The following is a 57,671-nucleotide window of genomic DNA, read 5'->3' on the forward strand; positions in this document are numbered from 1 at the left end:
ATGGCATTTCTGCCACCCTATTTTTTCTCAGATATCCATTTATGAAAAGTCGGTCTTGACACCCCCAACACACTTGCAGCTCTGCGCTCAGACAATTCACCATTTTCCCATCGATGGCGTACTACTTCGAAGTCTGGCGGCTTGGCTATTGCCTTTCTTCCAAATTGCACCCCTCTTGCTTTTGCCGCTGCAATTCCTTCGACAGTTCGTTGTATATTCAATTCTCGTTCCGTTTGCGCGACATATGAAAAGATTTGGATAACCAGATTTGAAATAAGCTTTCCTGTAAGATTATTTCCATACCGGTTTCGTGTGTCCAGCAATGGCAAATCTAGGACTACTAAGGCAACTTCCTTTTGTCGCATGATAATATCCAACTGTTCAATCATCTCATCGTAATTCCGCCCCAGCCTATCTAGACTCTTTACCACCAGTGTATCGCCCTGCTTTAATCGTCCCATCAAATCATGATAAGCTGGCCGGTCAAAATCTTTGCCACTTTGCTTGTCAGCAAACACGCACTCTCGAGGAACACCAAACTTATCCATGGCTATCCACTGGCGCTCATCATTCTGGGCCGTAGTCGACACTCGAATATAGCCGTATATATTGTTTTGCATAAAAAAACCTCCCGAGAAAATAATCTTATCGGTAACCACCGCACCAATTATTTTCTCGGGAGGTTTTCTTTTCCTTCAAAGTCCCTTTGTTTCCCTCAACACCTAACTTCCAAAAACTACTCGTTCATCAACCTATCCACCGCCTCGGCCAGCGTCTTGCCAATGGGGGCACGGATAACGAGTTCTGCCTGTGCATCAGCTTTCGTTTCCGTCTTATTAATAAGCACCAGATGTTTCCCGCGAAAGTAGTCAATCATCCCAGCTGCCGGATATACCACCAGCGAAGTACCGCCGACAATCAAGGTATCGGCTGCGCTTATGGCCCGCAGTGCCTTTTGCACCACCGCATCGTCAAGGGCCTCTTCGTAGAGGACTACTCCCGGACGCACCACGCCGCCGCATTCCATGCAGTGCGGAATGGGTTGGTTCTTTTCCTGCAGGGCATATTTCATCGGATAGGTTTTGCTACAGTCCATGCAATACCACTGCAGGCTTGAACCATGCAATTCGCAGACGTTCTTGGAACCTGCCATTTGATGCAGGCCATCGATGTTCTGCGTGACTACGGCCTTGAGGATACCCTGCTGTTCTAATCTTACCAATGCCTTGTGCCCAGCATTGGGCGTTGCATTCAAAAACATCATGCGCTGGCGGTAAAAAGCAAAGAATTCTTCCGGATGCTTGACCAGAAAACTATGTGATGCCATCTCCTCAGGGCGGAACCTGCGATGCAAGTTTTGGTTATAAATCCCATCGGCACTGCGGAAATCCGGAATCCCCGACTCCGTTGACATGCCCGCCCCGCCGAAGAACACTGCCCGCGTGCTGTCTTTGAGGATTTTTGCCAGTGTATCGATCTTGCTCTCCATTCGGCACCTCCTGACCTCTCATCATTTCCGCTTTTCTCTTCCATGCTCGGTAATACGCTCGTCCCCCAGCAGCTTCCCGGTAAGAAGAGAAGAACTATCCGCATGAGCCGCAAAACCCTGCTGTGCCCGCTGCGGGCTGGCATTGGCATAGCAATAGCGGCAGCCATGGATACAGGTGTCATACTGTCCGATATCAAAGCTTTCCACGCAGTTGCATAGCGGCCGTTGGCTTTTAGCCTTGGTTTTCTTGAGTGGCTTTCCCGTGATGCGCTCGATGAGCGCACCATCAAGGCAGGCACCATGGCCGATGCCATAGGCGGCAAGGTCGATGGCCTCCGAACAAGTCTGCAGCGCAACGCCGCTTCCTTTCGCAAGGCCTGCCAGCCCTGCCGCTATTTCCCGCATTTCCGCTTCTGACAGTTCATGCAGCTTGAGTCCCTGGGTATTCTTCTTTGTCTTGGTATAGAGGTCGATGAAGCTGATGACGCACCGCTCGCTATAAGGTGCCAGCTTCGCCAGCGTCTGGGCAAACCAGTCAAAATGTCTCTCGCTGGTATAATCCTCATTTACCAGAATGGGGTCATACCGCCAAACCACACGCTCCCGTCCCCAGCGCCTCGATAGCTCCTGCATGGCCCTGACGATATCTTCCTTGGGGCGGATATTCCCCTCAACATCCGTATCGTAGGGCGTGAGCGAAACCTGCACATAGCAGGGATACGCACGGAGCACCTCTAAGTTTTCCAGCATCCGTGTGGGGTCCTTGGTCCAGAACACTATGCAGTCCACGCATCCGGGCTGCAGCGATATGCGGCTCACCTGCTTGCGGTTGAAGGGATTCACGACATCCACATAGCCTTCTTGAAGCCGCCCGCAAAACCAATCCCAATAAAAAGCGGGGATATCCGTCCGGCGGCTGGCACTTATAATCATCGCACACCCTCAATCATCATTCTCCCGCCCATCAGTAAATCTCCCCATCGTAGACCAATTTGGTCCGCGCATCGAACAGTACCCAGAGGATTTCCGCAAAGGCCTGCGGGTGTCCGGCCACGAATTCCCGGACGGTCCGCACAGCAATCGCGGCCGCCTGCTGGACCGGATACGAATAGACCCCCGTGGATATCGAAGGAAACGCCACACTATGGATACCATGCTCCATGGCCAGTGCCAACGAGTGGCGATAACAATCCGCCAATAGCTTTTCCTCGCCCTGGCTGCCGCCATGCCAGACGGGACCGACCGTATGGATGACATAATCGCAAGGGAGCTGGTAGGCCTTCGTGATTTTTGCCTGCCCGGTCTTGCAGCCATGAAGTGTCCGGCACTCAGCCAAGAGCTCCGGCCCTGCAGCCCTATGTATCGCACCATCGACGCCACCACCGCCCAGCAGACTTTCATTGGCAGCATTGACGATTGCCTCGGCATAATGCTTGGCAGTAATATCGCCCAGCTCTGTCCTTATCCTTGTCATAACGCCTACCTCCTCACATTTCCCTTCCGGCTTTCTCAACCCCACAAGGTTCTTATCTGCGCCAGCAGCTCTTCTTCCTCGGCATAACGATGGATATGGAACCTTTCATTTCCCGCCAACATCGCCGACAGCTGCGCCGCCTGCGGGCGATAGAAGATATGGACCTCCTTGTCATGAGCCTCCGCATAGGCCAGCTCATAGCCCACCCCCAGCGATACCTGCGTGCATTCAGCCACTACCACATCACATTCCCTGAGCCAGGCCGTATCCTGCTCATAGATGGCCTTATCGCCTTTATCTTCCACCGTGGACAGACTCAAGTCCCCCACATGCTCCGTGAGCACCTGATGTTTTTCCTTCAGGACGGCTATAACCTTGCGGTAAAGCTCCGCATCCTGTCGGCCGCCACGGATAGAACCAGCAAAATATATCTTCATCTTCAACCCTCAATTCCTGCTAACCGAATGACTAATTTTGACTACTTTCATTATAGCAGTTATCGGCTGCCGTTCAAGAATACCCTTTCCCACTCCGGTTCCTTGAATCCCGTGAGGATCTTCGCCCCTGCTATGACCAGCGGCCGTTTTACCAGCATACCATCAGAGGCCAACAGCTTGAACTGCTCTGCCTCCGGCATCGCCGGCAGCTTCTTGGCCAACTCCAGCTGGCGGTACAACTGCCCGCTGGTATTGAAGAACCGTTTCAGCGGCAGCCCGCTCTGCTCATGATACCTGCGCAGGTCTTCTTCCGAGGGATGATCCGCCTTGATATCCACCAACTCATACGCCACCTTATGTGCATCCAGCCACTTCAACGCTTTCTTACAGGTCGAGCATTTGCTATAACAATATACTTTATTCATGATAATCCCTCCTCCCATATTCTTCGTGTTCGATAGTCCATATCCTTTATTTCCCATAAAAAAACAAGAGCGCTTACCTCTCTCTGCAGCTCACTCTTGTCTTACTCGTTATATATTTCTACCCACCAATTAAAAACTGGCGGCTTTCATGAGCCTCTTCATGAAAGCCGCCAGCCATCGAATCCACTCGATGTTTTAGCCTACCGCTTTGATGCGATAACTTGTCGTATACAATTCACTGAAATAACGGTTGCCTACCGCCGAATGATTCTTCTCTACTCTCCACTTGATGACCTGATTTTTTGCATTCGGTTTAAAGACGACAATATAGCTGCGTTTCTCATTTGGCGGAACAAAATTTGTCTTGCCGTAAACACTACGCGACGAAAGCACTTTTCCCGTCGAACGGTCAACAAAAATCATTGTTCCATTGGCTGCCTTTCCCTTGGTGTCTTTAAACGTGACAATAAAAGCAGGCATCTTGGAATAACTCAGCTTCGAATTACTCGGCGCCTGCACGTCTATCCGGCAGGCATTCGAACCATTGGTACTGCCATTAGCCGAACTAGCCGCAAAACACACTGACCCTACCATCATGACCAAAAAAGCAACCAACACGGATAAACATTTTCTCATACCATCCTACCTCCTTGTTACGAAATAAAAACAAATCATTATCTAAAAGATACCATAGAAAGGAAACTTAGTCAATACGTTTTCAGAATATTTACTCTTTAGCCGCCGAAATATCCCAGTTTCTCTGATACACTCCTATTGTTCTTTTTGCATTCCAGGATACGCTTGTACAGATTCTTGTAATATTCCTTATAGAATTGTTTTAGAGGACTCTGCTGGATGGCTTCAAGGGCGCGTTCCAACTCCAAATCGGAATACTGATAGGGATGATGCATAGCATCTACGGCTCGATGTAAGTCTTTCATAATATGTGCTTCCTCCTCAAAGAAATATACACGCTTCCCAGCTTTTGATTTTCCCTGCGAATCGCCAAAATTCCTGCTTGTCCCTAATTTTTTTGCACCATTCCCCTCAGATACGGAAAAACAGCAACAGATAAAGTATGTCCGATCTCACATCTGGCATACCTTATGTGGATTGAGAATATTATTCGGATCAAAGACCTGCTTGATGCCCCGCATCAGCACCAGGCTCGCTTCCGGCAGGGATTCCTTCAGATAGGGGCGCTTTACCAGGCCGATGCCATGCTCTCCCGATACCTGTCCCTGCAGCTCCCGCGCCTTGGCATACATGCGCTTCATCGCCAGCCGCATGAGCTCCCGCCACTTTTCATCGGACAGGTCATCCCGCAGGATATAGACATGGAGATTGCCATCTCCCGCATGGCCGAAGGACTTGATGCGGATGCCGATATCTTGGCGCAGCTGATGGACAAATTCCACAAAGTCGTTGACCCGGCTGCGGGGCACTACCACATCCACTTCATCCATCATGCTGGTCGACGCCTTGATGGCTTCCAGGAAGGCACCGCGCGTTTTCCAGACCGGCGCACTGCGTTCCTCGGTATCGGCGATAAGTATGTCGATGGCTCCCTGATCCAGGCAAATCTGCGCGGTATCGTCATAGTACGAGGCAATTTCCTCCATGGTATTGCCATCAAATTTCAACAAGAGATACGCATCGGCCTGATTATCCGGGAACTTGCGGCCCAAGAACTCCTCCGCATCGAGTATTACTTCACGCTCCATGAACTCGATGGCCGTAGGCACCGATTTGGACTTGATAATGAGCGGCACGGTGCCGATGGCCTGCTCCAGTGTGGGAAAAGGCACGAGCAGGCTCACATTCTTTTTCGGCAATGGCAAAAGTTTTAATATCGCCTTGGTCACGAAAGCCAGCGTCCCCTCCGAGCCGATAATCATATCCTTCAAATCGTAGCCCGAGCTATTCTTTACCACCTTGCCGCCCAGCTGCAGAACCGTTCCATCGGCCAGCACGACTTCCAATCCCCGCACGTAGTCGCGGGTCACGCCGTATTTTACTGCCGTCATGCCCCCTGCATTGGTGCTGATATTGCCACCGATAGTCGCCGATTTCTCGCCAGGATCTGGCGGATAGTAAAAGCCGCGCTCTTCCACGTAACTTCGCAGTTCCATAAGCAACAGCCCCGGCTCTACCGTGAGCGTCAGATTCTCCTCATCAAGCTCCAATACATGATTCATCAGCGTCGTATCAATCATCAGGCCGCGTTCCACCGCGACTGCTGCACCCACCAGCCCTGTGCCTGCCCCGCGCGGCGTAACCGCAATATGATGTTCATTGGCATAAGCCATAAGCTTTGACACTTCTTCGGTAGAAACCACACGCGCGACCAGCGAGGGATAGACACGTTCACTCGTCAGCTCATCATGGCTGTATTCCTCGTTGATTTCGTCCCCAAAGAGCAGCCGCTCTCTGTCTACAAAACCAGCCAACACCGCTAAATCTGCTTCGGTTACCTGATTATATTCCATCATGCCTGCGCCCTCCCTTGCTGAATATTCGCGATAAGCTGAGGAATGATTTCATACAGATCGCCTACCACCGCGAAATTGGCTACCTTGAAAATCGGCGCTTTTACATCGCTGTTGATGGCCAAAATCTCCTCTGCATGTTCCATTCCGGCCACAAATTGAATGGCCCCCGAAACGCCACAGGTAATGATTAATTTAGGCCGGACCGTGCGCCCTGACAAGCCAATCTGCCGCCGTGGATCCATCCAGCCATTTTCAATCAACGGCCGCGTACAGGCAAAGTCACCGCCCAAGGCATCTGCCAAATCATAAACCAGCGATAAATCCTCTTTTTTCTTGATGCCGCGTCCGGCCACTACGAGCACATCCGCCTGCTCGATGCTCTTTTCCTTGGGCTTTTTCGTAATGCCCAACACACGGATCCGCGAGGCCAGTGCTTTACCGTCTATGCCGAGTGTCTCAATCGTACCCTGTGCTTTTTCACTGCGCTGCGGTGCATCCATAATCTTATAGCGGACCGTCGCCATCTGCGGGCGATTGTTGGGCGTTAAGATTTCTGCCATGATATTGCCACCAAAGGCTGGACGGATTTGCACGAGATCGGTATTCTCGCGGATATCAAGCACCGTACAGTCCGCGGTCAGGCCCGTACGAAAACGTGCCGCTACCCTCGGTGCGAGCTGCCGTCCTACCGGCGTTGCCCCGACCAGAATCGCCGCAGGTTTTACCTGCCGGATAAACGTTTCAAACACCTTGGCATAAGATTCCATATTGAATTTTGCCAGTTCCGGCTTATCACAGACAAAAATCCTATCAGCACCATAATGGCGAAGTTCCTCAGCCGCAGCACCGATATTTTCTCCCATGAACAAGGCCAGGACTTCCTGCTGAATCTTAGCCGCCAGCTCCCGCGCCTTACCCAAAAGCTCATACGATACCGGATGCACCCGGCCATCAACGTGATCGATATAGACAGCCACCCCCTGCCATTTGCTCTTATCGATCTGGGCCTGCTGTTCTTCCTCCTCGAATGTAACAGCACCACCGCCCTTTTTCACACAGAGCTTGCACAGCCGGCAGGCAGCCGTGATTTCCACATTCCCTCCTTGCTCCTGCATGGCACCAAAGGGACAGATAGCGACCAATGCCTTGATATCCTGAATCTTCTCGGGATGAATGACTAGTTTTCCCATAGTGTGCCTCCTAGACGATAAACTTCTGCTGTTTCAAAAGCTGATACAAACGTTCCGCAAGTTCCTGTCCATCTCCCTGCCACTTTTCCTGAGCCTTATGTACCTCCGGCGGGAAAATCCGTTGTACCTGCGTGGGCGAGCCACTCAGCCCGTAATGCTTTTCATCGGTATCGTCCATATCAGTCAACGTATATGTCTCAATCGGTCGCTCACAAGTCGCCTTGGCTTTTTTATACGATGGCAGCCGCGGCTCATAAATATCTTTTTGCACCGTTAACAGACAAGGAAACGCCACTTGCAAATCTTCCATATCTTCCGACATTTCCATCACTACATGGATGGACTTATCCTGAACTTCTTTGATTTGCCGCACATTGCAGACACAGGGAATATCCAACTGCTCCGAAAGCTCCGGGCCAACCTGCGCCGTATCGCCATCCGTAGTTTGCAGCCCGCAGAGAATCAAATCAAAAGCGCCAAACCGCTTGATGCCCTGCGACAAGGTATAGCTCGTCGCCAGCACATCAGCGCCGCCAAACTTGCGATCTGTGATAAGCGCGCCACGATCAGCGCCCATCGCAAAGGCTTCGTATAGTATCGCTTTTGCCTGTGGCGGCCCCATGGTCAGCACATCCACCGTACCGCCATACTGCTCGCGCAGGCGCAGCCCTGTTTCCAGTGCATAAAGGTCATACGGATTGAGCTTCGCATCGGCACTATTGCGTTTCAACACGCCTGTCACCGGATCTACCTCCACCTTGTTCGACCCCGGAACTTGTTTGATACAAACCAAGATATTCATCAAAATCCCCCCTCCTCCGGCGAATGCTTTCTGATTGATTCTCGATTTATCTCGATTTCTCCTGCATTTACCCCTGATTTTATCTTCCTGCACGCCCAAAATCCTTGTTTCCGAGCACAGGCCTGTCACCCCCCCCAGCGATCTGCCAGGACAAACCGCTGCTTACAGACTGGGCATGTCACAGTAGCGAGCATATGATAATACCGATTTGCTTCTTCCCTATACCCAGCATACTCTAACATCGTTCCCAACACTACAAACAATGCCCTCGCTTCTGCCTTGCTTATTTCTGCGAACTGCTTTATTGCCAGCAAGCCATTATCCCCCAGCCTGCAATTGATCAATGCTAGCAACGCATCCAAATCAAAACCGAGCCCCCTTGCCCCCTCTCTTACTTCTCCAACTTCATCGATAAAAAAAATTTCGCTAGCAGCTTTTACAAGCCCACTAACGAAATCTCTTTTTTATCAATGAAACAAATTCGCTATCACACTCAGCACAATGCTGATGATAATACAAGTCACCACAGGAAAATAGAAAGAACCATGTTCGCCCGTGATACTGATATCACCGGGCAGTTTTCCCAGCGGCAGGAATTTACCGCCAAAATGAAGGATTCCTCCGACCACGACCAGCAATATCCCCATGCCAATAAGCATTTTCCCCAGATCACTCATTTAACCAACCTCTTTTCTGCCGCAGCTTTTCATCATGCCGCTCCCAAAAATTCGTATCCTGTGCCAGTGCCTTGGCAAATACATCCCTTTGCAGCATCTGCTGTATTTTCAGCGTGGCATCATTACAGAAACGCAAATAGCTGAGCGCTAAAAAATCTTCTTTCGCATAAACGATACTAGCTTCATCTGCCGTATCAAAAGGCATCCCCTCAACCATTTCCTGATAAGGTTCTTCCTCAGATCCCCCATCATGGGGAAAGAAAGGACTCATCGTCACAAAGACATCTTCGCCATCACCACACTCCAGCCACTCGGCCTGAATATCATAACAAACATCGCAAATGCGAATCTGCCCATAATACTCCCCACCCGGCAAAATCTCCTGCCAAGCGTCCCGCAACCGTGCCTGCAAATCAGCAAAATCCGTAGCTGAAAAATGCTGCCAAATTAACTCGTACGACATTTCTTCACCTTATTTATCCAATGTATTGTATGCCTTTTTTATAATTTGAGCCATCAACAATCTTCGCTGCCGTAAAAACTCAGGATAAGCAAGCTGCTCAAAATTCTCTGGTAAAGCATTCTGAGCACACGCAATCTTATATCCAGCCTCTCCCAACTTTTCTCGATAACGTTCTACATATTCTGCGGGAGGTGCATCAGATATATCTATATTTGTAGCATAATCAAGATAAGTAAAGTTTGCTATCTGATTTCTATCACGATTATTGTCATATCCTATTGACTCAAGGTAGTGCTTCGGGAAAATATGATGTTTATCTATGGAGTTCTTATCCCCACTCGTTCCAAGTACAAAATACTGCGACAAAGGCGCCGTACTAAATAACATTGGAGTTCCCAACACATTAATAGCGGCAATGTACCCATACCAAGCAGGTGATGTTGCTGATGAACTGTTCAATTCAGCAGGCAAAGAATATGCAAAATAATCGTCCGTGAAACGATTCCTTATAACAGTATTTAAATACGCTACAAACTCACCTGCATTATGTATATCGCGCAAGTCGGCAAATTGTTTTTCCACTTCCGACTCAGTTGAACCTGTATAAAATCCTGTAATTGTAGCCATAAAAATCCATTTGCGAATTATTTTTTGCAAATCTACTGATGGGACTTTGTAATCATATTTACCAACTAAATATAGCACATAACTAAATACTACAGCAGCCGATGAAGCCACAATATTTCTTTTTAAATATCCTGCTGAAGCAAACAAATTCATGAACGCATGCCAATTATTCAAGTTCGTTACTAATTCAAGTGATTTTTTGAAAATCTCAAGATTATCTTCTCTAACACTTTTTGTAATCTCACCAGTCTTAAGGTTTTTACCACGAAGTAACATATATGCATAACGCAGACGCGCTCTTCTAAAGCCTACCCCCACGGCCATACGAATAAGATGTGAAGGATCCACCTGAATAATCTGATTAAAGGATGTCCCATTGGCTGGTATTCTTGACTCTGCACAAAACTTATTGATTTTATCATGCACTTCATTATCGTATACCGCAATAAGCGTCTCTATGAAATTTTTCTCCGTAAGATTCTGTCCACCAGAATTTACACGAACAAAAATATCTGCCACTGCTTCCTCATCTGCCCTTGCATTAATTTTCAAGGTTGGTAAAGAATAGATGCCAAGATTAAGTAAATCATTGATGTTTTCCTCTATTAAGTCTTCCTCATTCTCAGTAAGGGCCGGCTCCTCATTCTTCGCACGAGATTCATTGAGCATTTTTATATAGGCTTTTCTCAATTTAGAAATATTATGTTCCTGATCGGCTACAAAAATACTACTTATCTCACTAATCCACTCAGAATTACGTTCATAGGCCTGTGTCCACACAGCAAACTCTCGCGTTAAAGGATTAAACGAAATCCGAATCTTCCGCTCTTTGTAATTTTTATCCTTGATCGTTACACCATACATAGCAGCCAACAATGCTGTCAACCGTTGCTGGCCATCAATTACCAAATCATCAGGCTGTTTGTACACTTTATCATTTTTACCGATATACCCCGTATTTTCATAATCATCAGGAGATGCCCAAAGCATGATATAGCCAATGGGATAACCTTTCAACATCGAATCCAACAGTTCACGAACCTTGTTGTCTTTCCAAACAAACGGCCGTTGTAAATCTGGTAAACCAATACGTCCGTTTTTTACATCTGACAACAAATCAGCCACCTTACTTGGAATGTTATCAAATAATTCTTTTCCCATCATTTTCACCTCTTGTAAAATGCCCTGCATTACACTCCGACGCATGCCCCTATATAATCAATCCTCACCTAACACACATCTTCTACACAACTTACTTTATCAACAATTCAATATTTTCCCTTATTAACTATTTTCATTATAAAAAAGTTAACAAAAGAAAGCAAATACACCAGTAACAAAAACTACTGCAATAAATTATTTGTAAAATCTAGTGAAGTTGCACTTAATACACATCTGCCCCCACGCAACTGTCAACTAAATCCTCTAATTACAACTATAAATACCATTTTATATAAAAAACAGCTAACTAATACCCTTTAACCAGTATCAGTCAGCTATTTTCTAACCTAGCTAATCATGTGTTATTTTTTTCTTTGTCAGCAAACATACGCTCTCGACATGCGAAGTGCACGGGAACATGTCCACGGGCTGGACTTTTTCGGCTTGGTAGCCGAGTTCGTCGAGGATGGCGATGTCGCGGGCGAGGCTGGCGGGGTTGCAGGAGACGTAGACGATGCGGTATGGTTTCATGCTGGCAAAGGTCTCCAGCACCGTCGGCGTACAGCCGGCACGCGGCGGGTCGACGACTACGACGTCAGCCCTTACGCCCTGCTTATAAAGCCGCGGCATGACCTGGGTCGCATCGCCGACGATGAATTCGGCGTTGCGCACGTTGTTGTCCCGGGCATTTTTCTGCGCATCGAGGATAGCTGGTTTGACGATTTCGATGCCGATGACGCTTCTGGCCTTCTGGGCGAGGAACAAGGTTATCGTTCCCGTGCCGCAGTAGGCGTCGATGACCGTCTCCTGACCGGTCAAGTTGGCAAATTCCAAGGCCTTGTTGTAGAGCACTTCCGCCTGGGCGGTGTTGACCTGGAAGAAGGAGCGCGGCGAGATATGGAAGTTCAGGCGGCCGATGCCATCCTGGATGGTGGGACGGCCCCAGAGGAGTTTCGTGTCGCGCCCCATGATGACGTTATTGTGATAGGTCTGGATATTCTGATGGACACTGACGACCTTCGGCAATTTGGCGCGCAGCATCTTGACGAATTCTTTTTCCCGCGGCATAGTCTTCGTGGCCGTTACGATGACGACCATAATGTCGCCCTTTTTGCCTACGCGGCCAACGACGTGGCGCAGGACGCCTGTATGCTTGTCCTCATTGTAAACGGGGATGTTGAGTTTCGTGACGATTTCACGCACGGCATTGACCACTTCGTTGTTGCCGTCTTTCTGGATATGGCAGTCAGTGGTATCGATGATTTCGTGGCTACCCTGGGCGAAGCAGCCGATGATGGTCTTGCCCTTCTCCCGGCCGATGGGGAACTGCATCTTGTTGCGGTAGTTCCACGGCGTTGCCGCGCCGATTGTCTGCTCCACGAAAAGATCCGGCTGTTTGCCGATGCGCGTGACAGCGTCGATGACCTGCTGGCGTTTGGCCTTGAGCTGGGCCATATAGTCAAGGTGCTGCAGCTGGCAGCCGCCGCATTTGTCATAGATGCTGCAGATAGGCTCGACGCGGTCGGCGCTCTTGGTGAGGATTTCTTTCACCTGGCCCTTGGCATAGGTCTTTTTGACCTCGTCAATGACAGCGATGACCTTCTCCCCGGGCAGAGCATACGGCACAAAGACCGTAAAGTCCTGATAGCGGCCTACGCCTTCGCCGCTCGTACCGAGCGTCTTGATTTCAATCTCGTATGATTTTCCTTTTTCGACGGGAACTTGTTTTCTCATTACGATGGTTTCCGTTACTGAAAACTTACAAAAAGCTATAAATTTCATAAGAAAAGCTAACTTTTACGTTTCATTCCTCGTTCTTTCCTCGAAAGAGGTATTTCGCGTCCGCTTTTACCGTTCCGAAGAACAGACTACTCACGTTTGATGTAACGCTCCAGAGGCTTGAATTCCCGACTAACGAATCGGTACATATCTGCATTGACTTGTTGGTGTCAGCTTGCAGATTTGGATAGCTCCTCTTCTCCATAGCGTTTGAGATTCAATGCCGCCTGAAAATCACGGTCTATCACATTGCCACAATGCGGGCAGGTATATGTCCTGTTAGACAGTTTCAGGTCTTTATTTACATATCCGCACTCGACGCAGGTTTTGGAGCTTGGAAACCAGCGGTCAGCAATAACCACGGGAATTCTTGCCCAATGTGCCTTGTATTCAATCTGCCTGCGGAATTCATAAAAATTCTGTTCCTGAACTTTTTCAGACAGGTGCTTATTCTTCATCATGCCCTGCACATTCAGATCTTCAAGGCATATAAACCTTGGCTTTCGGTTTATAATCGTTCTCGTCGCCTGATGTACATAATTGGCTCTGATGTCAGCCAGCCTGTGATTGATTCGTAAAAGTCGTTTTTCGCTTTTTATAAGGTTGCTTGTTTTGCAGTAACGCTCTCCTTTCTTGTTCATCTGGTATTTTCGCGATACCTGACGCTGCAACCTGCGTCTTTTCTTTTTGAGTTTCCTTATTGTATGAGACTTATTGATATTTTTGACTACTGTAGAGTCCGAGATTATCGCTAAGTCTTTGATACCTAAATCAATGCCGACACCTTCTGTGCAGGAACGTCCCGGCTGTTTACGAATGAAGTTTAATCCTCGCATTGGCTTTAGCGTATAAGAAGTTCTGATTCCTACGGAAAGCCACCAGTTTTCACCGTCAAAGCTTATCCGTGGTTGGGTGTATCTTCCCTTTACAGGTATTTTCCCCTTTTCAGCAAGCCTTATCCAGTTGAGTCGTTGACGATTCTTTTTTCTGCTGCCAGCGATATTTTCCAGCTTAACATGCGTAGCTGTGAACTGGATTTTTACATTGTCCTGATAGAAACGAAAGTCGCCATTCTTTTTGCTGCGAAACTTAGGGTGCCCGTTCATGTCATAGACGGTCGGTTTCCTGTCAATGCGAGTAAAATGTGCCAGCTTCTTGGGTGAATATTTGACATACCCTTTCTGCCTCTGCCTGCGAAAGAAGTTCTTGTACGCTATGCACAAATCCTTGATAGCCTGCTTGGTTACATTGTTGGATATGCCTAGAAGCCACATGTTTTCTTCAGAATTACGAAGAACGGTGAACTCCTTGCGAAGGTCATAATTACTTTGAAGTTTTCTGCCTTCTCTGAAATTATCCATCTGCTTATCTAAAGCCCAATTATAGGCAAACCTCGAAGCTCCCGCAAACTGAAACAGTTTCATTTTCTGTTTGTTGTTCGGCAACAGCCGTATCCTGACCGACTTTATCATCTGAATCACCACCCACTAATTCCTGAATCATCTTCTTCGCCTTGGGTCTTGTAACCCCTTCTTCTTGTAATTGATTCCAGAACCAACTTCAATGATTATTTCAAAGGGCTGCCCCTGTGCGTATAGATATGTTCTCAGATTTTCTACCTGTCGCTCAAGGTCATCTTTTTGCTTGGGACTTGATACTCTGCAATAGCCGATAACTTTTTAGGAGCCGTTTGAATGCCCGTCACAGCATTTAATTGGTCTTCTGAGTAATATCTGTAGCCGTTTGACGAAGTGTGATGCGGATGGAGTTTTCCGCTCCTGTCCCAATTTCTCAGGGTTTGCGGAATGACTCCGATGATTTTAGCAAACTTGTTGATAGTATAGTATTCCAAGTTCATCACCTCAATACTATTGCATCAATAAGTTGTAATATAATCAAGAATATTTTATAACTATTTATAACTTTATTTCATCTGTTAAAAGCCTCTTTCTTTCAATCCTGCTTAAAATTCCAGCTTTGCAAAAAGCTCCATTGGGGTATCCAATAGCACTTTGGCGCCGGTTTCCACGAGCTCCTTCCGCGGACGGAAGCCCCAAGTTACGCCAACGGGCAAAAAGCCTGCGTTGCGAGCGGTCTCCATATCAACGCTCGTATCGCCGAAGTAGGCGACCTCCACTGGCTTGACGCCCATCTTGTCCGCAATTGCGAGCACCTTTTGCGGATCTGGCTTGCGTGGCAAGCCCGGGCGATCGCCGATGATTTCCACAAAGGTATGCTTTGCCAAAAGTTTTTGGCAGACTTCGTCCGCCGCCGACTGATGCTTATTGGTACATATTCCCAGCGGAATGTTTTTTTCCTGCAACGTCTGGAGCATTTCCGCAATGCCGGCATAACACTTTGTCTTGTGCGTCAAGTTTTTGTCATAGCAGGCCTTATAGCGTGCCAACGCTTCATCGACAAAGGAAGAATCCTTGGCTTTGTCCTGCGGCAGGCAGCGCTCGATAAGCTTGCGCGAGCCATTGCCGACAAAATAACGGTATTCCTCAATGGTATGCGCGGGAAACCCGTAGCTTGCCAGCATTTCATTGGCACTGTCGCCTAAATCTGCCAGCGAATCAATAAGCGTGCCGTCCAAATCAAAGATTGCTGCTTTATACTTCATGGTATCGCCTCTTTTTCTCAGTCCACCAATGCCATCTTAGCCGTCCCCTCGGCGGTAACCGTGCCATCCGCCAGGGCAATCGTCGCCTTCATGTTGACAAAGCTGCCGCGGCGCGATTCTTCCCAGCCCGTAATCACGAGCTGCTCCCCCACCGGCGTCGGTTTACGATAGCGCACATCAAGCCGCGCCGTTACCGCCTTTTCCCCGGCCGAATAGAGATAGCCGCCCATAGCTTCGTCCAGCATCGTCGTGACAATACCGCCATGCACGACTCCTTCATAGCTCTGATATTCGTGCGGCAGGGTCTTTTCGGCCACATACTTTTCCTCGGCAAAATGGAAATCGAGATGCAAACCGATGGGATTATCCGGGCCGCAGGCAAAGCAATAGGTTTCTCCTGGCAATTTTTCTTTCAAGCTTGGCATGGTGTTCTCCTTTCTAAAATAGAATACGCCTTCCCCGCAGGGAAGGCTGATATTCCAAGTTATGTCAGTTCAGTTTCTCGGCCAGCAGTTTGTTGACCATCTGCGGGTTGGCTTTGCCCTTCGAGGCCTTCATGACCTGACCGACAAGCGCGCCGATGGCTTTCTTGTTGCCGCCCTTGTAGTCGTCAACAGCCTTCTGGTTATTGGCGATAACTTCATCGACAATGCCTTCGATGGCTTTCGTATCGGTAATCTGTACGAGGCCCTTGTCCTTGACGATTTTTTCCGGGCTGTCCGGATTCGTCCACATTTCCTTGAAGACTTTCTTCGCAATCTTACCGGAAATCGTATCTTTCATGATCAGCTGAATCATTTCGCCCAGGCGTTTCGCGTCAACCGGGGATTTGCTGATGTCGATACCAGCGGCGTTGAGTTCCTTGGAAAGGTCGCCCATAATCCAGTTAGCGGCCAGTTTCGGGTCAGCGCCCTCAGCGATGACAGCATCGAAATACTCAGCCATTGCACGTGAGCTCGTGATGATGCCGGCATCGTAATCCGACAAGCCGTATTCGCTCTCGAGACGGGCACGGCGGGCATCCGGGAGCTCCGGCAGCTCGCTGCGGTACTTCTCGATGGTCTCCTCGCTCGTGACGATTGGCGGCAGGTCCGGCTCCGGCATATAGCGGTAGTCATGCGCATTTTCCTTGCTGCGCATGGAAAGCGTGATGCCGCGAGCTGGGTCAAACGTACGGGTTTCCTGTACGATATGTCCGCCATCCTCGAGAACCTCTTCCTGACGCTCAATCTCGTAGTTGATAGCATCTTCGAGGTTCTTGAAGGAGTTGATGTTTTTCATCTCCGTACGGGTGCCGAGCTCCTTGGAGCCGACCGGACGCAGGGAAACGTTGATGTCAGCACGCAGGTTGCCCTCCTCCATGCGGCAGTTGGAAACATCGATGTACTCCATGATGGATTTGATTTTCTCCATGTAGGCACGCGCTTCTTCCGCCGAGCTCATATCCGGCTCGGAGACAATCTCGAGGAGAGGTACACCGGTACGGTTGTAGTCAACGTTTGACGAGGACGAATCCTTGATGGTCGTTCCCGAGTGAACGAGCTTGCCCGCATCTTCCTCCATGTGGATACGCGTCAGGCGGATGCGTTTTTTCTTGCCCTCGACATCGATATCGACCCAGCCATGCTCAGCAATCGGCAGGTCGTACTGAGACGTCTGCCAGTTTTTCGGCAGGTCCGGATAGTAGTAGTTCTTGCGATCAAACTTGCTGTACTTGTTGATTTCGCAGTTCGTAGCAAGACCAGCCTTGATACCGAATTCTACGACGCGCTTGTTGATGGTCGGCAGTACGCCTGGCATGCCAAGGCAGACCGGGCAGACATGAGTATTCTGATCCGCACCGAAGGTCGTGGCACAGCCACAGAAGATTTTCGTATTGGTTTTCAGTTCACAATGTATTTCAAGACCGATTACGGCTTCGTATTTCATCAGTTGTTACCTCCCAGCTTGGCCATCTCGTTGTGGTAGTTCTGGCTCTGCTCATACGTGTAGGCAGCACGGATGATGGTTTCCTCATCGAGCGCCTTGCCGATGATCTGCAGGCCAATCGGCATCCCCTGGCTGCTGTAACCACACGGGATCGACATGCCCGGCAAGCCAGCGAGGTTCAAAGGAACCGTGCAGGCATCCTGCAGGTACATCTGCAGCGGATCCGAAACCATCTCGCCAATCTTGAAGGCCGGCGTCGGTGCCGTCGGTGCCATGATGACATCGACTTTCTGGAAGGCTTCATTGTAGTCCTGCTGTACCAGCGTGCGGACTTTCATAGCTTTGAGGTAGTAGGCATCGTAATAACCAGCCGACAGGGCGTAGTTGCCGATGACAATGCGGCGTTTGACTTCTTCGCCGAATTTTTCCGTACGGGTCTTCGTCATCATGCCGACCAGGTCGTCGCTCTCGACGCGCTCGCCATAGCTTACGCCATCGTAGCGCTGCAGATTCGTAGCCGCCTCAGCCGGTGCAATCAGATAGTAGGCCGAAATGGCATATTTCGTATGCGGCAGGGAAATCTCGACGATTTCTGCGCCCAGCTCTTTGTATTTCTCGATAGCGGCCCGGACGGTCTTTTCAACTTCCGGATCCATGCCATCGACAAAATACTCTTTCGGCAGACCGATTTTCAGGCCTTTGACGTCCTCCACGAGGGCCTTGGTAAAATCGGGAACCTCTGCCTCACTCGACGTGGAGTCCATCTCGTCATGACCGCAGATGATGTTGAGGATATTGGCGCAGTCCGTAACATCGCGCGTCAGCGGGCCAATCTGGTCCAGCGACGAAGCATAGGCAACGAGACCATAGCGGGAAACGCGGCCATAGGTCGGCTTCATGCCGACGACACCGCAGAAGGATGCCGGCTGGCGAATCGACCCACCCGTATCGGAGCCCAACGCCCAGATGGACGTACCAGCGGCAACCGAAGCCGCACTGCCGCCCGAGGAACCACCCGGCACGCAGTCCGTATTCCACGGATTGCAGGTCGGATGATAGGCGGAGTTCTCCGTCGAACCGCCCATGGCGAACTCATCCATGTTGAGTTTGCCGAGGATGACCGGATTCTGCGCCTTGATTTTCGTCATAGCCGTAGCATCATAAGGCGGCACGAAGTTCTCCAGGATTTTCGATGCGCACGTCGTCTTGATACCCTTGGTGCAGATGTTGTCCTTGATTGCGCCCGGAATACCTTCGAGGAAGGAAATCTCCTCACCATTGGCAATCTTTTCGTCGACAGCCTTCGCCTGTGCCAGTGCCTCATCGCGCGTGATGGTGAGGTATGCCTTGACATCGCCCTCGACTTCATCGATGCGTGCCAGGACATCTTCGGTCAGTGCTACGGCCGTAATCTCTTTATTCACGAGCATGTCATGGAGGACATGCGCCGGTTTCTCATATAATCTCACGTTCGTTCCTCCCCTGCTTAGTCCTCGAGTACCTTCGGTACCTTGAAATAGCCGTCTTCCTTGAGTGGTGCGTTGGCAAGAGCAGCCTCACGGTCAAGGGACTCTTTTACCACGTCCTCACGGAACACGTTCTGCATCGGCAGGGCATAAGTAGTCGGCTTGACGTCTTTCGTGTCAAGCGCCGACAGATTATCCATATACGTCAGGATCTTATCGAGCTGGCCCAGATACTTCTCCTCCTGCTCCTCCGCAATTGCGAGGCGGGAAAGAACGGCCACGTTCTGCAAGTCTTCTTTAGTAACTTTCATTTTCTCACCATCCATAGATGTTAATTGTTTGCATAAAAAAATACCCTACTAGTATATCACAAATACAGACCGGCTAAAAGGTTTTGATTTTCAGCGTCCGCAGATGCTCTTTATGTGCGGCACTTACCCGTCGGCTTTCGCAGGCCTTTTGGATGGCCTTGTTATGCGTCCAGGGCGCGAGCTGCTTGTTTTCGATGACGGGCAGCGCTTCCTCATACTGCTTGGCCAACGCAGTCGCAAAATACCAGGCAATCATCATATTGATATAGTATTCCTCCGAGCGAATTTTCGCTGCCATTTCCAAATAAGACGGATTGAAATCCGCATCGAGGAAATGCACCATCAGCATGCCGATGGCAAAGCGCACGGTATAAATTTTATCCGATTTGAGCCACCGCTTTATCTGTTCCAAAAGTTCCAGCCGATGCTTTCGAAACACCTTGGGGGACAGCTGGTCACAGGTAGCCCAATTATCCACATAAGGAAGGAATGCCCTAACCCCAGCCATACACGCTTCAAAATCCTTGCTTTCCGCCAGGATAAACGCATGCAGCTGATTTTCTTCCTGGTACTCATGCGGAAGTGCTTTTAAAAATTCTTCATACCCTCCCTCTGCCAGCACTTCTTTGGCGAGCTGCCGCAAAGCCGGCGTCCGCACACCGATGATTTTTTCCAACGGCACGGTGGGGATTAGTTTCGCACTAAATGCCTGATACGTTTTATCCTGTAAGGCAAAGAGTTTTTGCTGAATCTTCGTCCTAGTCATGATAGCTCCTTTTCACAAAGCTTACAACATAGTTATCGGATCGATATCAATAGCCACATCGGTACGCAAGTGCAATCCCTGTTCCCGCAGGAAGGCCTGCACGGCCGGAAGGTCTGCGGTCTTTATGAGCACGACGAACCGGTAGATGCCTCGCAAACGCGCGATTACAGCGGGCGACGGGCCGATAATCTGCTGTTTTTTATCGCCCCGAAACCGCTGATTAAACGCCGCGATAAGTTCCGCAGCGCCACTGCGCGCAACCTGCTCCTCCTCATTCTGATATAAAAGCTTGACCAGCCGGCTGTAGGGCGGATAGAATAGCTGCTGCCGCAAAGCCAGCTCCTGCGCATAAAAACCTTCATAATCCTGAGCAATGCCACAAGTGACCGCATAATGCTGCGGATTGTAGGTCTGGATGATGACGCGCCCCTGCTCCGTATGACGGCCAGCGCGGCCGGCCGTCTGCGTGATAAGCATGAAACAGCGCTCAGCCGCCCGGAAGTCGGGCAGATTGAGACTGGAATCCGCGCTTATAATGCCGACTGCCGTGACATTGGGAATATCGTGTCCCTTGGCCACCATCTGCGTACCAAGCAGGATATCGTATTCCTGACGGCGGAACTTCGCGAGAATTTCCTGATGCGCAAACTTCGTATTCGTCGTATCGCGGTCCATGCGGATGACGCGCGCCGACGGCACGATCTGATGAAGTTCCTGCTCAAGCTTCTCAGTACCGGAACCAAAATATTTGATATAGCGGCTGCCGCACTTCGGACAGGTATCGGGAATCGGTTCAGCCACATCGCAGTGATGACAGGCAAGTTTCCCCGGCCTGCCGCCATGTCCCTGATGATAGACCAGCGGCAGGCCGCAAAGTTTGCATTTAATGACTTCCCCGCATGAACGGCACATGACAAATGTCGAAAAGCCGCGGCGATTGAGCATGATGATGAGCTGCTGGCGTTTCGCGATTGTCTGCTCGATGAGATGCTGCAACGAACGCGACATAATATGACGATTGCCCAGGCGAAGTTCCTGACGCATATCCACACAAGCGACCTTCGGCAACGGTAAATCACCAATGCGCTTGGTCATCGTCAACAGCGTAAGCTCACCGGTCTTTGCCCGATGGTACGATTCCAGCGACGGGGTCGCACTGCCCAAGAGCAGCAGGCCTTGATGAATCCGCGCGAGTTCTTCTGCCACCACACGGGCATGATAGCGTGGCGACTCATCCTGCTTATACGACATATCCTGTTCCTCATCCATGATGATGAGACCAATATCTTCTGCTGGCGTAAAGAGCGCCGAGCGCGCGCCGATAATGATGCCAGCGTCACCGCGGCGCACGCGCAGGATTGCATCGTTGCGTTCGGCCAGTGACAGCCGGCTGTGCATGACGACGATATCTTCTGGAAAGTATGCCTTAAACGCCATGACGACTTGACCGGTCAAAGCGATTTCCGGAACGAGCACGATGACCTGACGCCCGAGCTTCCGTGTGCGCTCGGCCATCTCGATATAGACTTGCGTCTTGCCACTGCCCGTGACCCCCTTGAGCAGGAAACCTTTATACTCACGCGCGGATAACACCAGTTCCATGGCCTGCACTGCCGCCGACTGTTCCTCGGTCAATTCGACGGAATGACGTGCCACCTGCACATCGCCATAGCTATCCCGCAGCACACGGCGCTGGCGGATTTCTGCCAGTCCTGCTTCCGTCAGATTTTTGACCGTTGCTGAAGACACTTTCGCCGCTTTAAGGGCAGCCATCGACAACGTCTGTTCCGGAGCTTCTGCCAATAATTCCAGCAGATGAAGCTGGGCTTTCTTGCGCTTGTAATCCTCCCGGATTTGACCGGTCAATTGACCGGTCAAAACGACGAGCTTTTCATAGCGGGCATTATCACGCTTCTGCGCCGCATAATCCTTCTGTAGTACCTTGTACTGCACAAGCTTATCCAAGACAGCTGGCAATTCGTCCTTGAGCTCCGGCAATGCCTTGGCAATGGCATTTCGCCCCTGCGGCCCCTCTGTCAGCAGATGCTGATAAACTGCGCGATACATCGGCATCTGCAAAAGGATGTGCTCCCGCTCTTTTTCCACGGCTTCATACTGTACCGTGATTTTCAGGCCGCTCTTGCCTGGCATAAAAAGCCGCATCATCTCCGCTAGCGAGCAAAGATAGAAATCAGCCAGCCACTTAGCCGCCTTAATCATCGCCGGCGTGAACCACCCTTCCTCATCTACCGCTGCTTGAATCGGCTTTAACTTTATCCCGGAAAGTTCTGCTTCGTTTTTTTCTTCTACGGATAAGATAAATCCTTCCACCTTACGTCCGCCAAACGGCACAAAAACGCGCCAGCCTGCATCCAAAAAGGAAAGCTCCGCTGGCACGCTATACGTATACGCCTTGGCTATGCTCTTTACGGGGATATTTACAAATACGCTTGCCGTCAACATCTTCTGCACCATCCAAAATATAAAAATCCTTCATCCGTTCTATCATTTAGCGCTTTTTATTATAACGCCGTTGTTCTAGTTTTGCCACAGGCAAAACTTCCGCTTAGCGTTTCAACGAGGAAGGAAGCATCTTCTTCCGAGTTCTAACGCCGTTGTTCAGATTTTGTCGACAGCCAAAGGCCTAATCCCCTACAAGACCAAGATCATTTCTAAGCTGAATTGCTTCTGCGATATGCGACGCTCCTATCTCCTTATCACCGGCTAAATCGGCAATCGTTCTAGCCACTTTGATAATCCGGTCATAGGAACGGGCTGACAACGTCAAGCGCAAAAATGCCTGCTTTAACAATTGCTGTGCCTCCGGCACAAGCGGACACTCTTTGCGAATAATCGCATGTGTCATCTGGGCATTGCAAAATAATCCATACGGTTTAAGTCTTTGCCGTTGAATTTGGCGAGCATTTTCGACACGCGCACGAATCACCGCAGAGGATTCCGCCTTCTTTTTCGAGGATAGTTCGTCATATTTTACTCGTTGTACCCGAATATGGATATCGATACGGTCAAGCAAAGGCCCCGAAATCCGGCGCATATAACGCTTGATCTCAGCCGGTGTACACGAACAGTCATGATCCGGATCCCCTCTAAATCCACAGGGACAGGGATTCAAGCTGGTCAAAAGGATAAACGAAGCCGGATAAGTAATCGTCGCATGGATACGAGCCACCGTTATTTTCTGATCTTCAATCGGTTCCCGTAAAACTTCCAGAGTTTTTTTGCTAAATTCTGGCAGCTCATCCAAAAACAGCACGCCATGATGCGCGAGCGTCACTTCCCCTGGGCGTGGAATACTGCCTCCACCTACCATTGCCGTCATGGAAGCGGTATGATGCGGACTTCGATAGGGTCTTTGGGTTATGAGACCACCATTATGCGGCAGCAGTCCAGCGATGCTGTAGATTTTCGTAACTTCTAACGCTTCTTCTTTCGACAAAGCCGGCAGTATCGTACTGACACGGCGGGCCAGCATCGTCTTGCCAGCCCCTGGCACGCCAACCATCAAGACATTATGACCACCGGCCGCAGCAATCTCGAGTGCTCGTTTTGCCTGATACTGCCCCTGAACATCAGCAAAATCATCGCCAGGCACCTCAACTTGCTTTTGTGTCACTGCAACAGCCTGTGCCGGTTCCATAGCTTCGCTTCCATTCAGGAACTGCACGAGCTGCTGCAAATTATCTAACGCATAGACTCGAATTCCATCCACCAACAGAGCCTCATTGACATTATCCTTTGCGACAAAGAGTTCCGTTATACCACTTTCCCTGGCTTTGATCGCCATCGGCAGAATTCCATGAACGCCACGGCATTCTCCCTCAAGGGAAAGCTCGGCTACAAACAAACTCTTTTTTAGGCCAGATTGCGGAAGCACACCATAGGCTGCCAACAATCCCACAGCAATGGGAAGATCCAGCCCCGATCCATCCTTGCGGATATCCGCCGGTGCCAGATTGATTGTCACATTCTCTTGCCGCAGACGAATCCCACTATTGCGAATGGCCGTCCGCACACGCTCCTTTGACTCCTTTACCGAGGCGTCAGGCAGGCCAACAATATTAAAGCCCGGTAATCCTGCCGCTGAATCTACCTCGACATCGATAATCAGGCCATCTACCCCAAATGTTGTCGCTCCATAAGTCCTTGCAAACATACGCGATCCTCCTATCAGGTCTCAAACGCCCCTGGAATATGACGAATCTCCCACTTATCGCCACTATGCACATAAACCTCTATAACATCAAAACGGCAGAGACACCTATCCTCTAGGTGTCTCTGCCGCAAATACCAGCGCGCAGTCTGGATAATCTTTTGTTGTTTATAATAGGTGACCGCCTGGGCGGGAAACCCACACCGCAATCCTCTGCGAGTCTTGACCTCTACGAACGCAAGCACATCGTCACGTTCCGCGATGATATCAATCTCACCAACAGGCACACGAAAATTTCGCGCACAAATCCGGTAGCCATGCTGCGTCAGATACGTTGCTGCTGCCTGCTCTCCCTTATTTCCGAGAACTTTGTTGTCCATACCGCACCTCTCATCCGATTCGATCAGCGATGCCCCTCAGGCTTTGTTTTCGGCTTGGCCTTCTTATCGATACGATAAACATAAGCCATAACCTCAGCAATGGTCCGGTACAGCTCCGGCGGGATTTCCCGGTCGATATCAAGCGCCATCAGCATGTTAACCAACGTTTTATTCTGATAGACGGGAATCGTATTCGCTTGTGCTGCCGCCAGGATATTTTCGGCCACATGCCCCCGTCCTTTTGCTACCACCCTTGGTGCGGTGTCCCGCTCCAAATCATATTTTAGCGCAACGGCCTTTTGGGGGACATTGGGATCTATCTCCGGTTCTTCCTGTAACTTATGGCGCTCTTTCATATCCTTATCACCTGCCTGAGTGGTCCTTCACGGTATCATTATATGTTGCTATTGTTCTTTCGTCAAGGACATTGTTTGGTATTATTTTACATAAAGCGTCGTTCCCCAGCCGCTCCAATCTTGAACTCCTTGAGTTTCAAGGCGGAATCCTTCAATGAATCGCGAAGCGTCTTAGCCTGCTGACGGAAGAGTTCCGCCGATTCCTGATTGGAGAAAAACACGCGCATGTCCAGCTGATTTTCCGGATAGACACGACAGGTAAGCTCCACTGCTCCAATGTTATCGGTAAGGACACAGAGACGCAGCCATGTTTCCTTCTTCAGCTCCCCCGTCTCGGGGTCTGGCTGTTTTTCATCATAGACATGAATATAGGATGGATAAGTACTATCATCCCCCATGTACATAGGAAGCATAAAATTAAGCGATCGCTGTCCCTGTACGGCAGAATTTCCGCCTTCCATGGAATTACGCATCGAAAGGACAAAGGTCGCTACATCCTTGCCGGCTTTTTTTAACTGCCGCGCAGTCATGCGCTTGGCCATCGTCATATCACAAAGCTGCATAAACGCCCACAACCGCGGCAAATCCGGAATATCCTGCTGATAAGCTGCCTGTTGAACCGTTGCCGGCACATTCTGCTGACAGAGCCGTATGAGCTGCTGCAATTGTTTCGCATCCTGTTCACTAAGCGTACCATTTCTGCCATTAACAAAATTCTGTAACAGCACCATATCGCGCTGACTCATTTCCGTATTCTTCATCAACAGCTGCGCCAAGTCCTTCATCGTATTCATGGCCTGCTGTGTATTTTCCATGGTCTGACTCATGAGCTGCGACTTAGCCTGCTGGATTGCTGCCTGCTGAAAGTTTCCCGCTGATTTCTGTGCCATCGCAGGATTCTCCTGCTGACCGGGCATCCTGCCCGGTGCGTTCTCCCCATTTCGATTCGCAAAGGTCGGATTCTTTTCTGCCGCCTCCGGATTCTGCCCCGTTTGGCCCGGCAAAGTTCCGTTGGCATTTTGCCCCGACGGCATATTTCCCGCCGGCTGCCCCGTTGGTGCCGGTTGGCCGCCCGTCTGGGCTGGCGGCTGGCCCTGCGAAAAGCCCGCCTGCTGGGCACTGGACTGCGCCGGCTGTCCCTGCGTCCCCGTCTGTCCAGGCTGCCCCGCCTGTCCTTGCGGGCTGGATGAACTGCTTTGCCCCTGCGGGAGCTGCTGATTTTGCGGCACAGCAGGATTATTTCCCATTTGTCTTCCCGCTTGTTGACTAGTCAAATTTTGACTTGTCAACGCCGCATTTTGCGTCCGTGCTGCCGCATTTTTCTGTCCCACAGTTTCCTGCCCAACAGTCTGCTGCCCTGGCAATGCTCTATTCTGTCCAGGCTGACCGTTCGCGCCCTGCTGTGTTTGCGGCTGTGGCATTTGCTGGTTTTGTTGTGCCTGCCCGCTCTCAGCAGCCGGCCGTGGCATAAAGTACTGAACCAATTGCTTCAAAAACGCCAGCGAACTTTCCCCGCCAGGATTCATTGCCACGGTCTGCCCTTGTGGCTGTAGCGCTAACAAGAGTTCCTGAACTTCCTTGGGCAATTCCGAAAAACTTTTATTGTCGAGCAGTTCAAAAGCAGCCTTTGTCAAAAGCACGGGTTCCAGCGACGAACCACTTTCAGCTGACACCATTGCCTTTAAATTTGTCAGCAACGCCCGCAACTCATCACTGACCTCAATCGGCATTCCCTTTTCTGCCATATTCCCCAGCTGCGAAAGCATCCGAGAAAGCGCTGACAATTGGTCCATAGAAAACCGTTGACTTTCAAGGGTACTCCCCAACCCTTGCCCCATGGTTTCCTCCAGCGAAAAGGCCTGCTTTAAGACATTTTGAATGACTTTTTGCAAATCCTCCGGCATCTTATCGACGGCTTCGGTCTGATTGCTGGCAATTTTCGACAGCAGTCCTGCCATATCATCTACAGCATTTTTTATCGACACATTCGTTTTCGGACTAAACGCAGCAGACGAGCCGCCTCCATCTTCGCGGCGAGAAACGCCTTCGGTACTGCCAGTAGACTGAGGACGGTCGACGGGGCGGATTCCTATATTCATAGACGTTTCCATTGGCATCGCTTTCACACACCTTTATCCATAGACTGAGTTTTTTACTCCCTACCATTAACCAGCGAGCGGATTGGTTCGAAGGACATACGATGAATCGGGCATGGTCCGTATTTTTTCAACGCCTCCAGGTGCTGCGCGGTACCATATCCTTTATGCTGCGCAAAACCATACTCCGGATACTGTTTATCATAGGCATCCATCAAACGGTCTCGCGTAACCTTCGCAATAATAGAAGCTGCCGCAATCGAAGCCGACCTTGCATCACCCTTGATGATAGATTCCGAGGCCATCGGAAGATTATCCAGCTTCACCGCATCGATAAGCACTTTTTGTGGCTGAGGTTTCAACATAAAAATCGACTCGTACATGCCATTAATAGTCGCCTGATAGATATTTACCCGATCAATGGTTTGGGCATCAATCAAGGCTGTACCAATCGCCAGCGCTTTATCCTGGATTTCTTCAAAAAGCTCCTCACGAACCTTAGCCGAAATCTTTTTGGAATCATTGATTTTCGGTAAATATAGATCGCGGGGCAGAATGACCGCCGCGACCGAAACAGGTCCTGCCAAGGGGCCACGGCCTGCTTCATCGACTCCAGCCACCAATTCAACCCCTTCATCCATTGCTATATGTTCAAACGCATACATTTCCGCCACGCGTGCGCGGTCCTGCTGCTCCCGTTCATAGCGTTTCACTAGTCTTCCCACAGCTTTGCGTTTATCAACCGCACAAGCTGCCAGAAATTCTTCATTCACGTTGCCTTCAGCAAAAAATCCCTCTATATCTTTTATCGTATAATTTGCCAAATCATTCAATGTTTTTTTCTGCCTCCTGCTGTTCTGCCTTGCCTGCTGGAACCCCATCCAACGTAACTAATCCGAGTTTGCCCGCACGGAATTCATTCAAGACAATATTCTGCGCCTTTTCCAAATCCACAATGCCACCTTTTACCAAGCATCCCCGCTTACGGCCAACAGCCTCCAAAAGGTCCAAGCCATCCGTTGGCATTTCCCCCTTGAACTTAAACCGCTCGACCAAACGCTCTGGATAATTCTGACGAAGGGATGCTAATAAGAGCGCTGTCACCTGTTCGCGATCATAAATATCATCATTGATCGCTCCCGTGAAGGCCAGTTTCAAACCAACAGTCTGGTCTTCAAACTTCGGCCAGAGAATACCCGGCGTATCCAACAAGTCGAGATTGCTGCCAATCTTAATCCACTGTTTCGCCCGTGTAACGCCTGGCTGATTGGCCGCCTTGGCCTTTACGGCACCAGCCAAGCGATTGATAAGCGATGACTTGCCTACGTTTGGGATGCCCAGAATCATACAGCGGGCAGCACGAGCTTTCGCCCCTTTAGAAACGAATTTTTCTGTTTTGGGGCGAGCCAAATCCTCTGCTGCTCTTACCAACTGTTTCATACCCTTGCCCTTGACCGAATCGATTGCCACAGCCATAATTCCCTGTCCACGGAAATACTCCAACCATTCTTTCGTACTGCGGCTGTCCGCTAAATCCGCCTTGTTGAGCGCTATCATCCGCGGCTTATCTTTGATGATTTCCGCCAACATCGGATTCGCCGAACTTGCCGGGATACGTGCATCGAGCAGTTCAATGACCACATCCACGAGCTTAAGATTTTCCTCGATAAGTCGCTGGGCCTTTTTCATGTGGCCCGGAAACCACTGCAGCGTCGGGATGTCCTTCCGCGTATCGTTATCCGTCATACAATATATCCTCCGATTTCGTTTTCAAGTTTTAATGCTTCTATTATACAATATCCTTGCAAGCAGTGTCCGCTTTTCTTTCTTGACACCAATTTCCATTTAATCTTTTGGACACATGCAACGATAATAATACTAAGGAGTGATTGTTATGCGCAAGCATCTCGTAAAATTTTTCGCAGTTTCCACGGCAGCTATCTGCCTTATAGGTACTGCCGCCGTTCCAGTGTCTGCCGGGGTAGGAACAGGCATCGGCATTTCCATCCCCACTGGTGGCAGCAGCAAAAGCGCTTCTCCCAGCAAAACTTACGCTGCCTTCCGTGCGGACAAACTTGCCGAAGAACTTACGGTAGAAGACCGGCACGGACGCCTGATGATGGAGCTAAAAATCACCAACATCAGCGATACCCCCTATACGATTTCTCATCGCAATGGACAAATCTACGACTTTGCCATTTTAGACAAAAATGGCAAAGCGCTCTACCGCTGGTCGGACGGCATGGCCTTCACGCAGTCCCTGACTACATCAACCATTGCCGCCCATCAGAACGAAGTTTACCAGGCAGAACTTGACCGCAAAGCCTATCGCAAGATTAAAGATGATGCCGTTCTCGTCACTGCTTGGCTGGTCGATACTCCCTATGTGATTTCCACCAATCTTCCCACCCGTTCAGCTGCCGGCTCGAGTCCTGCCGTCATCCACGGAGGAATTATTCTTGGCAACGGACGCTGGGTTTATGATGACTGACCAGCAATTCTATGATATACTAAACAGATAGTATAAACAAAGGATGTGTATGATTCATTGGATAGTTCCCAAGCAGGCTTACTGTTCGTATCATTAATTTTTTTATTAATAGCCAATGGCTTCTTTTCCCTAATTGAAACCGCCATCACCGAAAGTCATCGCGGTCGTCTCGAAAAGCTTCAGGAAGACGGAAATTCTCATGCCAAGGCCTCGCTGCTGATTCTTGAAAATCCTGAGCCGATGCTGTCATTATGCCAAGTCGGTATTACGTTTACCAGTATTTTGACTGGTCTTTGCACCGGTGTCTTTCTTGCGCCATTTTTAGCAAATTACTTGACGTTTCTGCCGCATGGATGGCTTATTGCCCTGATTTTTTCCCTTATTATCATGACGTATATCACGTTGCTGTTCAGTGAATTTCTGCCGAAAAAAGCTGCGATTCAAAATCCAGAAACCGTACTGCTAAAATACCATCACACACTGGAAATCATCACGAATTTGACCAACCCCTTCATTTCACTACTCTCCGGGTCCGCCAATCTCATCTTGCTGATTTTTGGCATCAACCCCAAATTTGACGATACCGTCACCGAAGACGAAGTCAAAGACCTTATCGAGCAGGGCACGGAGGATGGTACCTTTGAAAAGACCGAGCAGGCTATGGTGGACCGCATTTTCCACATGAGCGACCAAACCGCCTATGCCCTGATGACGCCACGCACACAGATGCTCTGGCTCGACCTTTCCGATTCCTTGAAACATAATCTGCGGCTGATTCGCGAGAATCATCAGGATGTCTTTCCTGTCGGCCGCGACAGTCTCGATGACTTCTGCGGCATCCTTTATGCGAAGGATTTACTCAATGCCACCCTCGAGCGGAAGCCCCTTGATCTATCCAACTACATCCGCAAGCCCCTCTTCGTACCACGCTCCATGGAAACCTTCCGTGTGTTGGAACAATTTCGGGAGAGCGGCACCCACGAAGCTATGGTGCTGGACGAATATGGTGGAGTCATTGGCTTTTTGACCATGGATGACATCCTGCAGGAAATCATCAGTGATACGCACGCTACCGGCGAACCAGACCCCGTTCAGCTTACGGTACGGGACGAAAACTCCTGGCTGGTTGACGGGCTTTATTCCATCGACGATTTCAAGGAACGCTTTGCCATTGACGAACTTCCCGATGAAGACCACGACCATTATCAGACGATGGGTGGCTTTCTCACCTCCTACTTTGGCTACATTCCCAAAGCCGGAGAAAAGAAGGACTGGAACGGCTTTACCTTTGAAGTCGTCGATATGGACCGCGCGCGAATTGATAAAATCATGATAACCAAAATTCCCACTGCAACGAATCCCACCGAACGAACCACAAAATAACGATAAAAATAGACCAGCTCTTGCGGCGATAACCACAAGAGCTGGTCATTTTTATCGGGAAACTTCACCAGTGGTATCCCGTACCACCAGAACGTTGTCGAGCAGAATGCGTTTGCTTTTCCCCCCACGAATCGTTTCAATCAGTAGTTTGGCTGCACTTTCTCCCAGCTGGAACATATTTTGGTCCATGGTGGTAAGCTTTGGTTCCACTAACCGCGACAAGGCGATATTGTCATAGCCCATAATGGAGATATCCTGAGGCACGGACAATCCCAATCGCTTGCAAGCGTTCAAAGCACCTACCGCCATCAAATCGTTGCAACAGAAAATGGCCGTCGGCTTTAATTGGGGCAGTTTTTTCACCAGCACTGCCATCGTGGCATCCACGGTATCAACGCCATTACCTTCTCCAATATTCACAATATACGCCTCAGCGGTATTGCTGTCTTCCGTCATGACTTGCCGATATGTTTCCTCTTTGATGTCATACGAATCGGAATTATCGCCCCGCACGAATAGGATGCGTTTATGCCCTAATCCCTGCAGATAGTCCAAGGCCGTTTTGCAGCCGAGCTGCTCATCATTTCCTACATAGGACACGCCATTGATCCGATGGTATCCATTGATAAATACCAAAGGTACTCGTTCTACTAATTTTTCGTAGAAGCTTTCCTTGATATTTTTGGTATTCGGACTGATGACAATAATCCCAGACACGTTGCGGGCCACCAAAGCATTGATTGCTTGGCTTTCCTGCTTGGGGTCATTCTTGGCACAATTCAACAAAAATGAGAACCCTACCTGTCGAACGGCCTCCTCAATGCCATCGATTACCTCAGCAAAAAACATATTGTGAAGACCTGGAACCACAACCCCAATCGTGGTCGATTTCCGAGTATTCAGTTCGCGTGCCTGCACATTCGGCACATAATTAAGGCTGTTGATTGCTGCTTTGACTTTTTCCTGAGTCTCGCGCTTTACCGGATAGTTGCCATTCACCACTCGTGATACTGTCGCCACCGACACCCCAGCAGCCTTAGCTACATCCACAATCGTGGCCTGTTTCTTCTCTTCCATAACGACCTGCTTTCTTCGGCACCTCAATCCTCAGAAACGGTTTGCATAAACGTATCGAAAGCTGCCATCCCCTGCGCATCACGCTTAAAGACCCCCGCATGCGTAAGCACCGTAGCAAAAACCCTGCCGATTTCTGCCTGCAGGATTTCTGTCACCTGCTCCTGCGTGACTTCCGGATATTTTTCGCGTAGCATTTGATACCACTCCGCATGTTTTGCCAGCTCAGCAATTCCCGAAACATCACCGGTTCCCTTGACCAATTCCTGCCCGAGCTGCTGCATCTCCTGTTTTAACCGTGCCGGCAATACTGCCAGTCCCATCACCTCAATGAGACCGATATTTTCCTTCTTGATATGATGCACCTCGGCATGCGGATGAAAAATCCCCAAAGGATGTTCTGAACTGGTCCGGTTGTTGCGCAAAACCAAATCCAACTCATACCCAGATCCACGGCGGCGAGCAATTGGCGTAATGGTGTTATGGGGCTGTCCATCGGAAAATGGCAATATCCCTACACTTTCATCACGATAAGAACGCCACTTGGTAAGGATTTTATCCGCCAAGCATACGAGTTCCTCCCGATCCTCTCCAGTCAACCGGACCGTTGCCATTGGCCACTTAACCCGACCGATTTTCACCTTGGGAAAATCAGCGGCCACATACACCTTTTCCACGGGAGCCTTGGCCATAGCAAAATCATAACGTCCACCTTGATAATGATCATGGGAAAGAATCGAGCCGCCTACTATTGGCAAATCGGCATTGGAACCGAGGAAATAATGCGGAAAAATCGTTACAAAATCCAGCAGATTTTCAAAGGTTTTGCGATTCACCTTCATCGGCGTATGTTTGCGATTCAACACGATACAATGCTCGTTGTAATAGGTATACGGAGAATACTGCAAAAACCAACGATGCGATGCGAGCCGCAACGGAATCAACCGATGCGTTTGTCTGGCTGGATGCCCGGCATGACCGGCAAATCCTTCATTTTCCCGGCACAATAGGCACTGCGGATAAGCACTCGACGGTACCAGCTTCGCCTTGGCGATATCCTGGGGATCCTTTTCTGGCTTCGAAAGATTGATGGTTATATCCAGCTTACCGTATTCCGTGGGCGTCTGCCATTTCAGATTCTTATCGATCCTATCTTTGCGGATATAATTGGCGGCAATACTCATCTTATAAAAATTGTCCGTTGCCGCCTTCGGTGCCCGCGCATAATCCTCCTGGAATTTGCGTACCACCTCGGAAGGCCGCGGCATCACACAATTCATCAGGCGGGTATCGAACAGATCCCGCTGACAAACCGTATCTTCGATAAGTCCTTCCTGCACCGCAAAATCCAGCATAGACGCCAGTATCGGTGCAGCCGTTTCTAAAGTTTCGTTTATCTCTTCCGGCACAAATTCACTGACATGCAAAACGTCCAGCAGTAAATTTGCACTGTAATAATAATCCTCTTCGCTGATAAGACCGCGCTGCTTAGCGAAGTTCAGCAGGCGATTGATTTCTGTATTGATAGTCACTATTATCTTCCTTTCGCCCTTTCCCAAGAAAGGTGGCAGCCATCAGGCTAACGGATAAACCGTTTTATTTTTCATAGCCATTTGGATGCTTCTGGTGCCAGGTCCAAGCCGTGCCAATAACCTGGCGCACATCGGTATAACGAGGGTTCCACCCCAAAATATTCCGCGCCTTTTCACTAGAGGCGATCAACTGCGCTGGGTCGCCGGCACGGCGGCTGCCCATTTCCACCTTGATGTCTTTGCCTGTAGCCTCTTTGGCTGCTTCAATCATTTCTTTGACCGAAAAGCCCTGGCCATTGCCCAGATTGAAAATATTGCTTTCACCGCCCTGACGCAGGTATTCCAACGCCAGTACATGCGCATCGGCCAAATCAATAACATGAATATAATCTCGCAGGCAAGTTCCATCCGGCGTAGCGTAGTCATCACCAAAAATCGTAATGTGATCGCGCTTCCCTAAGGGGACCTGCAAAATCAGCGGAATCAAATGCGTTTCCGGGCTGTGATCTTCCCCGATAGAACCATCATCCAACGCGCCAGCTGCATTGAAATAACGCAACGAAACATAACGGATGCCATTCGCACGGCTAACCCATTTCATCATTTTCTCCATGGTAAGCTTGCTTTCCCCATAGGTATTGGTCGGGCAGGTTTCATCCTCTTCGAGAATGGGAATGCGCTTCGGTTCGCCATAAACTGCAGCGGTAGAAGAAAATACTATCTTATCCACCTTATGGCGAACCATCGCTTCCAGCAGCACCTGCATACCATATACATTGTTGTTGAAATACTTCAGGGGTTTTTCCATGCTTTCGCCTACCAGCGAATTAGCGGCAAAATGGATAACCGCATCGATTTGGTTCTCGGTAAAAATCTTATCCAGAACCTCTGCCTCACGAATATCTCCTTCATAAAACTTTGCCTTCGGATTCAAGGCATCACGATGGCCCGTTTGCAGATTATCGACGATGACAACATCTTCTCCTTTTGCCACCAACTGATGTACGGCGTGAGAACCAATATATCCAGCACCGCCACATACAAGAATTGACATATTCATGCGCTCCTTTTTTATCAAACAGAAATCGCTTTCTATTTTACCATCTTTTCTATGCGTTTACTATATTTGTTTCTATCATTTCACCCGATGCGTACCATCTGCAATATTTGCCACATAGAAGCTTGGCGCATAGCCAATCTTCTCCGTATACGCTTTTCCGACTTTCTCCTTGAACGCTTCAATGGCTTCATCTTTTACCAAACTTACGGTACACCCGCCAAAACCAGCACCAGTCATCCGCGAACCGATAACGCCATCCACCTGCCATGCCAGTTCTGCCAGCGTATCAAGTTCACGGCCTGTAACATCATAATCATCACGCAGCGAATAATGCGATTCATTCATCAGCTTGCCAAACCTTGCGACATCCTTTGCTTCCAATGCCTCAACCGCTGCCAAGGTACGGTTATTCTCCATTACCGCATGGCGTGCGCGCTGCCGTTCCAGGGGTTCGGAAATCGCCCCAGCCAACTGATTGAACGCTTCGTTGCTAAGTTCTCCCAAAGCATGTAAATCCGGTCTTACTTCCCTCAATTCATTCAAAGCATGTTCACACTGTGCACGCCGCACATTATAAGCACTTGATGCTAAACTGTGCGGCTTGTTGGTATTGGCAATGACGATGCTGGCACCAGTCAATGCGATTTTGCTATACCGATACTCCAACGTATTGCAATCGAGCAAGATTGCACAATCCTTCCGCCCCATGCCAACAGCAAACTGATCCATGATGCCGCAATTAACACCGACAAAAGTATTTTCTGCCTTCTGCGAAAGTTTAACCATCGTCACCATATCCAACCCAAAGGCAAATGCATCATTTAAGATAAGCGCTGTCAAAACCTCCAAGGAAGCTGAAGACGACAAACCGGAGCCATTGGGCAATGTCCCATATATCAAAATATCAAAACCATGCGAAGCTTTATAACCAGCATCCTCAAAGACCTTCACAACTCCCATCGGGTAATTCGCCCAATCCTTGCTCTTGTCGTAAGTGAGACCGGACATCGGGAACTCCATCACGCCCCGATCGGCTAAGTTCAACGAAAACATTCTGGTTTTATCGTCCTGACGATCTGCTACCAACGCATAAGTCCCCAACGAAATCGCACAAGGGAAAACATGCCCGCCATTATAATCTGTATGCTCGCCAATCAAATTCACCCGCCCCGGCGAAAAATAAAGCCGCGTCTCTTTCGAACCAAATATTTTAGAAAACTCTGCCTGCATTTTTTCTAAGATTTCCTTTTCCATGATTCTTCCTCCTCATTATGTATGTAAACGTTTTCTTATTTGCCGGAAAATTTGGTGCAACTTTTTAACTTCGTAGCAAAAGCTGCACCACTCTTTATCACTTAGTTTACCTTTGAACCTTTTGCTTGTCAAGCTATTTTGTAAACGTTTTCTAAAAATTGATGCTCCTATCGCATCCACTCTTCCAACTTACTTATTGATATCTTCCCACTTTTCCTCCAACTCTTCTACAATATGAGCGTGTTCTTCTTCCGTCAGTGTTACTTTTTTACGGTAAACAATGGCAGCCAATATCAGCAATACCACCGGAATGGCAAACATGACGAGCTGGAATTTCAACAACCCACCAGTTGTAATATCTGCAGCTGAAGCACCACCGGTCATTCCTACCCATACCGCAGTCAGGCCAACGATACCGCCAGTAATTGCCCCAGAAAGTTTATCTACCAAAGGACGAACACACAAACATACTGCTTCATCACGATGCCCAAGCTTCAACTGACCATATTCTACCGAATCGGTGATCGTCATCAACACAACCAAGAAAATCAGCGGTTGCGGCAAAGCGAAAAGTCCAGCAGCTGTAAGTGCTAACCATACGTTTGTACCAGATAACGCATACAAAATCAACGAAGCCATCATAATTCCCAACGAACTGAAGAACAAGTTCCGGCGGCTAAATTTCGTCGTAAGCAGTGGAAACAGTGCAACTGCCATCAAACCAATCACGACATTGATAATACCTAAAATAGAAAACTTAGCAGCATCCCCAATCACATAGATGAAGTAATACAGGTTGAAGTTATTGACAATATTCTGTCCCAAGCCAAAAATCAGATAAGCACAGGCAATCCACAAAAGCTGGTCATTTTTTGCCAACACTTTAAAAACATCTCGAAACGAAGTATCTACTTTGTTTTCCCGCAAAGCCGAATCCTGTTCTTTCGTTCCTAAGCCAAGAATAATAGCACCCAAAGTGGCAATACCGCCACCAATGCAAGCAAACGCGAACCATCCCTGCGGATCACCGGCACCACCATTTGAATTGACAGAAAAATACAATACAATCGGCATGACCATGATGGTAACCAGCTGTCCACCAAACACCGAACCAATACGAGCAACCGTTGCTGTGATCTCACGCTCGCGGGAATCAAAGGACAACGCCGGAATCATCGACCATATCGCCACATCCTTGGCCGAATAAAACACATCCATAACGAAGTATACTATAGCAAAAAGAATCAAATACAAGGTTGGATTGGAAACCGTAAGTCCACCAAAATCCGTAAACAACATCGCCAACGTAATCGCTGCTACAAATGCACCAACGATAACCCATGGCTTAAAACGCCCCCAACGAGTTTTGGTCTTATCAATGATATTCCCCATGAATGGATCGATAAAAAGCTCTGCTACGCGCAGTACCATAATAATCGTCGTAACTACACCTATCATATATGCATCCTGACTGGGATTATTGGATGAAAATAAGTTGCTGGTTACAAAAATCATAAAATAGGTTGCCAGCATAGCATAAAATACATCATGCCCAAAGGTACCGCAAGCATAAGCAATTCGCGGCCATATATTGTTTTTCTTTTCCTGCGACATTACTGCTTCCATAATCACAACCTCCTAAATTCAACCCTTCATCACACGCATATAGGCAATCAAAGCCTCTGCCATCTTTTCCAAATCCCCAGAACTGGTATTTACCACCAAATCATAATTAGCACCATCCCCCCAGGTACGTCCTGTATAGTAGTTATAATATCGGGCACGTTTCGCATCCTCTGCATCTAGTTCTTTCAGACTCTTGCCATCGTAGACCTCACGGCCGCGTTTCTCGCGAAAATCATCGTCAGCACAAACAAAAACCGAAAAAACATTATCCAATTTTCGTAAAACATAATCTGCGCTGCGCCCCAAGAATATACACGGGCCATCTTTAGCGATTTTCCGGATTGCTGCCGATTCACTCATGAACATCTCCTGGCTGCTGCTTCCCATGTGGGTGCCAAAGGAATGGAAGGGAATAAAATTCAAAGCTAAAGGCTTCACTTGATTTTCCATTTCGAGCAGCTCTTCTTCCCGCAAATCATCAATCCCCATTTTTGCAGCAGCTATATGCACAATCTGACGATCGTATAACTTTAAGTCGAGCTTCCGCGCCAGAATCCCCGCCAGTTCCCTGCCACCAGCACCATATTGACGACTGATGGTAATTATTGTGTTTTCCATACCATATTCCCCCTCACACGCTTACTATGTAAACGTTTTCTAAAGTTTTCAAAATAAATATCGTTCTATTGATTCACACTGTTCCGCATGAATCAATAGCAAACGATTTCCTTATTTATTATTATAACGCTTTTATTTAATATTGCAACATATTGTTTTAATAAAAATTTTCAGTCTTATTTTTCTTTTGTAAACACCCATAGATACCCGGCAAAATCTGCATCAATTTTTTCCACCCCAATGCCATTGTACATCAGTTCATCCCCATAATATAACTGCCCTACTGGATTGACAGATTTTTCTTCACCAAAATCCATACTCATTCGCTGAGCAGGCATATAATCGGTCAAGCGATAGCCAGCGGATGAATCCAACCCCATAAGGCGCAAAATCCTTATCGGGCTAGCCGGTTCGGCCAATGTTTTAAAATACAATACCACCACTTGCTGTCCATCTTCACGGATAAATTGCCAAGCCGTTTCGTTTTTCGTCCCGGAAAAAGGAGTCAATAAGCGATAGAATTGCCCCTGCTGCAAAGTGGGACGCAATTTCTTGTACAATTCAATATGCTTTTTTACCTGCTCTTTTTCTTGTGCACTCATGCGCGTAATATCCAGCTCATAACCAAAATCGCCAGCAAAAGCACATAACGTGCGTACCTGTAGACTGGTCATCCGCCCCACCTGATGATTGGGGGCTACCGATACATGTGCCCCCATGGTCATTGGCGGAAACACCAGACTGGTACCACTCTGAATAGACAACCGGCAAATCGCATCCGTGTTGTCACTGGTCCAAGTTTGTGGCATATAATAAAGCATACCCGCATCAAAGCGGCCACCACCACCGGAACAACTTTCCCATAATACATCCGGGAATTTGCTCGTCAAACGTTCTAAAACATCATAGAGCCCCAACATAAAGCGCGTTTTCGTTTCCCCTTGCCGCTCGCTAGGAAGGGCCGCCGAGAAGGCTTCGGTCAAATGGCGGTTAAAATCCCACTTTACATAGTCAATGGGGGCTGACTCCAATACATTGCTGACCGCATTTACAATATAGTTGCAAACCTCCGGTCGTGACAAATCCAGCACCAACTGATGACGGCTAAAGCAACTCTTATAATCCGGCACTTGCAAAATCCACTCTGGATGCTTGCGAAAGAGCTCGGAATCCTCTGAAATCATCTCCGGCTCAAACCACAAGCCAAATTTCATTCCCCGTTTATGCGCGGCTGCTGCGACTCCTGTTAACCCCTGTTTTAACTTCTTGGTATTGACAAACCAATCCCCTAAACTGCTATTGTCGTCATCGCGGCTGCCAAACCAACCATCATCCAGCACCAATAATTCCATTCCTAACTCGCTTGCCGTCTGTGCCAAACTATCAATCTTCTCATCATCAAAATCAAAATAAGTTGCCTCCCAATTATTTACTAAAATAGGCCGCAATTCATTCTGATATTTGCCACGAACAATGTTGTGCCGAACAATCTGATGAAATATCTGACTCATGCCATTGAGTCCAGCATCACTATATACCATCATGACTTCTGGTGTCTGAAAGCTCTCCTGTGGTGCTAGCTGCCATGCAAAACCAAACGGGTTTATTCCACCTGCCACTCGAGTTGTTCCAAACTGTTCCACCTCTGTGACAAAAGACGCTTCCCCGCTCCAAATCAAACTAAATCCATACACTTCGCCTGTACATTCCGTCGTATTTCTGCGTGCCAGCGCCAAAAACGGCGACTGCTGGTGCGAGCTAACGCCCCGGCGGCTGCCAGTTTCTTGTACCCCACGCATCAAAGGAACCCGTTCCAAACTGCGCTCTGCGGCATGACCACCATACAGACTCAAACGGTCAAAATCATGGTCCGCAAAATCAACGGCAAAACTAGCAGCATGAGTCAACGTAAGCGCCTCACCGCCACAATTGGTAATCCGTACACTGCGCGTCAACATCCCCGTATTCGCCATCAACGTATATAAAAGCTCTACTTCCAGCCTTCCCTGACTATCCCGTAAAAATATATGCAACGTTTCTGCTTCCGTACGATCCGCATATACGGCCGGCAATCCTGCCAATCGGGGCTTGCCATCCGTAATCTCAAAATGGTCATAGAAAAGTTCTGTCACGGTTGTTCCATTGGCTAAGCGCACCTCATAGGCAGGCAACCGATAATCACCATGGCCATACCCAGGATACTCCTGCGGCAGCACATCCAACGAAAAGGTACGCTCGTTGGCATAATCTGCTGGTTGCGGAGAAAAAGCCCTGTCGATAGCCTGCAGCGGTGCACTATCCCGAAATTCTCTTAACGGGCGCCCCCAATAACGATGCAACAAATACCGGTTTCGCACCACTTGCATAATGTAGCTCATATGCTCGTTGTGCAGATGGAACACCCCTCGCGATGAATCAAATTCAATCATAATATACCTCCCTAAATTCCCTGAAAATAAAACATGAAATGCATCGATTCATTTTTTAGCCGATATTCTTCTAATACCGGTGCGCCCCAGGTATCATCACCACCGACACCACATGGTCCAGCGGAAACGCGTAAAAAAGTATGATGAACCTGCGGTAAATCATATCGATGGCGGGCATTTTCCAATTCATGCGCACTATAGGGCAGAGCTGAAATTGCCAGCGGGATCTCCCCTGCTACCCGTACCCCACGGCCACGTTTATCTGTTACCTCCCACCAACGGATGCCACCATGGTTGCCACATTCCTGCGGCATAAGATATGCCTCCATCTCTTTTTCGACCGTGGAAGAATACACGCCCAACTTAGCACCTTCCTGTCGATCGATATAATTGGCTGCCGGTCCATAACCATAATATTTCACCTGGTCGTAATCTGCCGCCAACGTAAAGAGCATGGCAAAATCTGGCATTTCCGGCAACCCAGGCATTTTCTCATAATCCAGTTCGATCTTTATAAGGCCTCCCTTATAAACACCATAAGTTATTTGGCAAAATGCCGTCGGCATGGTGGCCAGTTCGTAAGTAAAACGCAATTTAACCGCATCCGCAACATACTCTTTGATTCCCAACTGCCCAAACCATTCATACGTCTGCCAAGTTCCATCGGCTAACTGAATCTCCTGCTTCACACAACGGCGATAAAGACTAGCCAGCTTCCATTGAGCCACCGAAAAATCACGACGACTGCCATAGTCATTATCTATCGGCGCCCGCCAAAACAATGGTTTTGGTATTTCTTCCAGCAACTCCACACCATTTAACTTATACGAAACGATATTTCCCTGTGCACTGGAAAACAGAATCTCTCCCCCTGAAAACTTTACGCCTAGATTGATATCGCCCCTTACTATCCGCAAGGGAGTATCCCCGCAATTGCTTAGGGCCTTACCTCTTATTTCTGGGATTCCCGTTTCACGTTGCCAGCATCCCTGCCCAAAAGCAACCTCATATCCTTTTTCCGCCCAGGCAGTGTCTTCCTTCAAAATCAACGAAACGGTAATGCATACCTCCCCTTTCGGACCTGTCGGTAAATCCGCAAACGCCACGCGTCTTTTTTCCCCAGGCTTAACCGATGGAGCCGCCGCTGTCTTTTCCCAAACTTTTTTCCCATCCAACAGCATTTCGTAATGTAAATCATATTCGTTGACATTCGTAAACAAGCTGTTGTTTTCAATCACTATACCATCTTCCGCAACTTGCAAATGATAATCCTGATAATTATATTTCACGTCCTGCAGCTTAGCCGTCGGTGCTCGATCCGCATAAAAAATACCATCTCCACAGAAATTATAATCACTGGAACGATCCCCGAAGTCACCACCATATGCCAAAAATTCCTGCCCGTAACAATCATGCTTCACCAGTGCTTGATCCACAAAGTCCCAAATAAACCCACCTTGATATAAAGGCTCCTGTTCGGTAAGCTCGGTATATTTGTGCATACCACCATTACTATTTCCCATACTATGCGTATACTCGCAACAGATAAAAGGCTTATCCCGATGTTTCGACAAAAAGGCCTTTATATCTGCCGCTTTCGTATACATCTGACTCTCCATATCACTGGTTGCCGCATAGCGTCTATCCCAAAAAATACTTTCATAATGCACCAGCCGTGTAGGATCCACTTGGCGGAAATACTCGCTCATCGCAAAGATATTCTTCCCCCCACAGGACTCATTGCCACAGGACCAAATAAGGATCGACGCGTGATTCTTATCGCGTTCCAGCATTGATTTTGCCCTGTCCAAAACAATTTCCTGCCACTTGCTGTGATCATTCGGAATGGTATTCTCATCACGCGCCAACACCCCATTTTTCTGCCAGGTACCATGGGTTTCCAAATTCGTCTCATCAATTACATAAAGGCCATAGCGATCACATAGGTCATAAATCGCACTAGCATTAGGATAATGCGAACAACGAAGTGCATTGATGTTGTGCCGTTTCATATTCACAATGTCCTGCTCGAAGTCTTCCGGATTCATGGCCCGGCCACGGTAACAATCGAATTCATGACGATTAACGCCTTTGAATACGATGCGTTTTCCGTTGATTTTCATAATCTTATCTTCCAATTTAAATTCGCGAAAACCAACCGAATACGGGATAACTTCCTGCAAAACATCCGCTCCATCATAAACGGTTAATCGCAGCTGATAAAGGTAGGGATGTTCTGCACTCCAGAGTTTTACAGATTCTACCGTAAACGAAAATTCATCCTGCCGTCCTGTTCCGGTAAGGCTCGTCGCTGCTACCTGACGCCCCGCCGACGTTAAGAGTTGGATTTCAACCTTCCGAACTTCTTCCTTGGACCAAGTAATTTTTCCTGTAAGCATGCCATTCTTGTAATCGTTTACTGGAATAGCTGTAATTTTTAAATCTTCAACATGGCACTTCGGCTTCGTTCCCATCCATACATCACGGAAAATTCCCCCAAACCGCCAAAAATCTTGATCTTCCAACCAACTACCAGATGAGAACTGCATAACCTGCAGCGCTAGTTTATTTTCTCCCGCCTGCAAATAGGGGGTTAAATCAAATTCCGACGGAGTAAAACTATCCTCGCTATAACCAACATACTTTCCATTGAAGTAAACCACTACTGCCGATTCCACACCCTGAAGCGACAGATATAGATTCTTCCACCCCTGTGGCAAATGAAAATATTTCACATATACGCCGGTAGGATTACAGCGCTGCGGCACTTCACCAGGCAAAACAGCCTCATGTCCATCCCAGGGATATGTCTGATTGGTATACTGTGGGATACCATAGCCTTCCAGCTGAAAATGGGCCGGTACCCGGATTGTGTGCCAATCATGACAATCAAACTCCAACTGTTCAAAGCCCTTCGTCACCAACTGAGGATTTTGGAAATACTGAAAATACCACAAGCCATTCAACCGGCATACAAACGATGATTCACCAGCATTTACTTCCGCCATATTCGCATAATACCAATGATCACTATGAGCTGGCAGCCGATTTTCTTGAAAAAAACACGGATCGGCTAAATGTTTTAACGAAAAGTTAGCTTCTGGCATGAGAATTCCTCCTCAGTCTATAGTAAACGATTTCTTTTATTGCTAAAATTATTATACACGCAAAAATAAGAAAGAACAAGTATTATTTTCGCTTATTTAACCACAAAAAAGATGCTGCCGAAGCAGCACCCTCTGAGTAGCCAAACAAGCGCAATCCATTTACGATGGTACGTAAAGCGCCTTGACTCGAATATTCACTTCATGAACCACCATTCCCGTCATAAACTCCACCGCATCGCGAATCTCTTTCTGGACTTGGCGGATAAGCGTCGGTATATGGTTCCCATAGGTAAGGACCACGTCACAGGAAATTCTCAGCCCCATATCCTCCCCATTCTGCATCAGATGTTCCACCTGCAAACCTCCAATCTTCGTGAAGGCTGCCTGTTTCATGACCACATGACGAATAATCGCCTTGATGGCCGAATCATCAATGGAAAGTTTTCCATAATAGCTAAATACTGGCCGGACAATGGACTTTTCTCCCAACCGCCGCCGCTTTGTCGAAGACCGCTTGAAAAAAGTCTGCAACGGATCGACCAAATAGCCGGAAAAATGTGGTTTTAGCTCAATCGTCGGCACTGGGATGATATGTTTTCCCTGTTTGAGCCGATAGTATTGTGCCTTTTCCATCTCCTGTTTTGATGCCACATCTGCGATATTGATAATCTTGGCAATTGATGGCAGGCGCAATGCTTTTGCGATTTTGTGAACCATATTTTCGGAGGTCCCGAGAATCAAAATGCGGTGCGGTTTTGCTTCATCGATAGCAGCCCGCACCTCTTCTGCATGGCCAGGCAGGACAAAAATTGCCCGCCGCACAGCCATGATTTTACTCTGCTCTTTTTTAGCTGAATGACCGGCAAGTATTTTGCCATCCTTTATAAGGATGCCATCATCGATGATGGCATCCGCATGATTGTCATGAGCGACAACCAATGCACGATGGCTCTTGCCAGTACCACTGGGACCCACCAGTGCAATGACATCCATATTAACTCTCCTGTTTATCCCAGTTGCTGTTGCGGACGATAAAATTTCTCCGCCCATTTATCCTCAATGGTAAATACTCCAAGTTCCGATGGATAGCGCGTCGGGTAGCCATGAAAATCCGAACCACCGGATACCAGCAGTCCGAATTCCTCGGCCATCGACAAATAACGAGCTGTATCCGCTTCATCATGCTGAGGATAAAAAGCTTCAATCCCTTCAAGGCCACTCTGGCAAAGCTCACGAACCACTTCATCATCACCGATTAGCTTCGGATGCGCCAAAACCGGCGTCCCTCCTGCCGCTTTAATAAGCGCAATGATTTCCGATGCTTCTAGATGATAATGTGGTACATAAGCTGGCGTTCCCTTTTTCAAGACAGCATCAAACGCCTCTCGCACCGAGGTAAAATATCCCTTTTTGACCAGCACCCGTCCAATATGGGAACGGCTAATAGATTTACTGGCACCAGCAATCGTAAGTACATCGGCTTCTGATATGTTATACCCCAAGGCCTGCAGCTTTTCAATCATTTCGGAAAAACGCGTCCACCTAGCCTCCGTAACCTCATTTAATTTGTCCGCTAGAGCTCGATAGTATATATCAAGGTTAAACCCTAAAATATGAATCTCTCTGGTCGGATGATGCGCGCTAAACTCAATACCGGGAATAATGTGAATTCCTCGGCTTGGATAATGCCCATTCTCGTATAATTCCACGATGCCTTCCACCGTATCATGGTCAGTTATTGCCATGTAATGAAGGCCCGCATTCTTTGCGGCTGCCACAAGCTCTTCCGGTGTCAATTTGCCATCGGAAAAGGTCGTATGCATATGCAAATCACTTGGCATTCGGATTCACTCCTATAATCTACTCAGCGCGGCTCAACAATCAGCTTGATTGCAGTACGTTCTTCCCCATCAATCTTGATATCTGTGAATGCGGGAACGCAAATGAGGTCAATTCCATGCGGCGCAACAAATCCACGGGCAATAGCTACGGCTTTGACCGCCTGATTCAGTGCACCAGCGCCGATTGCCTGCATTTCAGCACTTCCGGATTCTCGCAGTACGCCAGCTAATGCGCCTGCCACTGAGTTTGGGTTTGACTTTGCAGATACTTTCAGAATTTCCATGTTCAGCACGTCCTCTCAACATAAAGATTACTTCATACAATGCATATATCCTATTGGTTAAACTTACTGTCACTAGCTAGAGTATTCTTCAAAAACCTGCAAAGTCCTTCTTTTCTTGAAACAAACTATCACAATTTGCGATTATTCGACAATCATGACTCGTTCCATTGCAGTCGTTTGATTGGTGTTATCATCAATATCGATGATGACTGCTGAGTAAACCATCGGTCCCTCTTCCTCCAAATCAAACCGACAGGGCATGGCCGTTGTAAACTTTCGCAAGATAATCTCCGTCTTGACTCCTAGAATGGAATTCCACGGTCCTGTCATGCCAAGGTCCGTAATGTACGCAGTGCCCTTGGGCAAGATGCGATCATCCGCCGTCTGGATATGCGTGTGTGTACCAACGACACCATTTACCCGGCCATCCAGATACCAGCCCATCGCCATTTTCTCCGAAGTCGTCTCCGCATGAAAATCCAAAAACAGGATATCACATTCGTTCTTCAGCTCGCGGAGTATCTCTTCCACCTTTTGGAACGGGCAGTCCAAAGCCGGCATGAATGCCCGGCCGGAAAGGTTGATAACACCGATGTTCTTGGCCTTGAATGGAAAAATACAATAGCCCTTCCCCGGCGTTCCTTCCGGATAGTTAGCCGGACGAATCAAAAAGGGTTCCTGGTCAATGAACTCCATTACGTCTTTTTTATCCCAGACATGATTGCCCGAAGTGATGATGTCCGCACCTGCATGGTAAAGCGCATCCAAAGATTTTCGGGTAAACCCTTTACCACCAGCAGAGTTTTCTCCATTCACGATGACCACATCAATGCCTTTCTCCTTACGAAGTTTCGGCGTATACTCCTGAAATGCCTTACGGCCGGGACGGCCGACGACATCTCCTGTCAACATTACTCGCATGTATTCCTCCTTCCGTTGATTCCCTTGGCAACAAAGGATCAACGGTTATAGACAACTACCCGGTCTTTATCACGGATGCCAATCATCTTTTCCTTTATGCGGTATTCCTGATTCTGGTCCAAGAGCGTATCGAGGACTGCACTCTGGGCATCCGCAAATTCCGGTTCCAACTGTTCAGGCGTGTGCTTATCACATTTAAGGCGTTCGGAAAAAGTCTCTCGGAACAACGCGGTTATGAGCGTCAACTCTCCACGCGTCATAGTAATCAACTGACGATGGATATGAACCATTGTTGCCTTGCCATGGCTTTCTGCCTCAACGGCCATCCAAACAGGAGCCCCCGAATCGAGCTCGTGATAAGCCTGCAAGCTGTCATCGAGTAATTTCGCAAATGGTTCCAGCTCTTCTTTTCCCACTGCACCTTCAAGCACAAAATCCAGTGTCATCTCCGTGGCCTCAGGCACATAGCTTACCGAATCGATTTCCGGATAACAAGCCAGAATGGCAGCAATCAGCTGTATCCCCATCTTATCCGTGGCTGCTTTTTGGCCCACTGCCTTTGTTAACCAATCCTTGAATCCTAGCATGATCGATCCCCTTATAGGTAGAATTGGGGATGCAGAGCCAGGCCCCGCACCCCCAAACATTTTCTGATTGATTATTTCGCATAATCGACGACGCGCGTCTCGCGAATAACCGTGGCCTTGATCTGCCCCGGATATTCCAGCTCATCTTCGATTTTCTTGACAATATCATGAGCCAATGCAACCGACTCAGCATCATCGACTTTATCCGGCTTAACCATAACGCGAATCTCACGGCCGGCCTGAATAGCAAAGCAGCGTTCAACGCCCTCATAGGACTCTGCGATTTCCTCCAACCGTTTGAGGCGCTTGAGGTAAGACTCAAGGCTCTCACGACGTGCACCAGGTCTTGCTGCCGATACCGCATCAGCGGCGGCAACCAAAACTGCCTCTACACTGGCTGCCTCTACATCCCCATGATGAGAAGCAATACAGTTGATTACATCTTTGGACTCACGGAATTTATGGGCCAAATCTGCGCCAATCGTGGTATGGGAACCTTCCACCTCGCGGTCAATTGCCTTACCAATATCATGCAGCAAGCCTCCGCGTTTTGCCAGCGTCACATCGCAGCCAAGCTCCGATGCCATAACCCCAGCAAGATGGGCCACCTCAATCGAATGATTGAGTACATTCTGCCCATAACTCGTGCGATAACGCAAACGCCCAAGCATCTTGACAAGTTCCGGATGAATGCCATGAACCCCCGTATCAAAAGTAGCCTGTTCACCGGCCTCTTTGATGCGCTGATCGACTTCACGTTTTGCCTTCTCGACCATTTCTTCAATACGAGCCGGATGGATTCGGCCATCCTGAATCAACTTTTCGAGTGCGATGCGTGCCACTTCACGGCGTACTGGATCGAACCCAGATAGGATGACCGCCTCTGGCGTATCATCAATGATAAGATCCACGCCTGTCATGGTTTCCAACGTGCGAATGTTACGTCCCTCACGACCAATAATACGGCCCTTCATTTCGTCATTCGGCAAAGCAACAACCGAAACCGTCGTCTCAGCTACATGATCCGCCGCACAACGCTGAATTGCCTGACTCAGGATATCCTGTGCCTTCTTGTCACATTCATCCTTAATCTGCTGCTCATACTCTTTGATTTTCATGGCCTTCTCATGCTTGAGTTCATCTTCAGCTTCAGCCATGAGCAGCGTACGAGCTTCATCCGATGTCAAACCAGAAATGCGTTCCAGCTCTTCCTTCTGTTTCTCGTGCATCTCATCAATAGCCTGTTGGCTTTTATCCAGGCGCGATTCCTTACGGGAAAGGGCTTCTTCCTTCTTTTCAATGGAATCCAGCTTGCGATCGAGATTCTCTTCCTTCTGCACAATACGGCGCTCCTGGCGCTGAATCTCACTGCGGCGCTCCTTTGTATCGCGGTCAAGCTCCTGGCGCAAGCGATGGATATCTTCCTTCGCCTCCAGCAGGGCTTCTTTCTTCTTGGTCTCGCCTTTTTCTTCAGCCTCTGCTACGATTCGTTTTGCTTCTTCCTCAGCGGAGCCAATCTGGGCTTCTGCCGTACGCTTACGGGCCGTATAGCCTGCACCGACACCGATGATAACTGCAACTATTACCGCTACTACTTCGATAACGATAATACTCACCCCCTCTTTTTTTATTTGCTTTCATGCATTATTTGTTTTCCTGAATAGTTTTATCCATAACTATACCTTTATATTCTATAGTTTTTCCCGTAGAGTGTCAAGAAAACCTAGTCAAATCGCACAAAATGCGGTAAAATTAGAAAATACGTGATAATTTGATGAAATTCGACGGGAGGAACCCAACCATGCTGAACTGCTCCGAATGCGGACGTACCCTTGAGGAAAAGGATGCGCTTGTTCATACCACCGAGGCCGGAGAGAAAAAAGTCATCTGCCAAGAATGCTTCAAAGAACTTACCGGTGTCGATTACCAAACCTTTGCCTTACGCAAAGAAAACGCCAAGCAAACCTTTATCGCAGTCCTCTTCTGCCTGGCCTGCACTGCTTATGCCTGGTATGATAAGGGCTGGATGTGGGGGATTGGTGGAATCATTCTCACGGCTCTCGTATATCTTTTTTCCAGCAAAGCACGGTAAAAGGACGAATATCCTATGCCTCTGCAAATTTTTTGACATTTTATATTGCGAGATTTATATAGAAAAGGCGATTCGCTGACTCCCTTGAGTCTTCGAACCGCCTTTTCTATATAAATCAATAGGAAATTGTCTCCACAGAAATCAACTCTCTCTGTTTGCTTACTTTCTTATACCAATATGCACTTTTTTTGGGATATCGTTTTTGATTGGCATAATCCACATAAAACAATCCATAACGCTTGTTATAACCATTGCTCCAAGATAACACATCCATCAGACTCCAAATATAGTAGCCGCCAACATTGACACCTTCCTCCATTGCCTTCAGAATTGCTTCCAAATGCCTGGTAACGTATTCGATACGAGGAGTGTCATCGATTTTTCCATCTTCAAAATCATCCTTATAGCCCATACCATTTTCGGATATAAAAATCTCCTTATAATTGGGATAATCCTGTGCAATACGCTTTAGCTGCCTATACATACCTTCGGGGTAAATAGGCCAATCCCAATCTGTAGTGGGAACTTCTGGATTACTGACGCGAGCACCAATGCCCTTGAGGCAAAACACGCTAGTTCCCTTTTCCCCAGTACTATTATTCACTACTTGACTTTCACCATCCCAAGCTTGCAAAAAATGACTGGAGTAATAATTCATCCCCAAAAAGTCAATCTGCTTGGCAGCGCACGCAAAATCATCAAAATCCGTTGGTTCCGTGATAAGCTTGCCACCGTTCTTCTGCAGGATTTCCTTGATCAGCAACATGGTAGTATCGCTATATTTTCCCAAATAACAAGCATCCAGCATAAAGCGATTGGAAATCGCATCATCAAGGTCACGAGCATGGATATCAGCGGGGGAATCTGATATCGCCACTTTGCCCTCCAAGGTATGAACAATGCCGATTTTACCTGGCAAATTCATGCTCTTGTATAAATTCAGCGCGCGAGAATGCGCCACCATGAGATTGTGCTCAATCTGAATGGCTTTTTCAATCTGGAAAGTTTCATTAGGGGGAAAATTACCTGCCAGATAGCCATTTTGAGCAATTGACCAAGGTTCATTAAAGGTAGCCCACTTCATTACCCGATCACCAAAAGCCTCAAAACAAATCCGCGCGTAATCCACGAATTTGTCAATCAATGCGCGATTCAACCAATGACCATTTTGAAAATAATTTAGGGGAGTATCAAAATGATGCAAGGTCACAAAAGGTTCTACCCCCTTTGCTATGCACGCATCAATTAGTTTGTTGTAATACGCAATACCAGCAGGGTTTACCTTACCTTCCCCATCGGGAAGTATCCGCGTCCAAGACAGTGATATGCGAATGCCATTGATGTTATAATCATGTGCCAACTGCAAGTCCGTTTCATAATGATGATAAAAATCACTGGCCGGATCTGCATTGAACCTTGCCCCTGGCCGATTCATATACGCATCCCAAACGCAAGGCCCGCGCCCATCTTCGCACGTAGCTCCTTCTACCTGATAAGCAGCGGTAGCCCCGCCAAAGATAAAATCCGCTGGGAATCTCTTTGCCATAATCAACCCTCATTTCTCCTGAAACATTTTGAGGAAGCGTTTGTCCATATCCGAAAGCAGCATAGCAGTCATCAGATGATCCTGTGCATGCACCGTTAGAAATCCAATCTCAATATTCTCGCCAGCTGCTTCTTTCGTGATAAGCTCCGTTTGCTGATTATGCGCATTAAGGATCAAATCATCCCCTTCTTTAATAAGCGCCTCTGCTTTTGCAAAGTCCTTTTCACCAATAGCATCCATCGCGGCTAGGAATTTTGTCCGAGCATCGCCGGAATAAGCCACAATTTCCATAGCAATCATTGCCATTTCATCTTTCGTCATTGTCATAAGAATCCCCTTTTCGTGAATATTTTTCCCTAGTGCCCCACTTACTTTCTTTACCCCTAAAAAAAGTAAGCTAGCTAACCAACACCATTATAGCACGGCATCAGTCGTGATAGTAACCTTCCTCCCATTTTTTCAGATACTCATCAAAGAGTGCATCATTCTCTATGCAATCATTGTCATCAATCAGCCCATCAATTTTCGCAATCAGTGCATCCTTTTCCGGAGTCGGTTTATACTCAGCCTTTAGAAAGGCCTCCAGAATATATTCAATCGATCCAATACCAATGACACGTCCTCCACACCCAATTACATTTGCATTAAGATTCTCTTTTGCCGCTACTGCTGTTTGCACATCAGCCACGCAGGCTGCACGAACACCTTTTACTTTCTGTGCGGCATTATTAATACCGATACCAGTACCGCAAATACACACGCCCAAATCTGCCTCACCGGTTGCTACCAGCTTTCCTACTTTGCGTCCATAAATCGGATAGTGCGTACGAATAAAATCATAGGTCCCCACATCAATGACTTCATGACCCTGTTTTTTCAAAAACTCTGCTGCTTTGATTTTTATATCCGTAACAATATGGTCACAACCAATTGCAATCTTCATGGTATTAGCCTCCTTTAAACTTCCCGATTCAGCATATCAATGCGAATCTGATGACGTCCGCCATCATACTCCGTCTTCACGAAGTTTTCTGCCAATTCACACGAAAGCTTCTCTGCCGTGATGTTTGCTCCCAACGTAATAATCTGCGTGCTATTGTGGCGACGCGTCATAGAAGACGTGTAATCCTCATAAGTAGGCGCACAGACAATACCATGATGTTTCGCTGCAATCATAAAAGGAGCCACACCATAATCATCAACCACAATCCCACGGGTAATGCCCTTTTCTAAAACAGCCGCCACTACATTTTCCGTAGCAGTGAAGATATCATCGTGCGAGAAATCCTCTATCTCATAGCCCTTGCCAGTTAAATAATCCTTAACACAATCTTTCAATTTTGCTCCAGCACCATTGGCTGCTAATGCAACTTTCATATTCTGACTTCCTTTCTGTAGTTCCTGTTGATGATTTCATTATAGCTATTCTTGTTTTCTATTTGTTTTCATGTTTTGAAACGATTTTCGACCTATTCGTGATATAATTAAACTACCTAGTATTGTGTAAGGAGCGATAAATAATGTTAATCAAAATCGATCATGATTTTCACGAGCATCTAACGGAAACCGAAAAAAAGGTCATCAGCTTTATCAATATGAACGCAGAGAAAATTTCCTCTATGTCCATCAGTGACGTCGCCGAAGCGACCTATTCTTCGCCGGCCACCGTAAGCCGCACCATCAAAAAGTGCGGTATTTCCGGTTTTGCAGAACTGCGCTACCTAATCACACAAGAAACGACCGTACACAAGGACAGCATTCAAGTCAACGAAATCTTTAATAAAAGCTTGATGGAAGTGACGCAAACCATCGAACATCTAAGCATTGAGACCATCCTAGCTGTAGTGCGAGAAATCCGACAGGCCAAACGCATCTATTTATTATCCCGTGGGCTCACCGAACATGTAGCCGAAGAGTTCTGTCTCAAATTGCAGCTGCAGGGTTATAACGTTTTTGCCAACAGTGACCCTTCCATCATGCAGGACATGACTCGTCGGGTAAAAAACCAAGAACTAGTAATCATCTTCAGCCTATCTGGTAAAACCCCAGAACTTTTAACCGCCGCCGAAAATGCTGCCTCCCTAGGCGCCAGAATCATCACCATTACCTGTGGTGCTCCAGACACTCCCCTAGCCCGTATTGCCCACCTTACCGCCTATGGGTTTAAACACAGCCATGTCTCCATCAAAAATGTAGATGCCACCTCCCGCCTGCCTATCTATGTCATCAGCCGCATCATCATTGACTATTTAGCCAAACAACAGGACGAAGAACGTGAAAAAGCCGCTCAAAAAGAAGCGGCTTATCGTCGGGAACATTATTTTTAAGAATTCAAGCAATTTTTTCGACAGCTATCGCTGAAAACAGCTTTTCCACTACACCTTTGCGCACAAATCCGCTCTCAGCCTCTAGTGCATTAGCCGTTCCACAGGCAGCCCCCAAGCGCAGGGTATCCTCAATCGGCAGTTTGCGCGAAAGTCCTGCCGCAATACCTGCCACGTAGGAGTCCCCCGATCCCACAGGATTTTGACACGCAATCTCCGGCACCGTAACACGGTAGATTTCATCCCGAACTCCTACCAGTGAGCCTTTGCTGCCTAAAGAAATCGCCGCTATCTCAATCCCTTCCTCAAGGAAATGCCGAATCTCTCGCACCAAATCTTCCTCGCTGTGCAGGCGATACCCCCGCAGTGCCTCAATCTCATCCTGATTTGGCTTGATGAAATCAGGCCGCGCCTCAATCCCTCTGGCCAACAGATCCCCGCTAGTATCGAGCAAGAATTTTTTGCCAGCAGCGTGAGCTTCCTCAATCAAGAAAGCGTAAAAATCAACCGGCACCCCTCGAGGCACACTGCCGGAAGCCACTACAATATCGGCTTTCCCTAAAAGTTCCGTGTATTTATCGCGGAACTTTTTCAATTCTGCGGGGCTGACTTCCGGCCCTGGCTCCAAGATTTCTGTTTGCGCACCATCTTCGGTAAGTATCGCCAAACAGGAACGCGTTTCCCCGGCCACATCAACAAAATCGCCGGTTATGCCATAATCATAGAGCCGACTAGCCACAAATTCTCCTGTCTTCCCGCCCAAGAATCCAGTAACTACAGTATCTTCACCTAAAATAGTATCCACATTAGCCACATGAATCCCCTTGCCGCCAGGCGTATTGTCCACAGATTTCGCCCGCACAATCTTGCCTTTGGCAAAATCTACCAACTCATAGCGCTTATCCAAGGAGGCGTTAAGATTTATCACAAGTATCATAGCTATCCCTTCCTCGCCTCAACTCTCAATAACGATTCTGACTGCCACATACTTCAATCTTATGTTGGACAATAGCCTTCATCGCTTCCTTGCCCGGTGTCATATACTTACGCGGATCATTAGCAGCAGGATTTTCCTTGAAGAACTCCTTGACGGCATTGGAAAATGGAATCTTCAAATCCGTAGCCACATTGACTTTACAGATTCCTAAGGAAATCGCCTTCTGCACCAGTTCATCGGGCACATCCGAAGCACCATGCAGCACCAGCGGGATCTCCACGCGGCTACGGATTTCGGTCAAACGGTCAAAATCCAGTTTTGGTGTCCCCTTATAAAGGCCATGAGCCGTACCAATAGCTACCGCCAAGCTGTCAATCCCTGTGTCTTCCACATAACGCAGGGCATCTTCGGGATTGGTGTACGCACTGTCCGCATCATCCACCACCAAATCATCTTCCTGTCCCACCAACTTGCCGAGTTCTGCCTCGACCGAAGCCCCGCAGGTATGCGCAAAAGCCACGACTTCCTTTACTTTAGCCACATTCTCATCATAAGGCAGTCGGGAAGCATCAATCATGACACTACGGCAGCCAGCAGCTACAGTGCTCTCGATTTCCGCCACATCCTCATGATGGTCGAGGTGGAAAGACATCGGCACATCATACTTTTCCATAGCCGTGCCCGTGAGTGCCACGAGATAATCCTTATCCGCATAACGGACCGTGGACGGCGTAGCCGCGATAATCACCGGCGAACGCATCTCACTGGCCGTATCCACTACCACCTGAAACGTTTCCAGATTATGGATATTAAAAGCCGGTACCGCATAATGTTTCTTTTGCGCATCTTTGAGCATATCATTCGTATTGTGCAGTTTCATAAAAATCGCTCCCTTTTATAAAAAATACCTTTCTTTTTCTTTTATGCCTTTATTATAGGGATTGCGGATATTACTTTGTTTTCGCCTTTTGGAACGGTTTTCAAAACCGCTCCAACAAAAAAGAGGCCCCGAGAACTCCCTCTGAACCTCTTTCACCGCCGTGCAGTATGCTTCCCCTAAAAAGGAAGACTCTATTTATTTCTGCTTATAGAACTCGAAGTTATCGAGTGATCCCCAAGTTCCCGGAGCAGCTTCCATAGTCACTGCCACCATACACTTGCCACCTTTTACCTCTACATCTTTGATGGTAAAGGTATGCCACTCGTTCCAGGCCGTGTCCTTAATATCCACTGACTTCGTGCCCTTGCTGGTCGTTGCACTGAGCTGATATTTGCTCTGGCCGCCACCCCCCTGGGTGGACACTGCTACGGTGTACTTGCCGTCAGCCAAACCCGTGAATTCCTGGCTAGCCGTGAACTTGAAGGCCTTGTCGCTCCAATAGTGCATGGCGCTGGTATCCAGTGCATCGCCGCCCTTGGTCACTACATCGAGCACCTTATCGCCGGAGACGGTCCAGCCATCCAAATTCTGGGCCAGTTCGAAATTGCCGTTCTTGAACAGGTTCACCTTGTCGATGACACTGATAAGACCCGAAACCGGATGTTTTTTGCCGTCCACAGTAACCGTGCCTTTGACCGTATAATCCCCAGCCTGCTCGAATACCGGTGCCGGGTTATCCCAGGTGATATCCAGATTCTCGGCATGGTCATCGGAGAAGGTCACGCGGGTCTTGGTTGGCAGCTTGGCCGGCACGCCCTTGCCGGCTTCGCCCGTCACATCGTCCACTTCCTTGAAAACCGGCTTGATGGTCGGCAGGCTATGATTGCTCACATCGTTGAATACCTTCCAGGATTCCAACGCCTTGCCCTTGTTGTCGAACATCACGAGGTTATCCCATTCATCGCCCATATCCTTGAAGGCACCGGCCCCCGGCACAGCATACCAGTCCGGCTCCCAGTAGAACATGCCGATGCCCTTGCCGTTCGGCACATCCGCCAGGCTCTGCATAACAGTCCTGAGGCCCGTTGCCTGTCCCTGTACCGTGGAGCGGAAGCCGCCCACGAGTTCAGCCTGCGCATCATAGGGGTTCTTCGTCTTGTCAAAGTTCTCATTGGTATAGCCAAAGGCCGTTTCGACGATGACGACATCCTTGTTGTAGCGGCTGGCCATATCGTTGATATTGGCCCGCATCGCATCCATATTGCCATGCCAGAAGGGATAGTAGGACAAACCGATGATATCGAAGTCATTGACGCCGTTATCCTTAATCAACTGATTGTAGAATGCCTGAGAAGCGGCATTATCTCCCCCCTTGTCGATATGGATCATGGTCTTAATGTTCGGATCTGTCTCGTGTACCGCTTTCAGCCCGCTCGCTACAAAAGACGCCAGCGTCTTGCCATTATCCTTGGCCGGCAGTTTCCCCAACGGCCAAATCATGCCATTGGTAATTTCATTGCCCACCTGCACCATTTCCGGTAAATGACCAGCTTTCTTGAAATCGCCTAAAACCTTTTTCGTGTACTGATAAACGTCTTTTGCTACTTTGGAGGCATTATCCTTTTCCCAAGCTTTTGGTCCCCATTGCTTGCCTGGATCAGCCCAGAAATCGCTGTAATGGAAATCAATCAGCACTTTCATACCAAGATCATGCGCCCGCTTGGTCATAGCTAAAGCACGTTCCGCCGTGGTGTAGCCACCACCATTGGCATGATCTGGATTATTCCAGATACGCAGGCGAATCCAGTTGATTCCATATTTTTTCATGATGGCCAGTTCATCCATTTGCGTACCATCCATATCATAAAACTTGCCACCTAAGGATTCCAGTTCTGGCAACATCGACACGTCAGCGCCCTTAATGAAATCCGCACTAAGATTAGGAATCGGATTGACCTGTACAGCCGCCTCGGCTGAAAATGGGAATAAAGATACCGCGCCTGCAGTCAGTGCTCCCAATACTAAATTTTTAAGACTTGCGTTCTTCATGCGATTTTTCCTCCTGCACCTTATTATCCTGTTCCCTTAGAAGCTAACAATAAGCCCCGATAACAGCATGTTGTCATAAGTACCATATTTCGTATTATAAGTTTTCATACGGTGCCAGTTGAGTTCCAGATTTGTCTGTGGTGCCAGCATATAACTGAAACCTAAACCATAGCCACGGCATCCGCCTGCGTCACCACCATAACCATTACCACCGGCAAAGTCCATGTGATGTCCCCAGCCAGAGGAATCAACCGCATAATTACCCAGCGCTGCATATTCCACATACGTATGCCACGTGTTTTTCTTCATCCAGTCGAGATTGCCATAGACCACGCGCGTCCAGAAGCCATGCTTGTTCTGGTCTTTGCCCGTCATGGTCACATTGTTGACAATCCCCTCTGCGATCCAGGTAACACGCGGGGAAAGTTTGGTATTGAAGCCCACCGCAGTCTGGTTCAGTTTATAATCCACTGCTTTGCCATAGAAATTAATCCAGCCCCAGTCGTCGACAGAAGGATTCAA

At 48.3% G+C, this 57,671-nt stretch carries 56 protein-coding genes and 1 pseudogene (1 of these 57 only partly in view); 4 read left to right on the forward strand and 53 right to left on the reverse strand.

Annotated features, from left to right (window positions below; all coding sequences use genetic code 11):
• Positions 1-17: 17 nt before the first annotated feature.
• The 31 genes and pseudogenes from T504_RS0102905 to ylqF all read right to left on the reverse strand — a co-directional run bounded on the left by T504_RS0102905 (position 18) and on the right by ylqF (position 28,860).
• The gene (locus T504_RS0102905) at positions 18-620 is read right to left on the reverse strand and encodes a recombinase family protein (RefSeq protein ID WP_033169569.1); all 603 of its coding nucleotides are present in this window, start codon (positions 618-620) and stop codon (positions 18-20) included.
• Between the two features lie 116 nt (positions 621-736).
• Positions 737-1,489: an NAD-dependent protein deacylase gene (locus T504_RS0102910; protein ID WP_033169570.1), complete on the reverse strand. Its 753-nt coding sequence runs from the start codon at positions 1,487-1,489 to the stop codon at positions 737-739.
• A gap of 21 nt (positions 1,490-1,510) precedes the next feature.
• On the reverse strand, positions 1,511-2,422 hold the full coding sequence (locus T504_RS0102915) for a DUF1848 domain-containing protein (RefSeq protein WP_033169571.1): 912 nt from the start codon (positions 2,420-2,422) through the stop codon (positions 1,511-1,513).
• Positions 2,423-2,453: 31 nt separating this feature from the next.
• Complete coding sequence (locus tag T504_RS0102920) at positions 2,454-2,963, reverse strand: O-acetyl-ADP-ribose deacetylase (RefSeq protein WP_033169572.1); 510 nt, start codon at positions 2,961-2,963, stop codon at positions 2,454-2,456.
• A gap of 35 nt (positions 2,964-2,998) precedes the next feature.
• Entirely contained in the window at positions 2,999-3,400 is a 402-nt protein-coding gene (locus tag T504_RS0102925; protein WP_033169573.1) for a nucleoside 2-deoxyribosyltransferase, read from the reverse strand.
• Positions 3,401-3,459: 59 nt separating this feature from the next.
• A complete protein-coding gene (locus tag T504_RS0102930; RefSeq protein WP_033169574.1) occupies positions 3,460-3,825 on the reverse strand; it encodes an arsenate reductase family protein in 366 nt (121 codons plus the stop codon).
• A 195-nt stretch (positions 3,826-4,020) separates the two neighbouring features.
• Positions 4,021-4,461, reverse strand: coding sequence for a hypothetical protein (locus T504_RS0102935; protein ID WP_033169575.1), 441 nt, complete (start codon positions 4,459-4,461; stop codon positions 4,021-4,023).
• A 98-nt stretch (positions 4,462-4,559) separates the two neighbouring features.
• Positions 4,560-4,766 (reverse strand): hypothetical protein, encoded by a 207-nt coding sequence (locus tag T504_RS0102940; protein ID WP_033169576.1) that lies wholly within the window; start codon positions 4,764-4,766, stop codon positions 4,560-4,562.
• Between the two features lie 147 nt (positions 4,767-4,913).
• Complete coding sequence (locus T504_RS0102945) at positions 4,914-6,317, reverse strand: FAD-binding oxidoreductase (RefSeq protein WP_033169577.1); 1,404 nt, start codon at positions 6,315-6,317, stop codon at positions 4,914-4,916.
• Entirely contained in the window at positions 6,314-7,507 is a 1,194-nt protein-coding gene (locus T504_RS0102950; protein ID WP_033169578.1) for an electron transfer flavoprotein subunit alpha/FixB family protein, read from the reverse strand. Before T504_RS0102950 ends, T504_RS0102945 begins: the two co-directional genes overlap by 4 nt.
• A gap of 10 nt (positions 7,508-7,517) precedes the next feature.
• The gene (locus T504_RS0102955; RefSeq protein WP_033169579.1) at positions 7,518-8,309 is read right to left on the reverse strand and encodes an electron transfer flavoprotein subunit beta/FixA family protein; all 792 of its coding nucleotides are present in this window, start codon (positions 8,307-8,309) and stop codon (positions 7,518-7,520) included.
• Between the two features lie 125 nt (positions 8,310-8,434).
• Positions 8,435-8,671 (reverse strand): hypothetical protein, encoded by a 237-nt coding sequence (locus tag T504_RS0102960; protein ID WP_033169580.1) that lies wholly within the window; start codon positions 8,669-8,671, stop codon positions 8,435-8,437.
• A 105-nt stretch (positions 8,672-8,776) separates the two neighbouring features.
• Positions 8,777-8,986, reverse strand: a complete 210-nt coding sequence (locus T504_RS0102965; RefSeq protein WP_033169581.1) for a DUF2905 domain-containing protein — start codon at positions 8,984-8,986, stop codon at positions 8,777-8,779.
• Positions 8,979-9,449: a hypothetical protein gene (locus T504_RS0102970; RefSeq protein ID WP_033169582.1), complete on the reverse strand. Its 471-nt coding sequence runs from the start codon at positions 9,447-9,449 to the stop codon at positions 8,979-8,981. Before T504_RS0102970 ends, T504_RS0102965 begins: the two co-directional genes overlap by 8 nt.
• A gap of 9 nt (positions 9,450-9,458) precedes the next feature.
• A complete protein-coding gene (locus T504_RS0102975; RefSeq protein WP_197018672.1) occupies positions 9,459-11,240 on the reverse strand; it encodes a GmrSD restriction endonuclease domain-containing protein in 1,782 nt (593 codons plus the stop codon).
• Positions 11,241-11,588: 348 nt separating this feature from the next.
• On the reverse strand, positions 11,589-12,971 hold the full coding sequence (gene rlmD / locus T504_RS0102980) for a 23S rRNA (uracil(1939)-C(5))-methyltransferase RlmD (protein WP_033169713.1): 1,383 nt from the start codon (positions 12,969-12,971) through the stop codon (positions 11,589-11,591).
• Between the two features lie 215 nt (positions 12,972-13,186).
• Complete coding sequence (locus T504_RS0102985; RefSeq protein ID WP_033169584.1) at positions 13,187-14,488, reverse strand: RNA-guided endonuclease InsQ/TnpB family protein; 1,302 nt, start codon at positions 14,486-14,488, stop codon at positions 13,187-13,189.
• Between the two features lie 51 nt (positions 14,489-14,539).
• Positions 14,540-14,868, reverse strand: a pseudogene (locus T504_RS14540) (recombinase family protein); the annotation flags it as partial.
• 111 nt (positions 14,869-14,979) lie between these two features.
• Positions 14,980-15,639, reverse strand: coding sequence for an HAD family hydrolase (locus tag T504_RS0102995; RefSeq protein ID WP_033169585.1), 660 nt, complete (start codon positions 15,637-15,639; stop codon positions 14,980-14,982).
• Between the two features lie 17 nt (positions 15,640-15,656).
• The gene (locus T504_RS0103000; protein ID WP_033169586.1) at positions 15,657-16,064 is read right to left on the reverse strand and encodes a PaaI family thioesterase; all 408 of its coding nucleotides are present in this window, start codon (positions 16,062-16,064) and stop codon (positions 15,657-15,659) included.
• 64 nt (positions 16,065-16,128) lie between these two features.
• Positions 16,129-17,568, reverse strand: coding sequence for an Asp-tRNA(Asn)/Glu-tRNA(Gln) amidotransferase subunit GatB (gene gatB, locus T504_RS0103005; RefSeq protein ID WP_033169587.1), 1,440 nt, complete (start codon positions 17,566-17,568; stop codon positions 16,129-16,131).
• Positions 17,568-19,037: an Asp-tRNA(Asn)/Glu-tRNA(Gln) amidotransferase subunit GatA gene (gatA, locus tag T504_RS0103010; RefSeq protein WP_033169588.1), complete on the reverse strand. Its 1,470-nt coding sequence runs from the start codon at positions 19,035-19,037 to the stop codon at positions 17,568-17,570. The genes gatB and gatA overlap by 1 nt, the downstream gene beginning before the upstream one ends.
• Before the next feature lie 17 nt (positions 19,038-19,054).
• Positions 19,055-19,345 (reverse strand): Asp-tRNA(Asn)/Glu-tRNA(Gln) amidotransferase subunit GatC, encoded by a 291-nt coding sequence (gene gatC / locus T504_RS0103015; protein ID WP_033169589.1) that lies wholly within the window; start codon positions 19,343-19,345, stop codon positions 19,055-19,057.
• A gap of 73 nt (positions 19,346-19,418) precedes the next feature.
• Positions 19,419-20,111: a DNA alkylation repair protein gene (locus T504_RS0103020; protein WP_033169590.1), complete on the reverse strand. Its 693-nt coding sequence runs from the start codon at positions 20,109-20,111 to the stop codon at positions 19,419-19,421.
• Between the two features lie 21 nt (positions 20,112-20,132).
• Positions 20,133-22,574, reverse strand: coding sequence for a primosomal protein N' (priA, locus tag T504_RS0103025; RefSeq protein ID WP_033169715.1), 2,442 nt, complete (start codon positions 22,572-22,574; stop codon positions 20,133-20,135).
• 181 nt (positions 22,575-22,755) lie between these two features.
• Positions 22,756-24,285, reverse strand: a complete 1,530-nt coding sequence (locus tag T504_RS0103030; protein ID WP_033169591.1) for a YifB family Mg chelatase-like AAA ATPase — start codon at positions 24,283-24,285, stop codon at positions 22,756-22,758.
• 14 nt (positions 24,286-24,299) lie between these two features.
• Positions 24,300-24,662 carry a YraN family protein gene (locus tag T504_RS0103035; protein ID WP_033169592.1) on the reverse strand — a complete coding sequence of 121 codons (363 nt, stop codon included), beginning with the start codon at positions 24,660-24,662 and terminating at the stop codon, positions 24,300-24,302.
• A 23-nt stretch (positions 24,663-24,685) separates the two neighbouring features.
• Complete coding sequence (locus tag T504_RS0103040) at positions 24,686-25,018, reverse strand: EscU/YscU/HrcU family type III secretion system export apparatus switch protein (RefSeq protein ID WP_033169593.1); 333 nt, start codon at positions 25,016-25,018, stop codon at positions 24,686-24,688.
• Between the two features lie 86 nt (positions 25,019-25,104).
• The gene (locus T504_RS0103045) at positions 25,105-27,135 is read right to left on the reverse strand and encodes a mediator complex subunit 15 domain-containing protein (protein WP_033169594.1); all 2,031 of its coding nucleotides are present in this window, start codon (positions 27,133-27,135) and stop codon (positions 25,105-25,107) included.
• A gap of 35 nt (positions 27,136-27,170) precedes the next feature.
• Positions 27,171-27,947: a ribonuclease HII gene (locus tag T504_RS0103050; RefSeq protein WP_033169595.1), complete on the reverse strand. Its 777-nt coding sequence runs from the start codon at positions 27,945-27,947 to the stop codon at positions 27,171-27,173.
• Entirely contained in the window at positions 27,940-28,860 is a 921-nt protein-coding gene (ylqF, locus tag T504_RS0103055; RefSeq protein WP_033169596.1) for a ribosome biogenesis GTPase YlqF, read from the reverse strand. The genes T504_RS0103050 and ylqF overlap by 8 nt, the downstream gene beginning before the upstream one ends.
• Before the next feature lie 148 nt (positions 28,861-29,008).
• On the opposite strand from ylqF, the gene T504_RS0103060 reads away from it, so the two are divergent.
• Both T504_RS0103060 and T504_RS0103065 read left to right on the forward strand, forming a co-directional pair.
• Positions 29,009-29,605: a BsuPI-related putative proteinase inhibitor gene (locus T504_RS0103060; RefSeq protein ID WP_033169597.1), complete on the forward strand. Its 597-nt coding sequence runs from the start codon at positions 29,009-29,011 to the stop codon at positions 29,603-29,605.
• Between the two features lie 57 nt (positions 29,606-29,662).
• Entirely contained in the window at positions 29,663-30,988 is a 1,326-nt protein-coding gene (locus T504_RS0103065; RefSeq protein ID WP_033169598.1) for a hemolysin family protein, read from the forward strand.
• A gap of 51 nt (positions 30,989-31,039) precedes the next feature.
• Here the strand turns inward: T504_RS0103065 and T504_RS0103070 are convergent, their stop codons facing one another.
• From T504_RS0103070 to rny, 14 genes are all read right to left on the reverse strand, one after another.
• Entirely contained in the window at positions 31,040-32,065 is a 1,026-nt protein-coding gene (locus tag T504_RS0103070) for a LacI family DNA-binding transcriptional regulator (protein WP_033169599.1), read from the reverse strand.
• Between the two features lie 23 nt (positions 32,066-32,088).
• The gene (gene galT / locus T504_RS0103075) at positions 32,089-33,597 is read right to left on the reverse strand and encodes a UDP-glucose--hexose-1-phosphate uridylyltransferase (protein WP_369793607.1); all 1,509 of its coding nucleotides are present in this window, start codon (positions 33,595-33,597) and stop codon (positions 32,089-32,091) included.
• A 61-nt stretch (positions 33,598-33,658) separates the two neighbouring features.
• On the reverse strand, positions 33,659-34,648 hold the full coding sequence (gene galE, locus T504_RS0103080; protein ID WP_033169601.1) for a UDP-glucose 4-epimerase GalE: 990 nt from the start codon (positions 34,646-34,648) through the stop codon (positions 33,659-33,661).
• 81 nt (positions 34,649-34,729) lie between these two features.
• Entirely contained in the window at positions 34,730-35,908 is a 1,179-nt protein-coding gene (locus T504_RS0103085) for a galactokinase (RefSeq protein ID WP_033169602.1), read from the reverse strand.
• A 189-nt stretch (positions 35,909-36,097) separates the two neighbouring features.
• Positions 36,098-37,534 carry a glycoside-pentoside-hexuronide (GPH):cation symporter gene (locus tag T504_RS0103090; protein ID WP_197018673.1) on the reverse strand — a complete coding sequence of 479 codons (1,437 nt, stop codon included), beginning with the start codon at positions 37,532-37,534 and terminating at the stop codon, positions 36,098-36,100.
• 18 nt (positions 37,535-37,552) lie between these two features.
• A complete protein-coding gene (locus T504_RS0103095) occupies positions 37,553-38,152 on the reverse strand; it encodes a cytidylate kinase-like family protein (protein ID WP_033169603.1) in 600 nt (199 codons plus the stop codon).
• 176 nt (positions 38,153-38,328) lie between these two features.
• Positions 38,329-40,581 carry an alpha-galactosidase gene (locus T504_RS0103100; protein ID WP_033169604.1) on the reverse strand — a complete coding sequence of 751 codons (2,253 nt, stop codon included), beginning with the start codon at positions 40,579-40,581 and terminating at the stop codon, positions 38,329-38,331.
• Between the two features lie 11 nt (positions 40,582-40,592).
• Positions 40,593-43,688, reverse strand: coding sequence for a beta-galactosidase, LacZ type (locus tag T504_RS0103105; RefSeq protein ID WP_033169605.1), 3,096 nt, complete (start codon positions 43,686-43,688; stop codon positions 40,593-40,595).
• A 159-nt stretch (positions 43,689-43,847) separates the two neighbouring features.
• Positions 43,848-44,681: an Asp23/Gls24 family envelope stress response protein gene (locus T504_RS0103110; RefSeq protein WP_033169606.1), complete on the reverse strand. Its 834-nt coding sequence runs from the start codon at positions 44,679-44,681 to the stop codon at positions 43,848-43,850.
• A gap of 14 nt (positions 44,682-44,695) precedes the next feature.
• Positions 44,696-45,529: a PHP domain-containing protein gene (locus T504_RS0103115; RefSeq protein WP_033169607.1), complete on the reverse strand. Its 834-nt coding sequence runs from the start codon at positions 45,527-45,529 to the stop codon at positions 44,696-44,698.
• 23 nt (positions 45,530-45,552) lie between these two features.
• A complete protein-coding gene (locus T504_RS0103120; RefSeq protein ID WP_033169608.1) occupies positions 45,553-45,813 on the reverse strand; it encodes a stage V sporulation protein S in 261 nt (86 codons plus the stop codon).
• 141 nt (positions 45,814-45,954) lie between these two features.
• Positions 45,955-46,734, reverse strand: coding sequence for a TIGR00282 family metallophosphoesterase (locus tag T504_RS0103125; RefSeq protein WP_197018674.1), 780 nt, complete (start codon positions 46,732-46,734; stop codon positions 45,955-45,957).
• 38 nt (positions 46,735-46,772) lie between these two features.
• The gene (locus T504_RS0103130) at positions 46,773-47,321 is read right to left on the reverse strand and encodes a hypothetical protein (protein WP_033169610.1); all 549 of its coding nucleotides are present in this window, start codon (positions 47,319-47,321) and stop codon (positions 46,773-46,775) included.
• A gap of 71 nt (positions 47,322-47,392) precedes the next feature.
• A complete protein-coding gene (rny, locus tag T504_RS0103135) occupies positions 47,393-48,937 on the reverse strand; it encodes a ribonuclease Y (protein WP_033169611.1) in 1,545 nt (514 codons plus the stop codon).
• Between the two features lie 185 nt (positions 48,938-49,122).
• Between rny and T504_RS0103140 the strand changes: the two genes are divergently transcribed.
• On the forward strand, positions 49,123-49,413 hold the full coding sequence (locus T504_RS0103140; RefSeq protein ID WP_033169612.1) for a hypothetical protein: 291 nt from the start codon (positions 49,123-49,125) through the stop codon (positions 49,411-49,413).
• A 115-nt stretch (positions 49,414-49,528) separates the two neighbouring features.
• Here the strand turns inward: T504_RS0103140 and lacG are convergent, their stop codons facing one another.
• From lacG to T504_RS0103160, 4 genes are all read right to left on the reverse strand, one after another.
• Positions 49,529-50,959: a 6-phospho-beta-galactosidase gene (gene lacG / locus T504_RS0103145; protein ID WP_033169613.1), complete on the reverse strand. Its 1,431-nt coding sequence runs from the start codon at positions 50,957-50,959 to the stop codon at positions 49,529-49,531.
• Positions 50,960-50,968: 9 nt separating this feature from the next.
• Complete coding sequence (locus tag T504_RS0103150) at positions 50,969-51,286, reverse strand: PTS lactose/cellobiose transporter subunit IIA (protein WP_156033461.1); 318 nt, start codon at positions 51,284-51,286, stop codon at positions 50,969-50,971.
• 100 nt (positions 51,287-51,386) lie between these two features.
• A complete protein-coding gene (lacB, locus tag T504_RS0103155) occupies positions 51,387-51,902 on the reverse strand; it encodes a galactose-6-phosphate isomerase subunit LacB (protein ID WP_033169614.1) in 516 nt (171 codons plus the stop codon).
• 14 nt (positions 51,903-51,916) lie between these two features.
• Positions 51,917-52,336 carry an RpiB/LacA/LacB family sugar-phosphate isomerase gene (locus tag T504_RS0103160; protein ID WP_033169615.1) on the reverse strand — a complete coding sequence of 140 codons (420 nt, stop codon included), beginning with the start codon at positions 52,334-52,336 and terminating at the stop codon, positions 51,917-51,919.
• Positions 52,337-52,479: 143 nt separating this feature from the next.
• On the opposite strand from T504_RS0103160, the gene T504_RS0103165 reads away from it, so the two are divergent.
• Positions 52,480-53,286, forward strand: coding sequence for a MurR/RpiR family transcriptional regulator (locus tag T504_RS0103165; RefSeq protein WP_033169616.1), 807 nt, complete (start codon positions 52,480-52,482; stop codon positions 53,284-53,286).
• 4 nt (positions 53,287-53,290) lie between these two features.
• On the opposite strand, the gene T504_RS0103170 is transcribed toward T504_RS0103165, so the two are convergent.
• The 4 genes from T504_RS0103170 to T504_RS0103185 form a co-directional block, all read right to left on the reverse strand.
• A complete protein-coding gene (locus T504_RS0103170) occupies positions 53,291-54,220 on the reverse strand; it encodes a 1-phosphofructokinase family hexose kinase (protein WP_033169617.1) in 930 nt (309 codons plus the stop codon).
• Positions 54,221-54,245: 25 nt separating this feature from the next.
• Entirely contained in the window at positions 54,246-55,100 is an 855-nt protein-coding gene (locus tag T504_RS0103175; protein ID WP_033169618.1) for a tagatose bisphosphate family class II aldolase, read from the reverse strand.
• A gap of 195 nt (positions 55,101-55,295) precedes the next feature.
• Positions 55,296-57,149, reverse strand: a complete 1,854-nt coding sequence (locus tag T504_RS0103180) for a glycosyl hydrolase 53 family protein (protein WP_051635179.1) — start codon at positions 57,147-57,149, stop codon at positions 55,296-55,298.
• A 36-nt stretch (positions 57,150-57,185) separates the two neighbouring features.
• On the reverse strand, positions 57,186-57,671 hold the end of the coding sequence (locus T504_RS0103185) for an S-layer homology domain-containing protein (RefSeq protein ID WP_033169619.1). It continues 948 nt past the right edge of the window; 486 of the gene's 1,434 nt are visible here — the last part of the coding sequence; the start codon falls outside the window, past its right edge — the gene reads right to left on this strand; the stop codon is at positions 57,186-57,188.

Source organism: Selenomonas sp. ND2010, from assembly GCF_000702005.1.
GTDB lineage: Bacteria > Bacillota > Negativicutes > Selenomonadales > Selenomonadaceae > Selenomonas_A.

Excerpts from the sequence above, each read along its gene's own strand:
- T504_RS0102905 (WP_033169569.1), bottom strand. The coding sequence starts at position 620 with ATGCAAAACAATATATACGGCTATATTCGAGTGTCGACTACGGCCCAG.
- T504_RS0102910 (WP_033169570.1), bottom strand. The coding sequence starts at position 1,489 with ATGGAGAGCAAGATCGATACACTGGCAAAAATCCTCAAAGACAGCACG.
- T504_RS0102915 (WP_033169571.1), bottom strand. The coding sequence starts at position 2,422 with ATGATTATAAGTGCCAGCCGCCGGACGGATATCCCCGCTTTTTATTGG.
- T504_RS0102920 (WP_033169572.1), bottom strand. The coding sequence starts at position 2,963 with ATGACAAGGATAAGGACAGAGCTGGGCGATATTACTGCCAAGCATTAT.
- T504_RS0102925 (WP_033169573.1), bottom strand. The coding sequence starts at position 3,400 with ATGAAGATATATTTTGCTGGTTCTATCCGTGGCGGCCGACAGGATGCG.
- T504_RS0102930 (WP_033169574.1), bottom strand. The coding sequence starts at position 3,825 with ATGAATAAAGTATATTGTTATAGCAAATGCTCGACCTGTAAGAAAGCG.
- T504_RS0102935 (WP_033169575.1), bottom strand. The coding sequence starts at position 4,461 with ATGAGAAAATGTTTATCCGTGTTGGTTGCTTTTTTGGTCATGATGGTA.
- T504_RS0102940 (WP_033169576.1), bottom strand. The coding sequence starts at position 4,766 with ATGAAAGACTTACATCGAGCCGTAGATGCTATGCATCATCCCTATCAG.
- T504_RS0102945 (WP_033169577.1), bottom strand. The coding sequence starts at position 6,317 with ATGATGGAATATAATCAGGTAACCGAAGCAGATTTAGCGGTGTTGGCT.
- T504_RS0102950 (WP_033169578.1), bottom strand. The coding sequence starts at position 7,507 with ATGGGAAAACTAGTCATTCATCCCGAGAAGATTCAGGATATCAAGGCA.
- T504_RS0102955 (WP_033169579.1), bottom strand. The coding sequence starts at position 8,309 with ATGAATATCTTGGTTTGTATCAAACAAGTTCCGGGGTCGAACAAGGTG.
- T504_RS0102965 (WP_033169581.1), bottom strand. The coding sequence starts at position 8,986 with ATGAGTGATCTGGGGAAAATGCTTATTGGCATGGGGATATTGCTGGTC.
- T504_RS0102970 (WP_033169582.1), bottom strand. The coding sequence starts at position 9,449 with ATGTCGTACGAGTTAATTTGGCAGCATTTTTCAGCTACGGATTTTGCT.
- T504_RS0102975 (WP_197018672.1), bottom strand. The coding sequence starts at position 11,240 with ATGATGGGAAAAGAATTATTTGATAACATTCCAAGTAAGGTGGCTGAT.
- rlmD (WP_033169713.1), bottom strand. The coding sequence starts at position 12,971 with ATGAGAAAACAAGTTCCCGTCGAAAAAGGAAAATCATACGAGATTGAA.
- T504_RS0102985 (WP_033169584.1), bottom strand. The coding sequence starts at position 14,488 with ATGATAAAGTCGGTCAGGATACGGCTGTTGCCGAACAACAAACAGAAA.
- T504_RS0102995 (WP_033169585.1), bottom strand. The coding sequence starts at position 15,639 with ATGAAGTATAAAGCAGCAATCTTTGATTTGGACGGCACGCTTATTGAT.
- T504_RS0103000 (WP_033169586.1), bottom strand. The coding sequence starts at position 16,064 with ATGCCAAGCTTGAAAGAAAAATTGCCAGGAGAAACCTATTGCTTTGCC.
- gatB (WP_033169587.1), bottom strand. The coding sequence starts at position 17,568 with ATGAAATACGAAGCCGTAATCGGTCTTGAAATACATTGTGAACTGAAA.
- gatC (WP_033169589.1), bottom strand. The coding sequence starts at position 19,345 with ATGAAAGTTACTAAAGAAGACTTGCAGAACGTGGCCGTTCTTTCCCGC.
- T504_RS0103020 (WP_033169590.1), bottom strand. The coding sequence starts at position 20,111 with ATGACTAGGACGAAGATTCAGCAAAAACTCTTTGCCTTACAGGATAAA.
- priA (WP_033169715.1), bottom strand. The coding sequence starts at position 22,574 with ATGTTGACGGCAAGCGTATTTGTAAATATCCCCGTAAAGAGCATAGCC.
- T504_RS0103030 (WP_033169591.1), bottom strand. The coding sequence starts at position 24,285 with ATGTTTGCAAGGACTTATGGAGCGACAACATTTGGGGTAGATGGCCTG.
- T504_RS0103035 (WP_033169592.1), bottom strand. The coding sequence starts at position 24,662 with ATGGACAACAAAGTTCTCGGAAATAAGGGAGAGCAGGCAGCAGCAACG.
- T504_RS0103040 (WP_033169593.1), bottom strand. The coding sequence starts at position 25,018 with ATGAAAGAGCGCCATAAGTTACAGGAAGAACCGGAGATAGATCCCAAT.
- T504_RS0103045 (WP_033169594.1), bottom strand. The coding sequence starts at position 27,135 with ATGCCAATGGAAACGTCTATGAATATAGGAATCCGCCCCGTCGACCGT.
- ylqF (WP_033169596.1), bottom strand. The coding sequence starts at position 28,860 with ATGACGGATAACGATACGCGGAAGGACATCCCGACGCTGCAGTGGTTT.
- T504_RS0103060 (WP_033169597.1), top strand. The coding sequence starts at position 29,009 with ATGCGCAAGCATCTCGTAAAATTTTTCGCAGTTTCCACGGCAGCTATC.
- T504_RS0103070 (WP_033169599.1), bottom strand. The coding sequence starts at position 32,065 with ATGGAAGAGAAGAAACAGGCCACGATTGTGGATGTAGCTAAGGCTGCT.
- galE (WP_033169601.1), bottom strand. The coding sequence starts at position 34,648 with ATGTCAATTCTTGTATGTGGCGGTGCTGGATATATTGGTTCTCACGCC.
- T504_RS0103085 (WP_033169602.1), bottom strand. The coding sequence starts at position 35,908 with ATGGAAAAGGAAATCTTAGAAAAAATGCAGGCAGAGTTTTCTAAAATA.
- T504_RS0103090 (WP_197018673.1), bottom strand. The coding sequence starts at position 37,534 with ATGGAAGCAGTAATGTCGCAGGAAAAGAAAAACAATATATGGCCGCGA.
- T504_RS0103095 (WP_033169603.1), bottom strand. The coding sequence starts at position 38,152 with ATGGAAAACACAATAATTACCATCAGTCGTCAATATGGTGCTGGTGGC.
- T504_RS0103100 (WP_033169604.1), bottom strand. The coding sequence starts at position 40,581 with ATGATTGAATTTGATTCATCGCGAGGGGTGTTCCATCTGCACAACGAG.
- T504_RS0103105 (WP_033169605.1), bottom strand. The coding sequence starts at position 43,688 with ATGCCAGAAGCTAACTTTTCGTTAAAACATTTAGCCGATCCGTGTTTT.
- T504_RS0103110 (WP_033169606.1), bottom strand. The coding sequence starts at position 44,681 with ATGGATGTCATTGCACTGGTGGGTCCCAGTGGTACTGGCAAGAGCCAT.
- T504_RS0103115 (WP_033169607.1), bottom strand. The coding sequence starts at position 45,529 with ATGCCAAGTGATTTGCATATGCATACGACCTTTTCCGATGGCAAATTG.
- T504_RS0103120 (WP_033169608.1), bottom strand. The coding sequence starts at position 45,813 with ATGGAAATTCTGAAAGTATCTGCAAAGTCAAACCCAAACTCAGTGGCA.
- T504_RS0103125 (WP_197018674.1), bottom strand. The coding sequence starts at position 46,734 with ATGCGAGTAATGTTGACAGGAGATGTCGTCGGCCGTCCCGGCCGTAAG.
- T504_RS0103130 (WP_033169610.1), bottom strand. The coding sequence starts at position 47,321 with ATGCTAGGATTCAAGGATTGGTTAACAAAGGCAGTGGGCCAAAAAGCA.
- T504_RS0103140 (WP_033169612.1), top strand. The coding sequence starts at position 49,123 with ATGCTGAACTGCTCCGAATGCGGACGTACCCTTGAGGAAAAGGATGCG.
- lacG (WP_033169613.1), bottom strand. The coding sequence starts at position 50,959 with ATGGCAAAGAGATTCCCAGCGGATTTTATCTTTGGCGGGGCTACCGCT.
- T504_RS0103150 (WP_156033461.1), bottom strand. The coding sequence starts at position 51,286 with ATGACAATGACGAAAGATGAAATGGCAATGATTGCTATGGAAATTGTG.
- lacB (WP_033169614.1), bottom strand. The coding sequence starts at position 51,902 with ATGAAGATTGCAATTGGTTGTGACCATATTGTTACGGATATAAAAATC.
- T504_RS0103160 (WP_033169615.1), bottom strand. The coding sequence starts at position 52,336 with ATGAAAGTTGCATTAGCAGCCAATGGTGCTGGAGCAAAATTGAAAGAT.
- T504_RS0103165 (WP_033169616.1), top strand. The coding sequence starts at position 52,480 with ATGTTAATCAAAATCGATCATGATTTTCACGAGCATCTAACGGAAACC.
- T504_RS0103170 (WP_033169617.1), bottom strand. The coding sequence starts at position 54,220 with ATGATACTTGTGATAAATCTTAACGCCTCCTTGGATAAGCGCTATGAG.
- T504_RS0103175 (WP_033169618.1), bottom strand. The coding sequence starts at position 55,100 with ATGAAACTGCACAATACGAATGATATGCTCAAAGATGCGCAAAAGAAA.
- T504_RS0103180 (WP_051635179.1), bottom strand. The coding sequence starts at position 57,149 with ATGAAGAACGCAAGTCTTAAAAATTTAGTATTGGGAGCACTGACTGCA.